Source organism: Lentzea sp. (assembly GCF_035525475.1).
In the GTDB taxonomy this organism is placed as follows: domain Bacteria; phylum Actinomycetota; class Actinomycetes; order Mycobacteriales; family Pseudonocardiaceae; genus Lentzea.
Genome location: NZ_DATLEC010000177.1, coordinates 1 through 41,110, shown reverse-complemented (window position 1 = coordinate 41,110; position 41,110 = coordinate 1). Strand labels below are relative to the sequence as shown.

The window sequence follows — 41,110 nt, the reverse complement described above, 5'->3', positions numbered from 1 at the left end:
CACCAAACCGACGAGTCCCACGTAGTAGTCGTCATGGCGTTCGGCGCGTTGCAGCACGAACGCCGGATGCTCACGGATAGTCCGGATCATGTCGTCCAGACGGGTGAGGACGTGATCGTCTTCGTAGGCGCACCCGTACGCCTCGCAGAACAGCCGGCTGCGGCGTTCGCGCTCGTCCGGCAGCGCCAGCACGAACTGGATGATCGCCCAGCTGACGTCCCACCAGCGCGGACCGGGATGCGCGCTGTCGAAGTCGAACACGCCCGTGGGGCGGCCATCGGCGAAGACCATGTTGTACGGCGCGAAATCGCCGTGCAGCACCACCTCGACCGGCTCCCTCGCGGCGTGCTGCCACCCGTCGCGCCGGTCGACGAGGTCGAGCGTCGCGTCGTGCAGCCTGCGCAGCAACAGCGCGGACTCGACCAGCGCGGCGTCATCCGATGGGGGCACGTGGCCAACGTCACCGGGCAGGTAGGTCAGCAGCTCGTGCTCGTCGTCGAGCCCGAGAGGCACCGGAGCGATCCCCAGCGGTGCCAAGTGCCGCAACAACTCATGCACCCGAGGCGCCCACGGCCCTGCCGGCCGCCGCACCGCGTCACCCACCCTGAACACCTGGTTCAGCCCGCCACCGGTCAGCAGTTCACCGTCCACGCATGAGATCCTTGACGGCGTGTCCGACACCAGCAACCGCCCTGTTCTCGTCGTCGACTTCGGTGCCCAGTACGCGCAGCTGATCGCCCGCCGCGTGCGCGAGGCCCAGGTCTACTCCGAGGTGGTCCCGCACACCGCGTCGGTGAACGAGATCCTCGACAAGAACCCGCTGGCCATCGTTCTGTCCGGTGGCCCGTCGAGCGTCTACGAGGAGGGCGCGCCGCAGGTCGACCCGAAGCTGTTCGAGACCGGCGTCCCGGTCTTCGGCATCTGCTACGGCTTCCAGGCGATGGCACGCGCACTCGGCGGATCAGTTGAACAGACCGGCACCCGCGAGTACGGCCGCACGGACCTGAGCGTGCCCACCGAGGGCGGCGCGCTGCACCAGGAGCTCCCCGCGAGCCACCCCGTGTGGATGAGCCACGGCGACGCCGTCACGAAGGCGCCGGAGGGCTTCACGGTCACCGCGACCAGCGAGGGCGCGCCGGTCGCCGCGTTCGAGGACAGGCAGCGCCGCTTCGCCGGCGTCCAGTACCACCCCGAGGTGCACCACTCGCCGCACGGCCAGGAGGTGCTGCGCCGGTTCCTGCACGACATCGCGGGCCTGCGCCCGCAGTGGACCACGTCGTCCATCGTGGACGAGCAGGTCACCAGGATCCGCGAGCAGATCGGTGACGGCAAGGCGATCTGCGGCCTGTCCGGCGGCGTCGACTCCGCCGTGGCCGCGGCCCTGGTCCAGCGCGCGATCGGCGACCGCCTCACGTGCGTCTTCGTCGACCACGGTCTGCTGCGCTCCGGCGAGCGCGCCCAGGTGGAGCGCGACTACGTGGCCGCGACGGGCATCCGCCTGGTCACCGTCGACGCCCGCGAGCGGTTCCTGAACGCCCTGGCCGGCGTCACGGACCCGGAGGAGAAGCGCAAGATCATCGGCCGCGAGTTCATCCGCGTGTTCGAGCAGGCGGAGCGCGACCTCAAGGCCGAGGGCGACTACAAGTTCCTGGTCCAGGGCACGCTCTACCCGGACGTCGTCGAGTCCGGCGGCGGCGCGGGCACCGCGAACATCAAGTCGCACCACAACGTCGGCGGCCTGCCGGACGACCTGCAGTTCGAACTGGTCGAGCCCCTGCGCGCCCTGTTCAAGGACGAGGTCCGCCGCGTCGGCACCGAGCTGGGCCTGCCGGAGACGATCGTGCAGCGCCAGCCGTTCCCCGGTCCTGGCCTCGGCATCCGCATCATCGGCGAGGTCACCCAGGACCGCCTCGACACGCTGCGCCAAGCCGACGCCATCGCCCGCGAGGAGCTGACCCTCGCGGGCCTCGACCGCCAGATCTGGCAGTGCCCGGTCGTGCTGCTCGCGGACGTCCGCAGCGTCGGCGTCCAGGGCGACGGCCGCACGTACGGGCACCCGATCGTGCTGCGCCCGGTGTCGTCCGAGGACGCGATGACCGCGGACTGGACCCGCCTGCCGTACGAGGTGCTGGAGCGGATCTCGACCCGCATCACCAACGAGGTGGCGGAGGTCAACCGCGTGGTGCTGGACGTGACGTCGAAGCCGCCGGGCACCATCGAGTGGGAGTAGGACGAAGGAGAGGCCCCCGGTTTCCCGGGGGCCTTCTCCACTCCTACGGCCTGCGTCGGAGCGAGTTCGTCAGCAGGACCACGCCGACCACGATGGCCGTTCCCCCGAGCGCCCACCGGAAGTCGAACCAGAACGTCCCCCCGCTCAGCACGTAGGCCGCCATCAGCCCGCCGCCGATCCCGAACACCAGGCCCAGCGGGTCGATCCTCCTGCGCATCACCGGCTGCTGGTCAGCCACGGAGCACCCTCACCTCTCCGACGTTCGTCAGAACGTCCAGGTCGATCTTCAAGCCGCCTTCGCCGTCGTCCCCGAGATCGGTGCCGTCGACCTGCACGCCACCGCCGTCGGCCTTCCTGTCGAGGCAGTCGAGCTCGCCGAGGGACTCGGCCTCGCACCGGAACGTCACGTCGGCGTCCTTCGGCACGTGCACGACCAGCTCGCCGAGGTCGGCCTCGAGCGCGGTCTTCACCGAACCGGAGTCCGGTAGCTCCCTCAGGTCGAGCTTCACGCTGCCGACTCCGAGCTCGTACCTGGTCTTGACGTCGGCCAGGGACTTCGGTGTCGCCTCGACGTTGCCGAGGTCCAAGGGGCCGTCGAAGCCGACCGACGTCAGGCCGAAGCCGGCGACCGACAGCGGGACCAGCAGCCAGATCAGGCCCCGGCCACCGCCGACGAACGACCCGACCAGCAGGCCCGCGGCCAGCACCGCGATCACCAGGCCGATGACGTGCGGCACGGTGAACCACGGCACCCACGCCCCGGCGATCGCGGAGGCGGCCACCACCAGCGTCGCCACTCCCAGGGTCACCGCGCCCACCCGCGGCTTGCGCGGACGAGGGGCCGGAGGCTGCGGCCTCGGCGCCGGTTCCGGGAGGTCCCACGCGAACGGAGCGGCACCCAGCGGGTCCCACGCGGGGGCGCCCGGCACCGGTGGCGTCACGGGTGTCACCGGCGCCTCGGGGAGCGTGGACGCGGGTGCCAGGTGCCCGCGGTTCTTCTGCAGCAGGTAGATGCAGGCCACCGAGGCGGCGATCGTCGCGATCACCTGGAACCCGCCGCTGCCGAACGTGAACGCGAGCGCCGGGAACATCAGGAAGCCCAGCAGCACCGTCTGCGCCTGGGATGTGGAGCTGCCCCCCTTGCCGAGCAACGACTCCAGCGGCGAGACCTCGTCGCCCTCCTCCGGCAGCAGCAGCCAGCCCGCGAGGTACATCGGCAGGCCGACTCCGCCGGACAGCGCGAGCGCGACGAACGCGATCCGCACGATCACCGGGTCGATCTGGTAGCGCAGGGCGATCCCGGTGGCGACGCCTCCGAGCTTGCGCCCTGCACGGGGCCGCACCGGACGGTGCGCCCAGAACTCTCTGAGCGTGTCCGCCACGCCCTGCATTGCCTTCTCAGTCCCGCTCACGGTCACAAGGTTGCGCTCTTGCGCCCGCAACCACATCAGGGACCAGCCCTGAACAACGGAACCGGGGTCATCCCTGATGAACAACTCGCCGCGACGTGTGACGATCAGGTGGTGAGTGCACGCATTGAGCCGATGCGCCGTCGACGCACCGGCCGGGTGGTCGCGGGCGTCGCGAGCGGACTGGCCGACCACCTCGGCGCACCCGTCTTCTGGGTGCGCGCGGTGTTCGCCGTGTTCGCCGCGTTCAGCGGGGTCGGGATCATCGCCTACGCGTTGCTCTGGATGTTCGTCCCGCAGTCCGCGGTGGCGGAACCGGAGACCGACAAGGACCGCAGGGAGTGGCAGCAGGCCATCGGCCTCGCCGCGCTCGGCCTGGGCGTCGCCGTGTTCACGGGACTGCTCGGGAACACGGCCAGCGGCTGGGTGACCGGCCCGATCGCCGTCGCACTCGTCGGCGCCGCGGTCGTGTGGCGCGAGGCGGACGAGGCGCAACGCCGTCGCTGGAAGGACGGGGCGCTCGGAGCGGGGAAGAAGACGGGCGTGGTGCGGACGGCGTCGGGGGCGGCACTGGTCGCGGCGGGGGTTGCCGCGTTCCTGGTGTCGAACGACTCCATCCAGAACCTGCCGAGCGTCGCGCTGGCCGTCCTGGCGACGCTGATCGGTGTCGCGGTGCTGACCGTGCCGCTGTGGATGCGGCTGGTGCGCGACCTGGACGCCGAACGCCGTGCGCGCATCCGCACCGACGAACGCGCCGAGATCGCGGCCCACCTGCACGACTCCGTGCTGCAAACGCTTGCCCTCATCCAGAAGCAGTCCGAGTCGCCGCGCGAGGTCAAGCGCCTGGCCCGCAGCCAGGAACGCGAGCTGCGCGGCTGGCTCTACGGCCGCGAGATGGGCGAGGTGGGGGAGCAGCCCGCGACCATGAGCGTCGCCATCGCGCGGACCTGCGCGGAGGTGGAGGACGACTTCGCCATCGCCGTGTCCCAGGTCGTGGTCGGGGACTGCGAGCTGGAGGACGGCATGTTCGCGTTGGTCCAGGCGTCGAAGGAGGCGATGGTCAACGCCGCCAAGCACGCCGGCGTCGGCGAGGTCAGCGTCTACGCCGAGATCGAGCCGGACAAGGTGACCGTCTTCGTGCGCGACAGGGGCAAGGGGTTCGACCCCGAGACGGTGCCGGAGGACCGGCATGGCCTCGCGGGCAGCATCCGGGGGAGGATGGACCGGCACGGCGGGCAGGTGCGACTGCGCACCGCACCCGGAGAGGGAACCGAGGTGCAGCTCGAGATGCCGAGGAAGACGGAGGCCAGGACGTGAGCGTGAGAGTGTTCCTGGTGGACGACCACGCGTTGTTCCGCGCGGGAGTGCGTGCGGAGCTCGACACCATCACCGACGAGGTGGAAGTGGTCGGAGAGGCGGGCAGCGTCGGCGAGGCGGTGGCGGGGATCGCCCACCACAGGCCGGACGTGGTGCTGCTGGACGTCCACATGCCCGACGGCGGCGGAGCCGAGGTGCTGCGGCAGATCCGCACGAAGATCCCGGAGGTCACGTTCCTCGCCCTGTCGGTCTCCGACGCGGCCGAGGACGTCATCAACGTGATCCGCGCGGGTGCCCGCGGCTACGTGACCAAGACGATCTCCAGCCAGGAGCTGGTCAGGGCGGTCGTGCGGGTGTCGGAGGGCGACGCGGTGTTCTCGCCGCGTCTCGCGGGGTTCGTGCTCGACGCGTTCGCCGACCGGCCGGGTGCCGCGCCGATCAGCGATCCCGAGCTCGACCTGCTGACGCCGCGCGAACGCGACGTGCTGCGGTTGCTGGCGCGTGGCTACGCTTACAAGGAGATCGCGTCCGAGCTGTTCATCAGCGTCAAGACGGTGGAGACGCACGTGTCGAGCGTCCTGCGGAAGACCCAGCTCTCCAACCGGTACGAGCTCTCCCGCTGGGCGACGGATCGCAGACTGGTCTGAGAGGTCTCCGGGGGATTGATCAAGAAGATCGCCCGCGGCGCCACCGAGGTGCTGGCGCCGTGGGTCTGGGTGGTTCTGCTGCCGTTCGCCGTGGCAGCAGCGACGGAAAGCGACTGGAAGACGGTGCTGTGGGGGTTCGTCGTCGCTCTGACGGCGTCCGTCATCCCCATGGCCGTCATCGTGCGCGGCGCGCGCAAGGGCAAGTGGGACGGCCACCACGTCACGAACCGCGAAGGCAGGCTCGTCCCGCTGGTCACGGCGGGCGCCTCGCTGGCGGCCGGCACGGTGATCATGGTGCTGGGCGGCGCGCCGGGGAGCATGCTCGCGCTGGCGGGCAGCATGTTCGCCTCGCTGATCGTGAGCATGGCGATCACGTTCGGCCTGAAGTGGAAGATCTCGCTGCACGCCGCGGTCGCGTGGGCCGCCGTGGTGACGCTGGCAATCGTCTACGGGCCGTGGTGGCTGCTGCTCGCGTTGCCCTCGGCGCTGGTGGCGTGGTCACGGGTCGAGCTGGGTGACCACACGACCGCGCAGGTGCTGGCGGGCTCGGCGATGGGCGTGGTCGTGGGCGGCGGCAGCTTCTGGCTGCTCACGCTATCTCTTTGATCCCCGAGATCTTCATCTCGTTGTTGACCGCGGCGACCGACACCTCGACGGTGATGTCGCGCTGCTGGCCGATGTCCGTGACGAGGACGAGGTTCACGGTGACGACCCAGTCGGGGCCGTTCGAACGGACGGGGACGGTCGAGAGGGTGCACCGGACCGAGCTGTAGCCCTTCCACCGGTTCACGAAGTCGGCCTTCGGCTCCCGCACGTTCGGCCGGAAGTCCGCCCAGGCCACCTCGATGTCGCTCGGCAGCCTGTTGTAGTGCTCCTCGACGAACGAGATGGCTTCCGCGGCCGTGAAGTAGCGGGTCTTCACCCGGGTGGGGAAGGTGGCCTCGTTGGCAGGGGTGCCCAGGTCGCCGGTGCCGCCCCAGTACGCGGCCGCCGCGCCACCCCCGATGCCGAGCACCGCGATGACCCCGAGGATCACCAGGATCCGGCGGTTCGGCGGCTTGAGCCTGCGCGGCGCGGGGATCTGCAGCGGTTGCGACGGCTGCGGCTCGTCGGCCAGCAGCTCGGCGGCCTCCTGCGCGCTGGGCCGGTCCTTCGGGTCGTTCGACAGCAGGCGCATGAGCAACGGCGTGAGCTCGCCCGCGTTCTTGGGATCGCGCAGCTGACCGCTCGCGGCCCGGTAGATGAGGCCGAAGCTGTTGTCGCTGGGCCCGAAGACCGACTCGCCCTCGATGGCCGTGTAGATCGTGGCGCCGAGCGAGAACACGTCGGACGCCTCGTCCGGCTGCTCCCCGCGCGCCACCTCGGGCGCGAGGTACGCGGGAGTGCCCGAGATCATCCCGGTGTCGGTCATCGTCCCGTCGCCGGTGGCCTTGGAGATGCCGAAGTCGGTGATCTTGACCGTGCCGTCGTCGCCGATCAGGACGTTGCCGGGCTTGATGTCGCGGTGGACCAGCCCCGCGTTGTGCGCCGCGGCCAGCGCCGAGGCGACCTTGGCGCCGATGCTCGCCGCCTGCGCCGGCTTGAGGGGGCCCCTCTGGGAGATGAGCGCCGAGAGGCTGAGGGATGGCAGGTACTCCATGACGATCCACGGCTCTTCGTCGTCGCTGCCCACGACGTCGAACACCGCGATCGCGTGCGGGTGGTGCAGCCTCGCCGCGTTGCGCGCCTCCCGCATCGCGCGCTGGTGGTCGCCGGTGACGAGCTGCTTGACCGCGACCTCGCGCGCCAGCACCTCGTCGCGTGCTCGCCAGACCACCCCCATCGCCCCGCTGCCGATCCGCTCGAGCAGCGTGTAGCGGTCCCCGATGGTCGTCACCCCACGAGACTAATCAATCGCGCAGACGTACATCGGAGGTTCCCCGCTCACGGGGGGTGCGGATCGCGCCGAGCCGGTCCGCCGGTGGGGACTCGCATCCGGAACTCGCCCGGCTGTGGGGACGTGTCGTCGTCGCTGCCCACGACGGCCGACACCGTGATCGCAGGTGGTTTCCGGTGACGAGCTGCCATCGCACCTCGCCCCGCGCCCGTCAGACCACCTGAGCGCGCCCTAGTCGATCGTCGACACCAGCTTCTGCAGCTCGCGGTCGAAGTCGATCCACAGGTCCTCCTCGCCCGGCTGCACGACGTCGTACGAGCTGTCCAGGAACGCCGCCACGTCCTCGGCGAGCGCGCTGAGGATGGCGAACCCGGTCGGGGCGTTCAGCTCCACCAGCACGCGCTCGGGGTCGTCGGACGCGGGACGGACCAGGATGTCGCCCTCACCGGACGGCGTCAGCAGCCCGTCGGACAGCAGGTCGCGGGCGAACATCCACTCGACGCGGCCGGAGCCCGTGAAGAAGACGACGGCGACCGCGTACGGGTCCTCCGGGTCGTAGACGAGCTCGGCCTCGACCGGAGCGGGCGCGGCCCCCGGGGCCAGCAGGTGGAAGGTCGTCCGGGTGGTCACCTTCAGGTTTTCCGTGTTCATGTCGATGTCCTTCTGAGGTTGGTCTCCATGTCCTCTCAACAAAGAGAAGACGGCCAACCAGCCCCACAAGGACGCGATTCGGGTCGGAACCATCCTTCTGGGGGAGACGTGCGTCTCACCCTTCAGCGTTTGACCAGGTCGCGTGTCTCGTTTGGTGAGACGTCCTGACCTGCCGCTACGGGCTTGCGCCGGGTCAGCGCGACGCCCACCAGCACCACCAGCATGCCGACGACGACCCTCGCGTTCAGTTGCTCCCCGAGGAAGATCGCTCCGAGGAGTACCGAGACCACGGGCAAGAGGTAACCGACAGTAGTCGCCGTGGTGGCGCCCTCGTCCGCGATGACGCGGTAGTTGAGGATGAACGCGGCGCCGGTTCCGAAGACGCCGAGGACCGTGACGGCGATGATGCCGATCCAGTGCAGGTGCAGCGGCTGCAACCCGCCGAACGGCAGTGCCAGCACCAGCATCCCCATCGCGGTGGTCAGCTGCAGGGCGGCGAGCTGCGTCGAGGTCGCACCGGTGTTGACCAGGTAGCGGCCGGCGTAGGAGTAGCCGATGGCGTAGCTCGCGGCGCCGATGAGGCACAGCACGGCGCCCCAGCTCGCGATGCTGTTGGCGGCCTGCCACGGCGCGAAGATCAGCAGCACGCCCCCGAAGCCGAGCGCGAGACCGGCCATGCGGGCCAGGTTGCTGATCCTCTCCGTGCCGAGCAGCAGGCCGATGGCCAGCGCGAACAGCGGCGTCGTGGAGTTGAGCACCCCGGACACGCCCGAGTCGACGGTCTGGCCGCCGAACGCGAAGAGCGTGAACGGGATCGCGCTGCCGAACAGCGCGACGAACGTCATGTGGCCCCAGATCCGGCGGTCGCGGGGCAGCGTCATCTTCGCCAGTGCGAGCACGACGAACAGCACGAGCGCCCCGAAGAACGTCCGCACGAGCGAGATCTGCAGGGGAGCGAGGCTCCCGAGCGCGAGCTTCATCCAGAGGAAGCTGGATCCCCACAGCAGGGCGAGGACGCCCATCCTGATCAACGTTCCGCGTTGGTTCACAGGTCCACCATGCGCCCGGCGACACCTGAAAACAATTTAATTGTTGTGCAGAACCTTTAAGCGCAGCTGTAAGGTCGAAGCATGCTGGACGTGCGACGCATGCAGGTGCTCAGGGCCGTCGTGAGCACAGGATCCATCACCGCGGCCGCGACGAACCTCGGCTACACGCCGTCGGCGGTGTCGCAGCAGGTCGCGGGCCTGGAGAAGCAGGCGGGACTGCCGCTGCTGGAACGCGTCGGCAGGGGCATCAGGCCCACCGCCGCCGGCCGCCTGCTCACCGAGCACGCCGGCCGTCTCGCCGAGCAGCTGGCGGAGGCCGAGAGCGCCCTGACGGCGTTGCGCAACGGCTGCGCGGGCACCCTGCGCGTCCGCTACTTCGCCACGGCCGGAGCGGCCCTCGTGCCGCCCGCGGTGGCGACCTTCAAGGCGGAGCGCTCGGGTGTCGAGCTCGACCTGAAGCTGACCGAGCCCAACGACCCCTTCGAGGAGCTCATCGCGGGCCGCGCGGACGTCGCGATCACCGTCCTGCTGCCCGACGGCCCGGCCCCCGAGGGCGTGGTCGCGCGGCACCTGCTCGCCGACCCGTTCTACGCCGTGCTCCCGCGCGGCCACGCGCTGGCCCGCAAGCGCGTCCTCGACCTGGGCGAGCTGGCCGACGAGCCGTGGATCAACGCGGACTGGGGCGCCAACGGACCGTGCGCGGACCTCGTGAAGAACGCGTGCGCCGGTGCCGGGTTCTCGCCGAAGGTCGCCGTGGAAAGCGACGACTACGCGACCGCGCAGGGATTCGTGGCCGTCGGACTCGGCGTCACCATCATTCCCCGCCTCGGGCTGGGATATGCGCATCCCGGCGTCGTTCTGCGCAAGCTGCGCAATCCCGAACCGGTGCGGAACATCCACGTCGTGTACCGCGAGGACGCTTCGTGGAATCCCGCCGTGCTCTCACTGGTGGAAGCACTGGAAAAGGCCGCGCGGGCCAGCTGACCCGCGCGGACGTTCAGTAGCCCTGGGCCGGTCCGAGCGACTTGTCGCTGCTCAGCAGGAGGTTGGGGCTGGCCCACTGGAACGAGATGCCGCGTCGTTCCGTGGTCTTGCCGCCGCCCTTCTTGGTGTACTCGACGTCGACTTCCCAGTAGAAGCCCGAGACTTCCGTCGCCTTCAGGATCTTGGCTTCCTTGATCCCGCCCCAGAAGCTGTCGAATGCGCTCTGGCCACCGGGATAACTGCCCTGGAAGTTCCCGTTGCCCATCTTCCACGCCTCGTCGGGCGCGCCGGGAGCGGTGTTGAAGTAGTCCTTCAGGTAGTTCTCCATGTCGGACGGCTGCGGCTGGGTCGTCCACTGACCGGCCTTGCCCGCCGACTTGGGCGGCGTCGACTGCTTGGTGTTGCCGCCGCCCTGCGTCGGCTGGACCGACGTGTTCGGGCCCGCGTTGTTGGTCGGGTCCTCGTCGCCACCGCTCGAGATCATGCTCGCGAACATGATGCCGATCACCGCCGCCGCCACGATGGCGAGCGCGGTGTAGACGGTCGACTTCTTGCTCTTCACCGACGACGCGAGGGAAGAGGCGGGCTTCGGGCGCTGCGAGTACTGGGGCGCCGCGGCGGGCCGGCGGTTCGGCGGCGCCTGCTGGTGCTGCGCCGGCACGGTGCGCGGAGGAGGCGTGTGCATGTCCACGCGCGTCGCGTTGGGCGGCGGTGGGGTCTGCTGGGGCGGCAGGGCCCTCGTGGCGGCCTGCGACTGCGGCTGGGACTGCACCGGGGCACCGCGCCACGACGGCGGGTGCGACGGCGCGACCACGGCCGGGGTGAAGGCAGGGGCGGCCTGGCCGTTCGCGACCGCGGCGAGCGCGTCGCGGGCCTCGGCCATCGTCGGGCGGTCTTCCGGCTCCGCGCGCAGCAGGCGCATCAGCAGCGCGGTCAGCGGGCCGGCGTTGCGCGGCGGGTTGACCTTGCCGGACGCGACCTTGTGCAGCAGCGCGATGGTGTTCTCGCTCAGGCCGAACGGCGGCTCGCCCTCGATCGCCGCGTACAGCGTGGAGCCGAGGGAGAACACGTCGGACGGTGAGCCGGGGTCGTAGCCCTTGGCCACCTCGGGTGCGAGGTAGGCGGGGGTGCCGGCGAGCATGCCCGTCGCGGTGACCGTGACGTCACCGGTCGCGCGGGAGATGCCGAAGTCGGTGATCTTCACCGTGCCGTCGTCGCCCAGCAGGATGTTCCCCGGCTTGATGTCGCGGTGCACGATGCCCGCGTTGTGGGCCGCGGCCAGAGCCGAGGCGACCTGCATGCCGATCGACGCCACGTCGCGCGGCGGCAGCGTGCCCCGTTCGGACAGCACCCCCGAGAGGCTCTTGGACGGCAGGTACTCCATCACGAGCCACGGCTGGCCGTCGTCCTCCGCCACGTCGTAGACGGCCACGGCGTGCGGGTGCTGCAGACGCGCGGCGATGCGGCCCTCGCGCATGGCGCGCCGCTTCGCCTCGTCGGTGTCGGCTTCGGCGAGTCCGGGCTGCAGGAGGAGCTGCTTGACCGCGACTGTGCGGTGCAGGCGTTCGTCGTGCGCTGTCCAGACGACGCCCATGGCGCCACTGCCGATTCTCTGGCTCAATCGGTAGCGACCAGCGACCAATCGGCCATCGTCGGTCACAGTTGCTCCCCGCTGTGCGGTCACTTGCTCTCTGTTCAACGGCTCATCACACCTATGGGTTCAGATCACCCAACAGTGCGGGTACCCACCTTACGAGATTTCCACGGCGTAACGACGCTTAGCCCGCCGGAGGCGGCGGTGCGCTCGAACTCACCGGCGGCCTTGTCGTGGTCGTCGTGGTGGTCGTCGTCGTTGTCGTGGTGGTCGTGGTCGTCGTCGTAGTGGTGGTAGTGGTCGTGGTCGGCTTCTGAGCAGACGTCGTTTCCTGCGTGGTGGTTGCCTCGGCCTTGGTGGTGGTCACCTCGGGCTGCGAGGCCTCGGTGGTCGTGGGCGCCACCGTCGAAGAAGAACTGGCGGGCGGAGCAGACGGCGTCTTCTGGTCCTTGGTGAACACACCCAGCGCCACCATCAGACCACCGATGACCAGCAACAGCGCCAGAACGACCGCGGCGATCATCAACGGTTTGTTGTCCTGCTGCTGCCTGCCTGCGGGCATCATCGGGGGTGCCGTGCGCGGCGGCGAAGTGCGTACCGCCGCCGCTACCGGACGCACCACGCGGGTCCGCTCGGGCTCCACGAACGTAGTCGGGTCGGGTCCGGCGGGAACGGCCAGGCCGCTGAACGACGGCGAACGGCCGTGTGCGACGGCGTTGAGCACCTCGCGCGCCTGGGCCATGGTCGGCCTGTCGTCCGGCTCGAAGTTGAGCAGGTACAGCAGCGTGTCGGCGAGCGGGTGCTCGATGGTCGGCGGGTTGATCCGCCCGGCCGCGACGGCGTGCAGAACACCGAGAGTGTTCTCGCTCACTCCGTAGGGCGGCTCGCCCTCCATCGCGGCGAACAACGTCGAGCCGAGCGAGTAGACGTCCGAGGCCGGCGTCGGGTCCTGGCCGCGCGCGATCTCCGGCGCGAGGTACGCGGGCGTGCCGGCGATCAGGCCGGTCTTGGTGACCGTGATGTCGTCGGAGGCCCGCGAGATGCCGAAGTCGGTGATCTTGACGATGCCGTTGTCGCCGATCAGCACGTTGCCGGGCTTCACGTCGCGGTGCACGATCCCCGCCGTGTGCGCCGCGGCCAGCGCAGCCGCGCACTGGGCACCGATGTGGGCGACTTCGACCGGGTCCATCGGCCCGCCCTCGGCCAGCGCGTCGGCGAGGCTGTAGGACGGCAGGTACTCCATGACCAGGCACGGCACGCCGTCTTCCTCGACGACGTCGTACACGGCGATGGCGTTGGGGTGGTGCAGCTTGGCGGCGATGCGGCCCTCGCGCATGGCGCGCTGGATGGCCTCGTCCTGCTCGGCCTCGTCGAGACCGGGGGCCAGCAGCAACTGCTTGATCGCGACCTCACGGCCGAGGCGCTCGTCGTGGGCGCGCCAGACGATGCCCATCGCGCCGGAGCCGATGCGGTCGAGGAAGCGGTAGCGGTCCGCGATCAGGCGGCCGTCCGAGGTGTCGGACGTCGTCACAGGACCACCTCGGCCTCACACGACAGCGTGACTGCGGCTTCGGCAGCAGGTCCCACGCTCGTGCTCCTCGTGCGGTAGTCGGCGGTCGTCCGGAATCGCCCGCACAGGGTACCTGTCGAGGGCCGCCGCTGAGCTACCCGTCGTACGTCAGTTCGCCGGGGTGAAGAAGTCGAAGCCGCCGACGACGTCGCCCACGGTGTTGAGGACCGGGTCGAGCAGGCCGAGGTCCACGCTCACGTCGACCGGGTTGGACGGCGTGGGGAGCGGGTTCGAGGCGGGCGGGGTGCTGCTCGGCGGGGTGGCCGAGCTCGACGGCGTCGTCGAGGTCGGCGGAGCGGGAGTCTGGCTCGACGGCGGCGTGCTCGGCTGGCTGGTCTCCGTCGACGGGGTCGGCGTGCTCGCGACCGGCGGCGTCTCGGAGGTCGGCTGCTGAGTGGGCTGCTGCGTCTGCTTCTGCTGCGCCGGGCGCTGCGGCTGCTGGGTCTGGACGTACGGGGCGACGCGCGTGGTCGGGCTCGCCGACGTCTCGGTCTCCTGCGTCTCGGTCGCGTCGGCCTGCTGCGTCTTGTTCGACGGCAGCTTCACGACACCGCCTTCGGTGCCGGCGCTCGCGCCACGGGCCTGGGCGCGCTCGTCGAACCGGACCTCGGCGAGCGGGCGCTCGTCCGGCGAGGACAGCAGCGAGGAGGCGGCGAACGCCATGGAACCGCAGAGGACGACGCCACCGCTGGCGGCGACGGCGAGCTTGCCGACGGTGAACCCGCCGCGCTGCGTGTCGTCGGCGCGGCCTTCCCTGCGCAGCAGCTCGGTGATGTGCAGCTCCCGCATGGGCTGCTTCTTGGGCTTGCTGCCCGGCGCCTTGACCGACTTGAACTTGACGGTCGGTTCGAACGCTTCAGGAGTGATGTCGTCGGTGATCACCGGGAACTCCACGGTCTCCGCCTCGCGGCGGGCGATCAGCTCGGCGACCGACAGCTGTCCGGTCGACTCGGCCGACCCGCTCAACCGCCGACGATGGTCCTCAATCGACACCGCTCGTTCACCCTTCCAAGTTCGCGTATGCGTACTGGCGGAGATATGGATACCGAATCGTGACCCGAGATGTAACCCCTATGGGGGAATTTTCACGGCCCGGACCCGGTTTTCGCGACGAGCGGTCACCGTTCGACTGCGAACGGCGAATCCATTGGTCGCAGTCTGACAGCCGGACCTAACTCCGCTGCGCCGAAAGGACTTCGGTGCCGACGATCCGCGGCTGGGTCGTGTCGGTGAGCCAGAAGAGCTGTTCGAGGCGCAGCCAGCTCCCGTTGAGCTCCTGCATCGAGACCACCGCGAGCACCGAGCCGTCCGGACGGACCGACGTCTGGTCGACGTTCACCGTTCTGATCATTCCCCAGGCTTCCACGAACTCATTCGGGTTCGCGCCGACGAGGTCCGGTGACAGCAGCTTGGCCGCCGATTTGGGCTTGGTCGTGAGCAGCTCGTAGAACCGCTTGACCACGTCGACCTGCGGCTGGGGGCCGACCGAGACCTCCGGCGTGCTCGGCTCCGGGGTCTGGAGCAGCAGCGCGGACGGCTGGGGCATCGGGGCAGCGGCGGCGGTCCGCGGCAGGGGTGGCCGCTCGTCCGGCAGCTGCGCGGACAGGACGTCCGGGCGCAGCGCGCTCGAGCCGGACAGCGCGATGGGACGCTCGAAGTACGGGATGCCGGAGCCGGCGGGCCGCTGGCTCGCGAGGACCGCCGCGCCCGTGATGGACCCGGTCAGCACGACCGCGCCGGTCAGCAGCCCCAGGGCCTTGGCGACGCGGGTCTGCTTCGCGCGGCGGCGGCGGCCGGGGACGACCGGGATGACGGCCGTCGTGGCCGTCATGTTCCCGGTCGGACCGAGCAGCGATGTGACGAGGGCGTCGGTCGCGGCCTCCTCGTGCGACGGGATGCGCACCGGCTGCTGTTTGATCAGCTCAGCCACGCTGATCGACCCGGAACGGGTGTGCCGTCGGCCGGTCGTCGCGGGACGCTGCACTGGTCTCGCCCTCCGTACTGTCCGTGGTCACCTGAAGACGTACCGTGGCCTCACGTGCGAACGCCAGTCCTTGACCGGACTTCATTCGTTCGTGGCGTTCGGCGGTGCTCTGGAATCGCTCAAAGGTGCTCACTACTACGTTCGGTAGGCCGCACCGCGACCTTGAGCGGCTTCACCCGCCGATCTTCAACCGTTCACCGTTGATCAGCGGGAGGTTGCCGGGCGTGAAGTTGAGCTCGCGCTTCTCCGTGCTGACCGAGCCGTCCTTCCTCGTCACCCGCAGCAGGCTGACGGTGAGGCCCCTGCTCGGGTCGACGGCGATCTCCTTCACCTCGATCAGCAAGATGTCCTCGAGCCTGCCCTCCAGCAACGTGCCCGCGTTCGAGCGCACGGTGTCCGTGGTGAGGGCGAGCGCGGTGTCGGCGTTCGTCGCCATCCCGCGGTAGAAGTCCTCGGTCCGCCGGGCGATCTGGGTGCCGTCGACTACCGGCGCCTGCGTGACCGGGACCGTCGTGATGACGGGCGGCGCGGTGCCGGGCGGCAGCGCGCTCGTGGCGGACGCCCTGCCGCTGGTGCCGGGAGCCCTGCTGGGACCCGTGCCCGGCATGGGGGCGCTCCGGCCGGTGCCCGCGGCCGACGAGCGCGTGCCGGTGGCCGACGGGGTGGTGCCGCCCGTGGGCAGCGGGGAGATCAGCGGCACGTCGGACGGGTAGCCGGGCAGGCCGACCTGCTCCACGTCACCACCGCCGCCGACCAGCTTGGCCGCGGCGATGCTCAGGCCGACCAGCACGAGCACCGAGGAGACGACGGCGAACCAGGCCGCGCGCTTCCAGGTGCGCGGCGGCGTGACCGACGCGGGCACCATGCCGATGTTGAACTTCCGCAGCCCGTCGGTGTCCTGCAGCGGGTCGGGCTCGTGGCCGCGGGGGTGCGGGATGCGGTCGCCCCCGACGACGGGTCGCGCGTGCGGCTGCTGTGCAGGTGACCGCGCGACGCCGGCGACGGCGAGTCGATGTTTGCCCGGTAGTTCGTCCATTCCCGACACCCCTCTGCGACGCGACCAGAGTAGGGCCGTCCGGAGGTACCCAACTCACCAAACGGGGGTGTTCGGGACGAGTGGCGCTCGATCGTGTGGATTTGTCAGCGGGGCGGGAGTTGCGCTTGACCGCTGTTCAGCTGCTTGCGCGTCTTCTGCACGCCGTTGATGGCGACCAGACCGCTGCCACCGGCGATCAGCGCGCCGATCACGTCGGCGGGCAGGTTGTCGCCGCCCGTGATCAGCAGACCGATCGCGGCACCGGCCGTCGTGATGATCGCGGTCTTCCAGCGGTTGCGGACGAACTGCGAGACGGGCGCTCCGGAGAGGCCCTTCTTGTTCGCGGCCGAACCGAGCAAGCCCAGGTATGCGTCGTGCGCCAAGGCGGCGAGCAGGCCGGCGATGGCGATCAGTGCGGCGATGAGGCCCATGCCTCCAGTGTGCCCCCGGATTTTTTCGGTGGACCATCCGTGATCGCCCTGATATCCGATTCGGGTGGACATGTTCTGGCACGACGACTGCCTCGAGCACGACGCCGGCGAGGGCCTGTGGGAGCTGCCGGGCTCGTGGCCGTGGCTCGACGTGGCCGAACCGCACCCGGAGAGCGCCGCGCGGCTGCGCACCTTCCGGCACGCGCTGACGAACGGTCCGGTCGCCTCACACCTCACGTGGCACGAGGGACGGCATGCGTCCGTTGACGAGCTTCTGCTCGTGCACACGGCGGGGTACCTCGACTCGTTGCGCGTCTCGGAGCGTGTGGCGCTGGAGGTGAACACGGTCGTGGGGCCGGAGACGTGGCGTGCGGTGAGCGCGGCTGCGGGGACGGCGTTGGCGGCGCTGGAGTCCGATGCACCGCTCGCGTACGCGCTCGTGCGGCCTCCCGGCCACCACGCCCAGCCGGACATGGCCGACGGCTACTGCTTCGTGAACAACGCCGCGCTGGTGGCGGAAACCGCGCGGCGTCAGGGGAAGCGGGTCGCCGTGCTGGATTGGGACGTGCACCACGGCAACGGCACGCAGGAGGTGTTCTACGACCGCCCGGACGTGCTGACGATCTCGGTGCACATGCGGCACGGCGCGTGGGGCACGAACCACCCGCAGACGGGCGCACCGTCGGAGGTGGGCGCCAACGGGCGGAACGTGAACATCGAGCTGTCTCTCGGCGCGGGCGACACGGCGTATCTGCGCGCGCTCGACGAGATCGCGTTCCCCCTGCTGCGCGACTTCGCACCGGACCTGCTGGTGTGCGCCTCGGGGTTCGACGGGTCGGCGTTCGACCCCAACGGCCGTCACAACCTCACGGCGAACGGCTACCGCGAGATCGGACGGCGGGTGGCGTCGTCCGGGACGCGCGTGGTGCTCACCCAGGAGGGCGGTTACCTGCGCGGATATTCGGCGTTGTGCCTGCACGCGCTGGCAGAGGGCCTGCTGCGGCTGCCGGAACCGTTGCTCGACGACCCGCTCGCCTACGTGCCGGACGACGCCCAGCTCGTCGACGCGGACCTCGAGCGCGTCGTCCGGGCCCTGCGGCCTTTTTGGCCCGGCGTACTGTGACGCCGGGCCGGGCTCTTCCTACCTGCCGAGCGGGCCGCGGCCCATCTTGAGCAAAACCATGGCGAGGTCCTTGCCCTCCGGGCCGAGCGGCCGGTAGCGGTTGAGGACGTCGATCTCGCGGTTGTGCACGATCTTCGTGCCGCCGGCGGCCATGCGCGCGGCGCCGATGACCTTGGAGACCTCGACGCGGCGTTGCACGAGGCGCAGTATCTCCGCGTCCAGGTGGTCGATCTCCTGGCGCAGCTCGTTGATGTCCGGCTCGGTGGTGATGTCCATCAGGGATGACCTCTCGACTCTGCGAGTCCTGGCCCGGAAGCAGCGAAGCCCCGGGGTCCGAGGACTCCGGGGCTTCGTGGTGGCTTCGTCAGCGCTGGACGACCACGGGAGCCGGAGTCCGGGTCCCGTAGAAAAACTCGAAGAACGTCGCGCGCATGGATTCAGTGTTGCACAGAACCTCCCGGGCCCGCCAAGTCCGCGCGGCGAGCGGACTCACCAGGTGGGACGTGCGGGTCGCAAGTTCCTGCTTCTGCTCTAGCCACGTGGCGGGGACCAGCGCATAGAGTCGGGCCGTACACGTACTGAGACCTGGGGGTCCTGTGAAACACGTACTCGGGATGACGGCTGCTCTGGCGCTGTCTCTCACGATCGTTCCCGCCGCGTCCGCGGAGCCTGGTTTCGCCACCGTCGCACTCACGAAGGTCTCGGGCTGGTCCGGTCCCGCGGGCGGCACCTGGGTCACCAGGGGCGGGCTCACCGCCCGGCAGAAGTTCGACCTCGACATCACGAACGTCGTGGGCCACGACGAGCAGGGCCTGTCCGTCTTTTTCTCGTTCCCCACCGACCGGCTCGAGGTCACGGGCTACGAGGGCGACGGCTGGACCTGCTGGGACGTCGACGGAGGTCCCGGCGCCGAAGGCGTCCAGTGCACGCAGGACCACCTGATCGTGCACGAGGAGGCGTGGCCGAAGCTCACGGTCGAGACCAGGGCCGCCGCGATCTGGACGCAGGACAGCATCGACGTGTACGCCGAGGCAGGCGGCCACGACGCGGTGCACGCCGGGCAGAACTTCATGATCGACACCAGCACCTGATAGCTCCTGCTCGTCGAACACATGGTCGGGCGGTACCGGTTTCGTCGGTGCCGCCCGGTACCGTGGATGAACGATGAGCGCCTTGTTCGACTTGCCCTCAAGTCCCCCCGTTTCCCGCGCGGGCCACCTGCTCGACGACCTGAACCCCGCGCAGCGCCGTGCCGTGGAGCACGCCGGTTCGCCCCTCCTCGTGGTGGCCGGCGCGGGTTCAGGCAAGACGCGCGTCCTCACCCGGCGCATCGCGTACCTGCTCGCGGCACGTGACGTGCACCCCGGCGAGATCATGGCCATCACGTTCACGAACAAGGCCGCCGCGGAGATGAAGGAACGCGTCGCCGACATGGTGGGCGCGCGCGCCCGTTCGATGTGGGTGTCGACGTTCCACTCGATGTGCGTCCGGGTCATGCGCCGCGAGGCCAAGACCCTGGGCATGTCGTCGAACTTCTCGATCTACGACAGCGACGACACGCGGCGCCTCATCACGCTCGTGGCGCGCGACCTCGACCTGGATCCGAAGAAGTACCCGGCCCGCACCCTGGCCGTGCACGTCTCGAACCTCAAGAACGAGCTGATCGACCCGGAGACCGCCACCGCCCAGGCCACGAACGACCTGGAACGCCGCGTCGCCGAGGTCTACACGGTCTACCAGCGCCGCCTGGGCGAGTCGAACTCGCTCGACTTCGATGACCTCATCATGAGGACCGTCGAACTCCTCCAGACCTTCCCGGACGTGGCCGAGCACTACCGCCGCCGCTTCCGCCACGTCCTGGTCGACGAGTACCAGGACACCAACCACGCCCAGTACACGCTGGTGCGCGAACTGGTCGGCAAGGCGGGCGGCGAGATCCCGCCGGCGGAGCTGTGCGTGGTGGGCGACGCCGACCAGTCGATCTACGCCTTCCGCGGCGCCACGATCCGCAACATCGTGGAGTTCGAGCGCGACTACCCGGACGCCACCACGATCCTGCTGGAGCAGAACTACCGCTCCACCCAGAACATCCTCACGGCGGCCAACGCGGTCATCTCCCGCAACCCGAACCGCCGCGACAAGAGCCTGTGGTCCGACCTGGGCGAGGGCGAGAAGATCGTCGGCTACGTGGCCGACAACGAGCACGACGAAGCCGCGTTCGTCGCAGGCGAGATCGACCGCCTGGTCGACGGCGGCGAGGTCAACAACTCCGAGATCGCCGTCTTCTACCGCACGAACAACCAGTCGCGGGTCTTCGAGGAGATCTTCATCCGCCTCGGCCTCCCGTACCGGGTCGTCGGCGGCGTCCGCTTCTACGAGCGCCGCGAGGTCCGCGACGCCCTGGCCTACCTCCGCACCCTGGCCAACCCGGACGACACGGTCTCGCTGCGCCGGATCCTCAACGTCCCCACGCGGGGCATCGGCGAGCGAGCGGAAGCCTGCGTCTCCGCCTACGCGGAACGCGAGCGCATCGGCTTCGCCGCGGCCCTGCGCGACTTCGACCGCGTCCCGATGCTGAACCCGCGCTCCCGCAACGCCATCGCGGGCTTCGTCGAGATGATGGACGAACTGGGCGAGATGGTCGCGCGGGAAGACGACGTGGCCGACATCCTCGAGTCGGTCCTGGAGAAGACCGGCTACCGCTCCGAGCTGGAAGCCAGCGAGGACCCCCAGGACCACACGAGGATCGAGAACCTCAACGAGCTGGTCACGGTGGCCCGCGAGTTCACGGAGCTGGAGCTCCCGGAGGGCGCGGACCCGGTCCCGTCCCTCCCTGCCTTCCTGGAACGGGTCTCCCTGGTGGCCGACGCCGACTCGATCCCGGACGCGGAGTCCGACGGCGTGGTGACCCTGATGACGATCCACACGGCCAAGGGCCTGGAATACCCGGTCGTCTTCAGCACGGGCTGGGAAGACGGCGTCTTCCCGCACATGCGAGCCCTGGGCGACCCGGCAGAACTCGCAGAGGAGCGCCGCCTGGCCTACGTGGGCATCACGAGGGCCCAACGCCGCCTCTACCTCTCCAGGGCCCTGGTCCGCTCGGCCTGGGGCCAACCGTCAGCCAACCCGGCGTCCCGCTTCCTGGACGAGATCCCCCAGGACCTGCTCGACTGGCGAAGGGTGGAACCCTCCCGCTCAGGCCCGGCAGCCGCCACGACGTGGGGCCGCTCGGCCTCAGGCGGCATAGCCTCCCGGGGCCTGAGCCGCCCGGCCCCGGGCAAAGCGGGCTGGAAGGACGCCCCGGCGATGAAGCTGGAAGTGGGCGACCGGGTGACCCACGACAAGTACGGCCTCGGCAGAGTGGTGGCAGTGGACGGCGCGGGCCTGAGGGCCACGGCGACGATCGACTTCGGCGGCTCGGGCACAGTCCGCCTGATGCTGATCGGCAGCGTCCCGATGACCAAGCTCTGACAGGAGCCCACCGCAGGCCGAACGCACCAGCGAGCCACCCACCGGACAGGCAGCTGCCCAGAGCACCAGGCGTGCCATCAGCCTGCGACGCAACCTGACCGCCGACCCACCAGAAAATCTCCCGAAACCAGCGCAACGATCAACGAGTTCGTACGTCTATGTGGGTGTCGCAAGCAGCACAGCCGAGGGACCGTTCGGGCGGCCCGGAGCACAGACGGAGCAGCCTGCCGACACAAGGGGAGCGAAGTGACGGCGGGGGCTGAACTTCGCGGCGATGTGCGGCCGGACCGAACGGGAGAGCGGTCCGGCCGCGCAGTCTCGCCCAACGGCCGAGCGCAGCGACGGTCCAAGCGAAAATTGTCAGACCCTCCGAGCACAATCAACCGCATGAGGTCGTCAACCCAGCGGGAGTGCTCGACGTGGACTTCCTGAGCCACCAGCCCACGCCACCGGGTCGACCGGCGCAACCCCGGTAACGGATCCAGCCTGGATCCCGACTCAACTTCCACTGGAACCGGCGGAATAAACCCGAATCCGACCGCAGTTGGAACGTGTGAGAGCGACGTGGGGCCCCGAAAGCCTCCCATTGCACCCCAGGAGGCAGACCAGCACCGCCAAGCCGCCAGAAGGCTACTGAGCCGTAGTTCAGGATTTCGCGAACCTGATCACAGAGCTCAGCCGCCCGAACCCGGCGACGAACACCAGACTCGAACGGCTGAAAGAGTTCCACGCCGCGGTCAGGGGGACGACCACGACGAGGGGCAGGAGATCAGACGGTCACACCGCGGGCGTTGAGCCAGGTCAGCGGGTTGATCTTCTGACCACCGGGGTTCCACACCTCGAAGTGCAGGTGGGGACCGGTGGAGAAGCCGCGGTTGCCCATGCGGGCGATCTGCTGGCCGGCCTTGACCTGCTGGCCTTCGCGCACCGAGTAGGTGTCGACGTGGCCGTAGACGGTGATGGTGCCGTCGGCGTGCTCGACGCGGACCCAGAGGCCGAAGCCGGAAGCGGGACCCGCCTCCTTCACGACGCCGTCGGCGGCGGCGAGGATCGGGGTGCCGATCGGGCCGGCGATGTCGATGCCGAGGTGCATGGTGCCCCAGCGGCCGCCGTAGCCGGAGGTGAACTCGCCGGCGGCGGGACGGACGAACTTCGGGCGCTTCTTCTCGGCCTCGACGGCCTCGCGCTCGGTGGTGAGCTGCTGGCTGCGCAGGAGCTTGGCGGCTTCCGCGGAACCTTCGGACGTGGTCTTGGAGACCGCGAGGATCTGGGGGGCGGACGCGGTGTCGCCACCCACGCCGTCGAACGTCGCGGCGCCGTCGGAGTGGTTCGCGAGCTGCACGTCCGCGTTGTCGTCCGCGCCGGCCTGCAGGGCCTGGCCTGCGCCTGCCGCGGCGAAAGCGCCTACTGCGACGGCGGCGACGACGATGCGTCCGCGAAGCGCCGACGGTGGCGGGGGGAGCCGGTGGGCGCCGACTTGGCGCGTGGAAGCGCGGTCGACTGCCTCTTCAAGTGCAGCACTGCGTTCATGGCCGCCGGGGGAGCGGTGGTGACTCAAAGCTTGCCCTTCCGCCTTCGGGGAGCCTGATCTGTGGACCGGCCGGGCGGGGGATCCCGGTGAGTCAGATTTCGGGGTTCTGACTCGGTGTCCTTCTGTGATCAGACCGTGACAACGGACCGGGGGACAGTAACGGCGCGGAGGCTCGGAGGGCAAACCCCAGTTCGTTACATCCGTCGAATGGGCGGCAACCAGGAAGTTTCAACTGTCAACTGTGACCGTCGGTCGTGCCGACCGGGCGACACGCGTCTTCTCCAGCGGCGATGGGGTGAGTCGACGAGTCATCCGATCGGGTGATGGCGGTCACAATTACGTGAAGAGTTCTGGTGTCAACCGGCAAAGACAGGTGACCTGAATCACGTATCTGGTGCTCCTCGACGTCCAGCGAGGGGTGCTCCAGCCGTGCGTTGCGCTGAGGGACGATGACCTGGTCCATCTCCGACCAGACGGTCACGAAACGCGTGCGGCACGGCCGGCACGGCTCGGCGAGCTCCTCCATGAGCTCGGAGCCCGGCCGCAGCTGTTTCGTGAGCGGGGTCGGCAGCAGATAAGCGGTGAGCGTGCCGCGGTGGGGCGTCCCCAAGGTCACGAGTGTGCGAACGCGTGAGTCGCCGTGCAGCCGTTGCACGTAGTACCTCGCGATGAGCCCGCCCAGCGAATGGCCGACCACGTGCACCTGATCGGAGCCGGTCTGCTCGCAGATCCGTTCGACGTGCGCGCCCAGCAGGGCGGCGGAACGGCGAACGTCCCCGGTCAACGCTGTCAGCACGCTGTAGTTGATGGCGTGGACCACGCCGAAGCCCCGCCTCCGCAGCGCCCCCGACAGCACCGCGAAGGCGGAGCGGTTGTCCCCGATGCCATGCACCAACACGATCGGGGTGCCCGCCGCGTCCATCGCCGAAACCACGAGGCCCCGCTGGCGGGGCGGCAGGCCGTCGGTGCGGTAGTGGCGGAAGTGGCCCTCCGGGCGGAGCTCTTCGGTGACCGCGCCCCACGGGTAGAGCACCGCGTGGGCCGTCAGCCAGGCCGCTTCCATCGCGACGCCGCGCAAGCCGCCCGGTGAGGCCATGGCGCGCAGCGCGACCTTCACCTCTTCGACGACATCGCGTGCTGTGTGCACTCCCCAGCCGGCACGATCGAGGACCGCGTCAGTCAGACGCGTCATCCACGACCGGCCGTTGTCGCTCATGTCAGCGACGGTAAGTGATGAACTCACCGACCAGGAGTACCCATCGGACGTTTTCCACACGCGAACGAATTTCGTCTTGTCCGGTCACCGGTGTCCACACGAGATCTCGCGGCGGTGTTGCTAGGTTCGCCCGCGATGACTCGCACCGAGCTCGAGAACCAGACCCCGGCGGCCACCCGGCTGCGCACCTCGTGGGGCCTCGCCGCGGCGGGCTCCCTCCTCCTGGCCGCAGGTCCGCTGCTCGGCGTCGTCGACGGCGCGGAACCCGCGTTCACGTCGTGGCCGCTGCTCGCCCTGCTGGCGCTGTTGCCGCCGGTCGTCGCGGGTGTGCTGTTGTTCCGCGGCAGACCGTTCGTCGCGGCGGGACTGCTCGCCGCCGCCGGTGTGTTCGCCGTCGGGCGCCTGCTGAGCGACCTCCAGGTCGCCCTCGACCCGATGGCGGTGGCGAGGCCGGAGCTGTTCCGGCCGTCCACCCTCATCGCCGTCACCCCGTCCGCCGGCGTGTGGCTGTTGATCGCCGGTCACGTCCTGGTGATCGCGGGCGGCGCGCTGTCCGCGGGCAGGGCCGGCATGCCCGCGGACGAGTCCGAGCCCCCGACCCTCGTCGCCCTCCCGGTGATCATCGCGGCCGTGGCGTCGATCGGGCTGCTGGGCAAGCCCTTCCTCTCCACCGACCCGTTCCAGCTGGACAGGGGACCGTGGGACCTGCCGGTCCTCGGCCTGACCGGTGGACTGCTGCTCGCCATCGCCGCGCCGCTCGCCACCGCGCTCGCGGCCAGCTCCCCCGATCCGGACACCCGCGAGGGCGGAATCCTCGGTGTCGCGCTCGCCCTGCTGGCCGTCGTGCTGCCCCCGCTGGTGACCGGCACCGTCGCGGCAGGCCTCACCATCAGCGCGGGACCGCTGCTCGCGCTGGTCGCAGCCCTGGTGCTGCCGGCGGTGCCCCTCCTCGCCCGGCTGGTGCGGCTGCTGCTCGGCAAGCGGGACGAGAACCGCGACCTCGCGTTGCCGTCGATCCGGCGCATGCACGTGACGGCCGGTGTCCTCGCCGTCCTCTCCGCCGCCGCGATGCTCGGTGGCGCGCTCCTGCCCCAGCTCGTCCTCACCACGGGAGGCGCGGCGCCCGGACTGTCGTCCGCGAACCTCCTCTGGGTGGCCGGTCCCGCGTTCGGCGTCCTCGGTCTGCTGTTGCTGGTGCCGTCGGTCGCCTCCACGGTGCGGCCGGCGCTGTACTCCGCCTACTTCGCCATGCAGCTCGCCGCGGCGAGCGCGACCGATCCGGTGCTGGACGCGAGCCGGCTCGGCATCGCGCAGCCGGGGGCGGGCTTCTGGCTGATGGTCGCGGAGCTCCCGATCGGACTGCTGGCGTTGGTCTGCGCGAGCCTCGCCGGTGCCGTCGAACGCGAGAACGAGGACACGGGCGAGCGGGGGCAGATGCCGCTGACCGAACTGGGCGCCGTCCTGCTGGCAGGGTTCTTCGCACTGGGTGCCTTCGCGCTGCCCACCCTCCGCGGGGACAGGTACGAGGGAGCGACGGTCGTGCCGGACGGCGACCCGGCTCTCTCGTGGTCCCTGCTGATCTCGCTCGTCGTACTGATCATCGGCCTCGTGGTCGCACTCCGCTCGAGGCCCGCTCGTGGAGCCGCCGGGCTCGTGGGCGCGGCGGTCCTGGTCGGCATGCGGGCGCTGGAGCTGCCGCTGACGGGCGACCGGGTCGAGGGCGCCGTGGCGGCTTCCGGCACGTGGCTCGCCCTGGCGTCGGTCGCGGCCCTGCTGCTCGCGGCGGGTCTGATGGGTGCTCGCGCGACGCGGTGAAAGACGTCGTGAGCGTGCATCTCGCTGCAACGGCCGCGCACGCGTGATCGACCTCACCGCCGTTGAGACCGACCTCACCGGTGGTGGCGTGCGAGCGGTACCCGCAGGTCGATAGTGTCTGGGCCCAGCCGCGTCAAGTGGGTTCGCACGGCCCCTTGAGGACCACCCAGGCGCGGTGTTCCGACACCGACGTCGCAGGAGACCCGAGTGGACCTGTACGAGTACCAGGCGAAGGATCTCTTCGCCGCCCACGGCGTCCCGGTACTGCCGGGCGATGTGGCCACCAACCCCGCCGACGCCAAGGCCATCGCCGCGAAGTTCGGCCAGGCTGTCGTCGTCAAGGCCCAGGTCAAGACCGGCGGCCGTGGCAAGGCCGGCGGTGTGAAGCTCGCTTCCACCGCCGAGGAGACCGAGGAGAAGGCCAAGGCCATCCTCGGCCTCGACATCAAGGGGCACATCGTTCACCGCGTTCTGGTGACGCCCGCCTCCGACATCGCCGAGGAGTACTACTTCTCCTTCCTCCTCGACCGCGCCAACCGCACCTTTCTCGCCATGGCGAGCGTCGAGGGCGGCATGGACATCGAAGAGGTCGCGGCCACCAAGCCCGAGGCCCTCGCGAAGATCGCCATCGACGCCATCAAGGGCGTCGACGAGGCCAAGGCCAGGGAGATCGCCGACGCGGCGAACTTCCCCGCCGAGGTCAAGGACCAGGTCGTCGACGTCATCGTCAAGCTGTGGGAGACCTTCGTCGCGGAGGACGCCACGCTCGTCGAGGTCAACCCGCTCGTCCGCGACCCGCAGGACAAGATCGTCGCGCTCGACGGCAAGGTCACGCTCGACGAGAACGCCGGCTTCCGCCACCCGGCCCACGCCGAGCTGGTCGACAAGCAGGCCGAGAACCCCCTCGAGGCGAAGGCCAAGGAGAAGGGCCTCAACTACGTCAAGCTCGACGGCGAGGTGGGCATCATCGGCAACGGTGCCGGTCTCGTGATGTCGACGCTCGACGTCGTGGCCTACGCCGGTGAGCAGTACGGCGTGAAGCCCGCGAACTTCCTCGACATCGGCGGCGGCGCGTCCGCCGAGGTCATGGCGAACGGCCTCGACGTCATCCTCGGCGACGAGGCCGTGCGTTCGGTCTTCGTCAACGTCTTCGGCGGCATCACCGCGTGCGACGCCGTGGCCAACGGCATCGTGAAGGCGCTGGAGATCCTCGGCGACGGGGCCACCAAGCCGCTCGTCGTCCGCCTCGACGGCAACAACGTGGAGGAGGGCCGCCGGATTCTCGCCGAGGCCAACCACCCGCTGGTGACCGTTGTCGACACGATGGACAACGCGGCCGCCAAGGCCGCCGAGCTCGCGGCTGCGGGGGTCTGAGTCAGATGGCTATCTTCCTCAACGAGAACAGCAAGGTCATCGTCCAGGGCATGACCGGTGCCGAGGGCACCAAGCACACCAAGCGCATGCTCGCGTCCGGCACGAACATCGTCGGTGGCGTGAACCCGCGCAAGGCGGGCGAGAAGGTCGACTTCGACGGCACCGTCCTCCCGGTCTTCGGCACCGTCAAGGAGGCCATGGAGGCCACCGGCGCGAACGTGACCGTGATCTTCGTCCCGCCGGCCTTCTCGAAGGCCGCCGTGGTCGAGGCGATCGACGCCGAGATCGAGCTGGCCGTCGTCATCACCGAGGGCATCCCGGTGCACGACACCGCCTACTTCTGGGCGCACGCCGTCGCGACGGGCAACAAGACCCGCATCATCGGCCCGAACTGCCCCGGCATCATCAGCCCCGGCAAGTCGAACGCCGGCATCATCCCCGCGAACATCGCGGGCAGCGGCAAGATCGGCCTGGTGTCGAAGTCCGGCACGCTGACCTACCAGATGATGCACGAGCTGCGGGACTTCGGTTTCTCCACCGCGATCGGCATCGGTGGCGACCCGATCATCGGCACCACGCACATCGACGCCCTGGAGGCCTTCGAGGCCGACGAGGAGACCGTCGCGATCGTGATGATCGGTGAGATCGGTGGCGACGCCGAGGAGCGCGCCGCGGCGTACATCAAGGAGAACGTGACCAAGCCGGTCGTCGGCTACGTCGCGGGCTTCACCGCTCCCGAGGGCAAGACCATGGGCCACGCCGGCGCCATCGTCTCGGGCTCGGCGGGCACCGCCGCCGCGAAGAAGGAGGCCCTCGAGGCCGCCGGCGTCAAGGTCGGCAAGACGCCGTCCGAGACGGCCGACCTGATGCGCGAGATCATGAAGAATCGTGTCTGATTGCCGCTGCCCCGCAGACGGCGGCGAGTTCGTCTTCATGCCGGTCGTGTAGCGGTTGAGCAACTTGAGGGCCGGATTCCGAGTACTTTCGGAGTCCGGCCCTCGCTCGTGCGGCGGAACCGGCGTGGTCCGGTGAACGTCTCAGTGGCTGGAGCCGAACTTGCGGGTTCGCGGCTGCCTCCACAGGTGCGGCGGCGAACACTGCTAGCGTCTTGAGAATCACTCGGTTGGAGGAGGAGACCTCGACATGTCCGTGCCTTACGGCGCACCCCAACAGCAGCCGCCGGGTCCGGCACAGCACCAGGCACCTCATCAGGCCCCTGGCGCCCCCGGCGCCAACAACATCAACCTCGGCCTGATCCTCCCGCTGGTCGCGGCGGGTCTCGGCCTCATCGCGTACCTCGTCGCGTTCGCGGACGACGTCAGCGGCAACGTGACGTACCTGCTCGCCGCGGGCATGCTCGCCGGGCTCTCGGTGCTGCCGAACGTCCCGAAGGGCTTCCTGCCGGTCGGTGCGATCCTCGCGGCCGTCCAGACGCTGCTGCAGTTGCAGGGCATCATCAAGACGCCGTCCGTGCAGGGCCTCGACATCGTGCTGCTCATCGTGGCGCTGCTGGAGACGGCGGCGATCGTGCTCGCGTTCCTCCTCGCCGAGGGCATCGTGAAGTTCGAGCCGAAGCCCGCGAACCCGTACGCGGGTCACCAGGGCCAGCAGGGTCAGCCCGGTGGCTGGAACCCGCAGAGCGGCGCGTTCCCGCAGCAGCAGGCGCCGCAGCACCCGCAGTCCGGTGCGTTCCCGCAGCAGCAGGCCCCGCAGCAGCAGCAGCAGTCGTTCGGCCAGCAGTCCTTCGGCCAGCAGCCGCAGCAGCCCGCGCAGCCCCAGAACCAGCCGGGTCAGCCGCCGCAGCAGACCAGCTTCATGCCGCAGCCCGGCCAGTTCGGCTCGCCCGGCACGCCGCCCGGTGGGTTCGGCGGACCGCAGCAGTAGGTTCGCAACACCGTTCGACTTCAGGGGTGGTGCCGGGTACGTCCGGCACCACCCCTGTCGTATGCCCCGGCGTGCCTGACCCGAATGGCTCAGCCGGCCTGACACAGTGGAGAAGTGCCCGTGCTGCAACGCGATGTGACCCGCGAGGTCACCACCGTGCGTCCGCCGGAGTTCTCGCGGTCCGAGCGCGTGCGAGTGCTGGTCGCGGCCGCCGTCGGGTCGGTGGTCGTCGGGTACGCGGCGGTGGCCGCCGTGCTCGCGCTGGTCTCCGCGACGGCGACGTACGCCGAGTTCTCCACCTCCGGGGTGCTCAGCGCCGCCGCGCCCGCGTGGCTGGCCGCGCACCACGTGCCGTTGCGCTTCGACGCGGGACAGCTCGGCGTCCTGCCGTTGCTGCCGACCGCGTTGCTGATGCTGCTGGTCGGCCGCACCGCCGCGGGCACCGCCGACCGCCTCGGTCTCTACGAACCACTCCAGGCGCGCGGTGTCGTGCTGAGCATCGCCGGTGCGCACGCCGTCGTCGGCGGCACGATCGCGTTGCTGATGGGCGAGGGCCTCGTGCGCGCCACGCCCGCCGTCGCGTTCTTCGGTTGCGCGGCCGTGTCCGGTCTGGCCGCGACGATCGGCGTCGCCCGCCGCTGCGGCCTGGTCGAGGTGGTGTTCGACAAGCTCGACCCGGTGGCGCTGCACGGGTTGCGCGCCGGGATCATGGCGTTGTTCGGCCTGGTCGGCCTGGGTGCGCTGGCGGTTGCCGCCGGACTCGCGGCCTCGTGGCCCACGACCAGCGGGCTCTTCGCGGAGGCGGGCCCGTCGCTCGGCGTCGGCCTCGGCGTGTTCCTGCTGTGCGTCGGCTACCTGCCGAACGCGATCATCGCCGGGTTCTCGTACGTCGTCGGAGCCGGTTTCTCGCTGGGCGGGGTCGAGGTCTCGCCGACGCGGTTCGTCGGCGGCCCGGTGCCGCCGGTGCCGCTGCTCGCCTCGATGCCCGAGGACAAGGCCGTGTGGAGCCCCGTCGTGCTGCTGGGCGCGGCGGTGATCGGCGTGCTCGTCGGCTGGACGTGCCGGAAGGTGTCCGACCGGCCGACCTCGCGCTTCCGGGCGGTGCTGGTCGCCGCGGTGACCGCCGCCGTGGCCAGCCTGGTGCTCGCCGCGACCGCCGGTGGACGGCTCGCGTCCGGCGCGTTCGACCCCGTGACGGTGCCGGCGGGCCTGCTGGCGCTGCTCGTGGCGTTCTGGGTGCTGGTGCCGGGTGCGCTGGTCGCCTGGCTCGCCGGGAACCGCGCGAAGCCCGCGGTGGTGGACGCGGAGGCCGAGTTCGTCGAGCCGGACTTCGACGAGGAGGCCGCCGACCCCGACGTCGTGTTCGAGGACGACGAGCTCACCGACCAGTTCGAGCAGCTCGAGGTCGTCGACGGCGACGAGTTCGAGGTCGAGGAAGACCTCGAGGACGACGACTACTACGACGAGTACGACGAAGAGCTCCAGGACGACGAAGGGCTCCAGGACGACGCCGGCGAAGACGTTGTGGACGAAGAGGAAGAGCCTCTCGACGAAGAGGGCGAAGAGGAGCTCGAGGAAGAAGAGGACTTCGACGCGGAGTTCGACGAGATGCTCGGCATGGAGGCCGAGGAGGACCTGGACGGCAAGCCGGAACGGTGACGTCATAGGCTGCCCCTGAGCTGCTGCAACACCGCCGCACAGACCAGGCCACGCCCAGGAGTAGACGCTGAGCACCGAACTTCGGCTTCCCGCACCGGCGCGCGTCGTCGTGCTCGTCTCCGGTTCCGGAACCCTCATGCAGGCGTTGCTGGACGCCACGGACCTCCCGATCGAGGTGGTCGCGGTCGGCGCCGACCGCGAGAACATCGAGGGCCTCAAGCGCGCCGAACGCGCCGGGGTGCCCCACTTCGCCGTGAAGCTGCGCGACCACGCCGACAGAGCCGCCTGGGACGCCGCCCTGACCGAGGCCGTCGCGTCGTACGAGCCCGACCTGGTCGTGTCCGCGGGCTTTATGAAGATCATCGGCGAGCGGTTCCTCGCCCGCTTCGGCGGACGGATGATCAACACCCACCCCGCGCTGCTGCCCGCTTTCCCGGGCGCGCACGGCGTGCGCGACGCGCTGGACTACGGCGTGCGCGTCACCGGGTCGACCGTGCACCTCGTGGACGCGGGCGTCGACACCGGGCCGATCCTCGCGCAGGAGGCCGTTGTCGTCGAACCCGGCGACACCGAGGAGACCCTGCACGAACGCATCAAGGTCGTCGAACGCCGGCTGCTCGTCGAGACGGTCGGCCGACTTGCCCGTGAGGGCTGCACCGTGAACGGACGAAAGGTGAGCATTCCGTGACGACTCCTGGGACCACTGCTGCCGAGAGGCGCCCGGTCCGCCGGGCCCTGATCGGGGTCTCCGACAAGGCCGGCCTGCTGGAACTGGCCACCGGCCTGCACGCGGCCGGAGTCGAGATCGTGTCCACCGGCGGCACCGCGAAGGTGCTCGCCGACGCGGGCGTCCCCGTGACGCCGGTCGAGCAGGTCACCGGGTTCCCCGAGTGCCTCGACGGCCGCGTCAAGACGCTGCACCCGCGCGTGCACGCCGGTCTGCTGGCCGACCTGCGCAAGGACTCGCACGTCCAGCAGCTGCGCGAGATGGACATCGCGCCGTTCGACCTGCTGGTCGTGAACCTGTACCCGTTCACGCAGACCGTCGCGTCGGGTGCTTCCCCCGACGACTGCGTCGAGCAGATCGACATCGGCGGACCCGCGATGGTCCGCGCGTCGGCGAAGAACCACGCGAACGTCGCGGTGGTCGTCGACCCCGCGCGGTACGACTGGGTGCTGGAGAACGTCCGCGAGGGCGGCTTCACCCTGGCCGACCGTCAGCACCTCGCTGCTCAGGCGTTCCGGCACACCGCTTCCTACGACGTGGCCGTGGCTTCGTGGATGGGCAACGTGCTGGCGTCCGACGACGAGGGCAGCGGCTTCCCGGGCTGGGTCGGCGCGACCTGGAACCGGTCGAACGTGCTGCGCTACGGCGAGAACCCGCACCAGCACGCCGCTCTGTACGTCCAGGGCGACGGCCGCGTGGGCCTGGCGTCGGCGAAGCAGGTGCACGGCAAGGAGATGTCGTACAACAACTACCTCGACGGCGACGCCGCGTGGCGTGCCGCGTGGGACCACGAGCGCCCGTGCGTCGCGATCATCAAGCACGCGAACCCGTGCGGCATCGCGGTTTCCGACGTGAGCATCGCGGACGCGCACCGCAAGGCGCACGAGTGCGACCCGGTCAGCGCCTTCGGCGGCATCATCGCGGCCAACCGCGAGGTCACCGTGGAGATGGCCGAGTTCGTCTCGGAGATCTTCACCGAGGTCATCATCGCTCCGTCCTATGCGGACGGTGCGGTGGAGGTGTTGCAGCGCAAGAAGAACGTGCGCATCCTCGTGGCCGAGGCGCCCGCTCGCGGTGGTGCCGAGATGCGTCCGGTGTCCGGCGGTCTGCTGCTGCAGCAGCGCGACGCCATCGACGCCTCCGGTGACTCGCCGGAGAACTGGACCCTGGCGTGCGGCAAGCCCGCGGACGAGAAGACGCTGGCGGACCTGGAGTTCGCGTGGCGCGCCATCCGCGCGGTGAAGTCGAACGCGATCCTGCTGGCGGACGACGGCGCGACCGTCGGCGTCGGCATGGGCCAGGTCAACCGGGTCGACTCGTCGCACCTCGCGGTGAAGCGCGCGGGTGAGCGCGCCCAGGGCGCCGTGGCGGCCTCGGACGCGTTCTTCCCGTTCCCGGACGGCCTCGAGGTGCTGCTGGAGGCAGGCGTGCGCGCGGTCGTGCAGCCCGGCGGTTCGGTGCGCGACCCCGAGGTGATCGCGAAGGCCGAGCAGGCGGGCGTGACGCTGTACCTCACGGGCACGCGCCACTTCGCCCACTGACCTGAGGAGGGCCGCTTCCGGTTGGGGGCGGCCCTTCTTCACGCCTTGGCCACCATCTCCTCGGCGATGCCCTTCGCGGCGGCTTCGAACTCCGCGACGTCCGGCTTGGTGTTGGTGAACAGGCCCGCGTCCCAGCCGGAGTAGTCCACCTGGATCATCGTGCCGCCCTTGCGCGCGATGATCCAGATGTCGGTGAACGCCGAGTCCCCCTCGACCAGCACCGCCACGGCTTGGTCGCCGAGCCCGTCGAGCGGCTTCTGCTGGGGCACGCCCCTGGTGTCCATGTGCTGCGCCACACGCCGGTCGAAGTCGCTCTGCGCGTCATCCAGGTCGTTGTTGACGTAGACGTCGGTGCTGCGGTGCCCCTTGCCGTCCACGCCCTTGGTCTGGTTCCACGAGCAGATCGTGGAGGTGTCGTCCCCGATCTTCGACTCGCGCGAGCCGAGCCCGTTCGGGTTCGTCGTGCGCGCCTTGGCCAGCGCGGCCTCGGAGACGTTGCCGCACGCCGAGGGCAGCTTGTCCGGACGCTTGGGGCTGCCGCCGTCGGCGTTGACGTTGAGGTGGACCGCGCCCGCGGCGATGACGCCGCCGAGAACGAGGACACCGGCGATGATCCCGACGACCAGCGGAGCCTTGTTCTTCCTGGGCGGAGGTCCCCACCCCGGTGGTTGGTGCCAGCCCTGTGGTTGCTGCTGCGGCCATCCGGGTGGTTGCTGCTGCCAGTTCCGCGGTGGTGGTTGGTTCACGATTTCCCCAGTTCCCCAGTTGTGCTGAAGGCACGGTAGAGGACCGTTCCGGTACATGTGGCTGTGTCCACCAAAAGGGTGACGTTCCGGGATTGACACAGGGGTGCGCCCGCGCGCTACGATCATCACGTTCGTTCGAACAGGAGTTCGAATAAGCAAGTCGCCGAACTTCCCACGGCGACCGTGCACAGGGGTGCGCACGGTCTTCCAGGGAGGTGGGTGGAGTGTCCAGGTCGGCAACGGCGTCGTTGGCCGCGCTCGGGGTGAACCCGGCCAGCGAGTTGACCAGCACCACCACCGACCACGCCACGGGGCGGGTTCTGCCGGTTCGCGGGGAACTGGCGGGCCTGCTGCCGTGGGGCGGCTTGCGGCGAGGCAGCACGGTGTCGGTGGGCGGATCGACATCGTTGCTGCTCGCCCTGCTCGCGGGCGCGACCGCGGACGGCTGCTGGGCCGCCGTGGTGGGCCTGCCGCAGGTGGGGGTGCTGGCCGCGGCCGAGCTCGGGGTCTCGGTGCAGCGGCTGGCACTCGTCCCCCGCCCCGGCTCCGACCCAGGCCCGGTCATCGCGGCCCTGCTGGACGGTATAGACCTGGTCGCCGTCGCCTGCCCACTGCCTGCATCCCTGGCACGCCGCCTCACCGCCAGAGCCCGCCAACGCCGCACCGTGCTGATCGCCGTCGGCTCCTGGCCCTCGGCCGACGTGGAGCTGACAGCGGAGTCCGTGCGCTGGAACCCCCTCGACGACGGCGCGGAAACGTTGCGGCGCCAGCAGATCAGCGTGCGCACAGGCGGCAGGGGCTCGGCGGGCTGCGCGAAGCACGTGGTGCTGACGTTCGGGCTGCCGGACGACATCGAGCTCCCGCTGGTGGCCGGCGACCCGGCCCGTTCCGACGAGCCGGCTGATGCCGGTCCGGACCGGGTCGACGAGCTGGCCGCCAGGCGGGTGGACACCGCAGGCCCGGCAGGTTCCGGGGTGGTTGAACGGCCGGTCGGGCTGGCCGCGGGGACACGTTCTCTCGCGGAGGGCGTGGGAACGCGGTCTCTTACGGAGGCTGCGGTGACACGTTCTCTCGCGGAAGTCGTGGGCGCGCCCTTGGCCAGGCTCGCGCAGGGGTCCCCTCCGGCCGGGGATCCCCCAGATTCCATTCTCCCAGGCGGCACCGACAATTCTCGCGCCACGAAGCCCACCGCCAAGCCCACCGTCGAGCACCCCGCGTGAAGGACGCCCGCCTCCTAGCGGTCTGGTGCCCCGACTGGCCCGTCGTCGCCGCCTGCACCGCCACCGGCACCAGCCAGCACGTACCGGTGGCAGTAGTCGACGGCAACGAGATCGTCTCCACCTCGGCCGTGGCGCGCGCCGAAGGCATCCGCAGGGCGATGCGCAAGCGCGCGGCCGAGTCGACGTGCCCGGAGCTGGTCACCTTCGAGCACGACCCGCAGCGCGACGCCCGGTTCTTCGAGCCGGTCGCCGAGGCCGTCGAGGAGCTCGCGCCCGGCATCGAGGTCGTGCAGCCCGGTCTGGTCGCGGTGCCGGCACGCGGACCGGTTGGCTACTTCAAGACCGCCGAGCAGGCGGCCGAGCGCATCGTCGACCACATCGCCGTGCAGACGAACGTCGAAGCCCAGGTGGGCGTGGCAGACAGCCTCTTCGCCGCCGCGAAAGCCGCGCACCGCAACATGATCGTGCCGCCAGGCCGGACCGCGGAGTTCCTCAGGCCGTTGGGCGTGCACGAGCTCGACGCGCCCGACCTGGTCGACCTGCTCAGAAGGCTCGGCCTGAAGACGCTCGGCGCGTTCGCGGACGTGCCGGAAAACGCTGTGGCGTCGAGGTTCGGCGGTCCCGCGACGAGACAGCACCGCCTGGCGCGCGGGCTGCCCGAACGTCCGCTCGACAAGCGCAGGCCGGCGCCCGAACTCGCGGTGCGGGAGACCTTCGACGACCCGGTCGACCGCATCGACGCGGCCGCGTTCGCCGCGAAGCTCCTGTCCGAGCGGCTGCACGAGAACCTGGCGGCCAGGAGCCTCGCCTGCACCCGCCTCGGCATCCACGCCCGCACCGAGAACGACGAGGAGCTGCACCGGGTGTGGCGGGCCGCGGAACCGTTGACGCCACGGGGAATCGCCGACCGCGTGCGCTGGCAGCTCGACGGCTGGCTCACCCGCGAACGCCTCACCTCCGGCATCAGGACGCTCACCCTCGAACCGGTCGAGGTCGTCGACGGCACCGCCTTGCAGCTCGGGTTGTGGGGCCACGACGACGAACGCGCGGTGCGGGCGCTCCTGCACGTCCAGGGCCTGCTCGGGCCGGACGGCGTGCTCACGCCGGTCATCGACGGTGGCAGGGGGCCGAAGGAGCAGGTCAGGCTCGTGCCGTGGGGCGACGAACGGACCCCGGCCAGGAACCCGGACCACCCGTGGCCCGGCCGGCTCACCAGGGCGCCCGCCACGCTCGCCGACGACCCCGTCGAGCTCGAGGACGCGAGGGGCGACGACATCGGCGTGACCGGCCGCCTTGAACTCACCGCGCGGCCGAAAAGGCTGACCGTCAAAGGGAAAACGCGGGAAGTAACCGAGTGGGCCGGACCGTGGCCGATCGACGAGCGGTGGTGGGCGCCGGACGCGCACCGGGCCGCACGCATCCAGGTGCAGACGGACGACCAGGCGTTCCTGCTGATCCGCAGGGACCAGAGGTGGTTTCTGGAAGGGGTGTACGACTGATGCACGACGAGTACTGGGATCTGCTGGAGATCCTGATCCCGTTGCCGCGCAAGGAAGCCGATGGGCTGGAATAACCCGCCGGTCCGCTGGAGGGAGCTGGAACGCGCGCTCTCCGGCAAGCCCGTCGAGCAGAACCCCGACGGCGGCGACGGCCCGGCGTGGTCACGGCACCGCGACAGGTACACCGCCCCGCCGGGCTTCGAGCTGCGCGTGGACGAGACCGCCGTCACCCGCAAACGCGTGCCGTACGCGGAGCTGCACTGCCACTCCAACTTCAGCTGGCTCGACGGTGCGAGCCACCCCGAGGAGCTCGTCGAGGAGGCACAGCGGCTCAAGCTCGACGCCATCGCGATCACCGACCACGACGGCATGTACGGAGTGGTCCGGTTCGCCGAGGCCGCCAAGGAGCTCGGCATGCACACGGTGTTCGGCGCCGAGCTCAGCATCGGGCTCAGCAAGCCGGCCAACGGCGAACCCGACCCCGAGGGCGACCACCTGCTCCTCCTCGCGCGCCAACAACCCGGCTACCACGCGTTGTGCCGCACGCTGACCACCGGCCACCTCGACTCCCGGGCGGAGAAGGGCAAACCCGTCTACGACGTCGACCAGATCGTGGCCGACACCAGCGGCGAGGTCGTGGTGCTGACGGGCTGCCGCAAGGGAACCGTCCGCAGAGCGCTGACCAGGGAGGGGCCGGAGGCGGCGTTCCGGGAGATCGTCAGGCTCACCGACATGTTCGGCAAGGGGCGCGTCTACGTCGAGCTGACCGACCACGGCCTGCCGGAGGACAGCAGGCGCAACGACATCCTCAACGCGATGGCGCAGAAGCTCAACCTCCCTGTCGTGGCAACGAATGCCGTGCACTACGCGACTTCGAGCCGAGGCAGGCTGGCCGCCGCGATGGCCGCCGTCCGCGCACGGAGCAGCCTCGACGAGATGGCCGGATGGCTACCGCCGGCACCCGCGGCGTTCCTGCGCAGCGGCGAGGAGATGTGGCACCGGTTCCGCCGTTTCCCCGGCGCCGTGCACAACGCCGCGTTGCTCGGCATGCAGCTGGCGTTCGACCTGCGGCTGGTGGCACCGAACCTGCCGCCGTTCGACGTGCCGCCGGGCCACACCGAGATCAGCTGGCTGCGCGAGCTCACCTATCAGGGCGCGCACCGCCGGTACGCAGCCTCCGACCACAGGGAGAAGGCTTTCCGGCAGATCGAGCACGAACTGAAGATCATCGAACAGCTCGGCTTCCCCGGCTACTTCCTCGTCGTGCACGACATCGTGGACTTCTGCAAGAGGAACGACATCCTCTGCCAGGGCAGGGGCAGCGCCGCCAACTCCGCGGTGTGCTTCGCGCTCGGCATCACCAACGTCGACGCGGTCCGCTTCGACCTGCTCTTCGAACGCTTCCTCGCCCCCGCCCGCGACGGTCCTCCCGACATCGACGTCGACATCGAGTCCGACCGGCGCGAGGAGGTCATCCAGCACGTCTACGAGAAGTACGGCCGCCGGCACGCGGCACAGGTCGCGAACGTCATCACCTACCGCGCCCGTTCCGCGGTGCGCGACATGGCCAGAGCGCTCGGCCACTCGCCGGGCCAGCAGGACGCGTGGAGCAAGCAGATAGACAGGTGGGGCCCGCTCACCGTCACCACCGACGACTGCGACATCCCGCACGACGTGCTCCGGCTGTCAGCACAGCTGGAGAACTTCCCGCGCCACCTGGGCATCCACTCCGGCGGCATGGTGATCTGCGACCGCGCCGTCAGCGAGGTGTGCCCGGTGGAGAAGGCGCGCATGGACAAGCGCACGGTCCTGCAGTGGGACAAGGACGACTGCGCGTCCATCGGCCTGGTGAAGTTCGACCTGCTCGGCCTCGGCATGCTCTCCGCGCTGCACTACGCCATCGACCTCGTGCGCGACCACGAAGGCGTCGACGTCGACATGGGCCAGATCGACCTCACCGACTCCCGCGTCTACGACATGCTGCAGAAAGCCGACTCGGTAGGCGTCTTCCAGGTCGAGAGCCGAGCGCAGATGGCGACGCTGCCGCGCCTCAAGCCCCGCGAGTTCTACGACCTGGTGGTAGAGGTCGCCCTGATCAGACCCGGCCCGATCCAGGGCGGCTCGGTGCACCCGTACATCAGGCGCCGCAACGAGTCCGAGAAGTGGGAGTACGACCACCCGTTGCTGGAGAACGCCCTCAAGAAGACCTACGGCGTCCCGCTGTTCCAGGAACAACTGATGCAGATCGCGGTGGACGTGGCAGGCTTCACCGCCGCCGAAGCCGACGAACTGCGCCGCGCGATGGGCGCGAAACGCTCAACGGCCCGCATGGAACGCCTGCGAGACCGCTTCTACGAGGGCTGCGCCCAGAACGGCGTCGACGAGGACCTGGCCGGCCGCGTCTACGCGAAACTGCTGGCGTTCGCGAACTTCGGCTTCCCCGAGTCCCACGCCCTGTCGTTCGCCCACCTGGTCTTCGTGAGCGCGTGGTTCAAGCTCTACCACCCGGCAGCGTTCTGCGCGGCCCTGCTCCGAGCCCAGCCGATGGGCTTCTACTCCCCGCAGTCCCTGGTGATCGACGCCCGCCGCCACGGAGTGACGGTCCACGGCCCGTGCGTGAACAGATCCCTGCCCTGGGCAGGCCTGGAACGCTTCGAGGGCGCGAACGCAGTCCGCATCGGCCTGACCGCCGTGCGCGGCATAGGCGAAGCGGATGCCTCCCGAATCGTCGCAGCCCAGCCGTTCCGCGACATGGAGGACTTCGGCACCCGCGTCCAGCTGACCACAGCCCAGGTGGAAGCCCTCGCCACCGCGGGCGCCTTCACGTGCTTCGGCCTGGAACGCCGCCAGGCCCTGTGGGCAGCCGGCGCGGTGGCCGCAATCCGCCCGGACCGCCTGCCAGGAACCACAGTCGGCGTGGAAGCGCCTTCTCTGCCCGGCATGGACGACGTGGAACTGGCAGTGGCGGACGTCTGGGCGACAGGCCTGTCACCGGACAGCTTCCCCACCCAGTTCGTGAGGTCCACATTGGACTCGATGGGCGCACTCCCGGTGACCTCACTGGCCTCCGTGGAACCAGGAACACGAGTGCTGATAGGTGGCGCGGTGACCCACCGCCAACGCCCGGCGACAGCGGGCGGCGTGACGTTCCTCAACATCGAGGACGAGACGGGCATGGTGAACGTCGTGTGCTCGCCGGGCCTGTGGGCGCGGTACCGCAAGGTGGCGCGCAGCAGCGGCGCGATGCTGGTGCGGGGCGTGGTGGAGTCGGCGGAGGGCGTGGTCAGCGTGCTGGCGGACCGCCTGCAACACCTGGACCTGCGCATCCCGTCGAAGTCACGGGACTTCCGCTGACCTCTCACAGGCTGTTGCGAGGTGGCCTGAGCAGCCGAACCCAGGCGTGAGTGGTGGTCTCCTTGTTCGACACCTCGACCCGCCGGTACGCCCTGGCCTGGCTGAGCTCGCTGTGCCGGATGACCTCGTCGAAGAACCACGCTGAACCGACGACCGCCAGAACAGCGGACGAGCCCGCCACCGCATTCCTGAGGACGTCGGCGTCGAGAAGCCGGCACGTGTGGTTGATCGCGGATCCAGTCACGCCGTGCGGGTCGTAGTTGACCTCACCCGCGTGCAGAGCGAGTCGCAGCCGTATCCGCTCCCGTGGCGGATGAGTCTGGTTGTGCCGCACCAACGCCTCGAGGAGCGCGTTCGGCAAATGGTCGGCCAGCAATCTCTTGGGCACGTCCGCAGGGACGAACACGAGCACGCCATCCCCTCTGTCGTCGTGCTGGCACGACAGCCACGTGATGCCGGCGGCGTCAAAGGCGGCTTGCATCGCCTTGTACATGCCGTGACGAATCCGCACCTGGTTGGTGTTGTTCCGGTCGTGCTGCCCGAAGCCCACGATGTCGGCGGCCACGATGGTGCAGTGCGCCGTGGTCAACGTGAGGTGTTCTTCTCCGGCTTCGACGAGCAGAAGCGCGCCATTCCCCGCAAGATGTACTGGCTCCGGCGAACTCCGCGCGTTCGGACCGCGCGGCTCGGGCAAGGGACTGCTCGTCATCGTTCCTCCACCTACGGCCTCGGGCGTCCAATGCGGTGCGCAGCGTCGTTGGTCGACTGACAACCCCGTGGCGCACAGTTCGGCTCGAGCAGGCGGAGATGAAGCAGTTCGAGATGCCATCGCGGTTGACTTGGCGAGTCACCTCTGACGGTAAGGCCGCGTTCGGCCTGGCGCTACAGGAACCGCGTTATTCCATGGTTACCGTAACCGGTTGGTCTAACCGCGTGGTATACCTGTTCAGTTCACCAGCCGCTGAAGCCACCTGGGAGGAGGAGCGTGTCCTCGTCGACCTCACCTGTAGTCGCGGCCTGGGAGCTCGCGCTCCGGCTGCGGCAACGTCGCGTCAACATGGGCGTCGAGGTCAAGACCATCACTCAGAGGCTGGACTTCTCGCGTAACTACTGGTCCGCAGTCGAGAACGAGCGCAAGATCCTCTCCGAGGACAACCTGATCAAGCTCTTCG

At 69.9% G+C, this 41,110-nt stretch carries 36 protein-coding genes; 19 read left to right on the top strand and 17 right to left on the bottom strand.

Annotation, left to right across the window (positions count from 1 at the left end; translation table 11 throughout):
* A partial coding sequence (locus VM306_RS28695; protein WP_325520670.1) for an aminoglycoside phosphotransferase family protein occupies positions 1-651 on the bottom strand: 651 nt, incomplete at its 3' end.
* Between the two features lie 19 nt (positions 652-670).
* Here VM306_RS28695 and guaA point away from each other — a divergent pair.
* Positions 671-2,230: a glutamine-hydrolyzing GMP synthase gene (gene guaA / locus VM306_RS28690; RefSeq protein WP_325520668.1), complete on the top strand. Its 1,560-nt coding sequence runs from the start codon at positions 671-673 to the stop codon at positions 2,228-2,230.
* Positions 2,231-2,273: 43 nt separating this feature from the next.
* Here the strand turns inward: guaA and VM306_RS28685 are convergent, their stop codons facing one another.
* Together VM306_RS28685 and VM306_RS28680 are read right to left on the bottom strand one after the other, a co-directional pair.
* A complete protein-coding gene (locus VM306_RS28685; RefSeq protein WP_325520666.1) occupies positions 2,274-2,468 on the bottom strand; it encodes a hypothetical protein in 195 nt (64 codons plus the stop codon).
* Positions 2,461-3,642, bottom strand: coding sequence for a PspC domain-containing protein (locus tag VM306_RS28680; protein WP_325520664.1), 1,182 nt, complete (start codon positions 3,640-3,642; stop codon positions 2,461-2,463). Before VM306_RS28680 ends, VM306_RS28685 begins: the two co-directional genes overlap by 8 nt.
* A gap of 132 nt (positions 3,643-3,774) precedes the next feature.
* Between VM306_RS28680 and VM306_RS28675 the strand changes: the two genes are divergently transcribed.
* From VM306_RS28675 to VM306_RS28665, 3 genes are read left to right on the top strand one after another with little or no spacing between them, the layout of a single operon-like run.
* Entirely contained in the window at positions 3,775-4,956 is a 1,182-nt protein-coding gene (locus VM306_RS28675) for a PspC domain-containing protein (protein WP_325520676.1), read from the top strand.
* A complete protein-coding gene (locus tag VM306_RS28670; protein ID WP_089949154.1) occupies positions 4,953-5,603 on the top strand; it encodes a response regulator in 651 nt (216 codons plus the stop codon). The genes VM306_RS28675 and VM306_RS28670 overlap by 4 nt, the downstream gene beginning before the upstream one ends.
* Positions 5,604-5,618: 15 nt before the next feature.
* Positions 5,619-6,209, top strand: coding sequence for a hypothetical protein (locus VM306_RS28665; RefSeq protein WP_325520661.1), 591 nt, complete (start codon positions 5,619-5,621; stop codon positions 6,207-6,209).
* Here VM306_RS28665 and VM306_RS28660 read toward each other — a convergent pair.
* From VM306_RS28660 to VM306_RS28650, 3 genes are all read right to left on the bottom strand, one after another.
* Positions 6,193-7,479, bottom strand: a complete 1,287-nt coding sequence (locus tag VM306_RS28660; RefSeq protein WP_325520659.1) for a serine/threonine-protein kinase — start codon at positions 7,477-7,479, stop codon at positions 6,193-6,195. The genes VM306_RS28665 and VM306_RS28660 overlap by 17 nt on opposite strands.
* Before the next feature lie 231 nt (positions 7,480-7,710).
* Positions 7,711-8,130, bottom strand: a complete 420-nt coding sequence (locus VM306_RS28655) for an SsgA family sporulation/cell division regulator (RefSeq protein WP_325520657.1) — start codon at positions 8,128-8,130, stop codon at positions 7,711-7,713.
* A 122-nt stretch (positions 8,131-8,252) separates the two neighbouring features.
* Entirely contained in the window at positions 8,253-9,179 is a 927-nt protein-coding gene (locus tag VM306_RS28650; RefSeq protein ID WP_325520655.1) for a DMT family transporter, read from the bottom strand.
* 81 nt (positions 9,180-9,260) lie between these two features.
* On the opposite strand from VM306_RS28650, the gene VM306_RS28645 reads away from it, so the two are divergent.
* The gene (locus VM306_RS28645) at positions 9,261-10,163 is read left to right on the top strand and encodes a LysR family transcriptional regulator (RefSeq protein ID WP_325520653.1); all 903 of its coding nucleotides are present in this window, start codon (positions 9,261-9,263) and stop codon (positions 10,161-10,163) included.
* Positions 10,164-10,176: 13 nt separating this feature from the next.
* Here VM306_RS28645 and VM306_RS28640 read toward each other — a convergent pair whose 3' ends face one another.
* The 6 genes from VM306_RS28640 to VM306_RS28615 form a co-directional block, all read right to left on the bottom strand.
* Positions 10,177-11,823 carry a serine/threonine-protein kinase gene (locus VM306_RS28640; protein WP_325520651.1) on the bottom strand — a complete coding sequence of 549 codons (1,647 nt, stop codon included), beginning with the start codon at positions 11,821-11,823 and terminating at the stop codon, positions 10,177-10,179.
* A gap of 118 nt (positions 11,824-11,941) precedes the next feature.
* Positions 11,942-13,288: a serine/threonine-protein kinase gene (locus VM306_RS28635; RefSeq protein ID WP_325520649.1), complete on the bottom strand. Its 1,347-nt coding sequence runs from the start codon at positions 13,286-13,288 to the stop codon at positions 11,942-11,944.
* Between the two features lie 147 nt (positions 13,289-13,435).
* Complete coding sequence (locus tag VM306_RS28630) at positions 13,436-14,293, bottom strand: hypothetical protein (protein ID WP_325520647.1); 858 nt, start codon at positions 14,291-14,293, stop codon at positions 13,436-13,438.
* Positions 14,294-14,498: 205 nt separating this feature from the next.
* Positions 14,499-15,257 carry a hypothetical protein gene (locus VM306_RS28625; protein WP_325520646.1) on the bottom strand — a complete coding sequence of 253 codons (759 nt, stop codon included), beginning with the start codon at positions 15,255-15,257 and terminating at the stop codon, positions 14,499-14,501.
* Positions 15,258-15,483: 226 nt separating this feature from the next.
* Positions 15,484-16,347, bottom strand: coding sequence for a hypothetical protein (locus VM306_RS28620; protein ID WP_325520644.1), 864 nt, complete (start codon positions 16,345-16,347; stop codon positions 15,484-15,486).
* Positions 16,348-16,451: 104 nt separating this feature from the next.
* Positions 16,452-16,778, bottom strand: coding sequence for a hypothetical protein (locus VM306_RS28615; RefSeq protein WP_325520642.1), 327 nt, complete (start codon positions 16,776-16,778; stop codon positions 16,452-16,454).
* A 70-nt stretch (positions 16,779-16,848) separates the two neighbouring features.
* On the opposite strand from VM306_RS28615, the gene VM306_RS28610 reads away from it, so the two are divergent.
* Complete coding sequence (locus VM306_RS28610; protein ID WP_325520674.1) at positions 16,849-17,901, top strand: histone deacetylase; 1,053 nt, start codon at positions 16,849-16,851, stop codon at positions 17,899-17,901.
* 18 nt (positions 17,902-17,919) lie between these two features.
* Here VM306_RS28610 and VM306_RS28605 read toward each other — a convergent pair whose 3' ends face one another.
* Positions 17,920-18,177 (bottom strand): chorismate mutase, encoded by a 258-nt coding sequence (locus VM306_RS28605; protein WP_325520640.1) that lies wholly within the window; start codon positions 18,175-18,177, stop codon positions 17,920-17,922.
* A 338-nt stretch (positions 18,178-18,515) separates the two neighbouring features.
* Here VM306_RS28605 and VM306_RS28600 point away from each other — a divergent pair, with 338 nt between their 5' ends.
* The gene (locus VM306_RS28600; protein ID WP_325520638.1) at positions 18,516-18,992 is read left to right on the top strand and encodes a hypothetical protein; all 477 of its coding nucleotides are present in this window, start codon (positions 18,516-18,518) and stop codon (positions 18,990-18,992) included.
* A gap of 73 nt (positions 18,993-19,065) precedes the next feature.
* Complete coding sequence (pcrA, locus tag VM306_RS28595) at positions 19,066-21,372, top strand: DNA helicase PcrA (protein ID WP_325520636.1); 2,307 nt, start codon at positions 19,066-19,068, stop codon at positions 21,370-21,372.
* Positions 21,373-22,141: 769 nt separating this feature from the next.
* Here pcrA and VM306_RS28590 read toward each other — a convergent pair.
* A complete protein-coding gene (locus VM306_RS28590; protein ID WP_325520633.1) occupies positions 22,142-22,714 on the bottom strand; it encodes a M23 family metallopeptidase in 573 nt (190 codons plus the stop codon).
* 424 nt (positions 22,715-23,138) lie between these two features.
* Entirely contained in the window at positions 23,139-24,119 is a 981-nt protein-coding gene (locus VM306_RS28585) for an esterase/lipase family protein (RefSeq protein WP_325520631.1), read from the bottom strand.
* Positions 24,120-24,254: 135 nt separating this feature from the next.
* Between VM306_RS28585 and VM306_RS28580 the strand changes: the two genes are divergently transcribed.
* From VM306_RS28580 to purH, 7 genes are all read left to right on the top strand, one after another.
* Positions 24,255-25,934, top strand: a complete 1,680-nt coding sequence (locus VM306_RS28580; RefSeq protein WP_325520629.1) for a hypothetical protein — start codon at positions 24,255-24,257, stop codon at positions 25,932-25,934.
* Between the two features lie 207 nt (positions 25,935-26,141).
* On the top strand, positions 26,142-27,308 hold the full coding sequence (gene sucC, locus VM306_RS28575) for an ADP-forming succinate--CoA ligase subunit beta (protein ID WP_325520627.1): 1,167 nt from the start codon (positions 26,142-26,144) through the stop codon (positions 27,306-27,308).
* A 5-nt stretch (positions 27,309-27,313) separates the two neighbouring features.
* A complete protein-coding gene (gene sucD / locus VM306_RS28570; protein ID WP_325520625.1) occupies positions 27,314-28,204 on the top strand; it encodes a succinate--CoA ligase subunit alpha in 891 nt (296 codons plus the stop codon).
* Positions 28,205-28,451: 247 nt separating this feature from the next.
* On the top strand, positions 28,452-29,192 hold the full coding sequence (locus VM306_RS28565) for a DUF5336 domain-containing protein (protein ID WP_325520623.1): 741 nt from the start codon (positions 28,452-28,454) through the stop codon (positions 29,190-29,192).
* Between the two features lie 120 nt (positions 29,193-29,312).
* Positions 29,313-30,851, top strand: coding sequence for a DUF6350 family protein (locus VM306_RS28560; RefSeq protein WP_325520621.1), 1,539 nt, complete (start codon positions 29,313-29,315; stop codon positions 30,849-30,851).
* A gap of 67 nt (positions 30,852-30,918) precedes the next feature.
* A complete protein-coding gene (gene purN, locus VM306_RS28555; RefSeq protein WP_325520672.1) occupies positions 30,919-31,539 on the top strand; it encodes a phosphoribosylglycinamide formyltransferase in 621 nt (206 codons plus the stop codon).
* Entirely contained in the window at positions 31,536-33,119 is a 1,584-nt protein-coding gene (gene purH / locus VM306_RS28550) for a bifunctional phosphoribosylaminoimidazolecarboxamide formyltransferase/IMP cyclohydrolase (protein WP_325520619.1), read from the top strand. The genes purN and purH overlap by 4 nt, the downstream gene beginning before the upstream one ends.
* A 38-nt stretch (positions 33,120-33,157) precedes the next feature.
* Here purH and VM306_RS28545 read toward each other — a convergent pair whose 3' ends face one another.
* Entirely contained in the window at positions 33,158-33,865 is a 708-nt protein-coding gene (locus VM306_RS28545; protein WP_325520617.1) for a hypothetical protein, read from the bottom strand.
* Between the two features lie 224 nt (positions 33,866-34,089).
* Between VM306_RS28545 and VM306_RS28540 the strand changes: the two genes are divergently transcribed.
* The 3 genes from VM306_RS28540 to VM306_RS28530 are packed head-to-tail and all read left to right on the top strand — an operon-like array spanning position 34,090 to position 39,938.
* Entirely contained in the window at positions 34,090-35,085 is a 996-nt protein-coding gene (locus VM306_RS28540) for a hypothetical protein (RefSeq protein ID WP_325520615.1), read from the top strand.
* Complete coding sequence (locus tag VM306_RS28535; RefSeq protein WP_325520613.1) at positions 35,082-36,584, top strand: DNA polymerase Y family protein; 1,503 nt, start codon at positions 35,082-35,084, stop codon at positions 36,582-36,584. Before VM306_RS28540 ends, VM306_RS28535 begins: the two co-directional genes overlap by 4 nt.
* Positions 36,585-36,644: 60 nt before the next feature.
* Positions 36,645-39,938, top strand: coding sequence for an error-prone DNA polymerase (locus VM306_RS28530; RefSeq protein ID WP_325520611.1), 3,294 nt, complete (start codon positions 36,645-36,647; stop codon positions 39,936-39,938).
* Between the two features lie 4 nt (positions 39,939-39,942).
* Here VM306_RS28530 and VM306_RS28525 read toward each other — a convergent pair whose 3' ends face one another.
* On the bottom strand, positions 39,943-40,647 hold the full coding sequence (locus VM306_RS28525; protein WP_325520609.1) for a hypothetical protein: 705 nt from the start codon (positions 40,645-40,647) through the stop codon (positions 39,943-39,945).
* A gap of 276 nt (positions 40,648-40,923) precedes the next feature.
* On the opposite strand from VM306_RS28525, the gene VM306_RS28520 reads away from it, so the two are divergent.
* Positions 40,924-41,110: helix-turn-helix domain-containing protein (locus VM306_RS28520; protein WP_325520607.1), on the top strand; the 187-nt coding region annotated here is incomplete at its 3' end.

Coding starts and splice junctions, on each gene's coding strand:
- VM306_RS28675 (WP_325520676.1), top strand. CDS start 3,775: ATGCGCCGTCGACGCACCGGCCGGGTGGTCGCGGGCGTCGCGAGCGGA.
- VM306_RS28655 (WP_325520657.1), bottom strand. CDS start 8,130: ATGAACACGGAAAACCTGAAGGTGACCACCCGGACGACCTTCCACCTG.
- VM306_RS28645 (WP_325520653.1), top strand. CDS start 9,261: ATGCTGGACGTGCGACGCATGCAGGTGCTCAGGGCCGTCGTGAGCACA.
- VM306_RS28620 (WP_325520644.1), bottom strand. CDS start 16,347: ATGGACGAACTACCGGGCAAACATCGACTCGCCGTCGCCGGCGTCGCG.
- VM306_RS28615 (WP_325520642.1), bottom strand. CDS start 16,778: ATGGGCCTCATCGCCGCACTGATCGCCATCGCCGGCCTGCTCGCCGCC.
- VM306_RS28610 (WP_325520674.1), top strand. CDS start 16,849: ATGTTCTGGCACGACGACTGCCTCGAGCACGACGCCGGCGAGGGCCTG.
- VM306_RS28605 (WP_325520640.1), bottom strand. CDS start 18,177: ATGGACATCACCACCGAGCCGGACATCAACGAGCTGCGCCAGGAGATC.
- VM306_RS28600 (WP_325520638.1), top strand. CDS start 18,516: ATGACGGCTGCTCTGGCGCTGTCTCTCACGATCGTTCCCGCCGCGTCC.
- pcrA (WP_325520636.1), top strand. CDS start 19,066: ATGAGCGCCTTGTTCGACTTGCCCTCAAGTCCCCCCGTTTCCCGCGCG.
- VM306_RS28585 (WP_325520631.1), bottom strand. CDS start 24,119: ATGAGCGACAACGGCCGGTCGTGGATGACGCGTCTGACTGACGCGGTC.
- VM306_RS28580 (WP_325520629.1), top strand. CDS start 24,255: ATGACTCGCACCGAGCTCGAGAACCAGACCCCGGCGGCCACCCGGCTG.
- sucD (WP_325520625.1), top strand. CDS start 27,314: ATGGCTATCTTCCTCAACGAGAACAGCAAGGTCATCGTCCAGGGCATG.
- VM306_RS28565 (WP_325520623.1), top strand. CDS start 28,452: ATGTCCGTGCCTTACGGCGCACCCCAACAGCAGCCGCCGGGTCCGGCA.
- VM306_RS28530 (WP_325520611.1), top strand. CDS start 36,645: ATGGGCTGGAATAACCCGCCGGTCCGCTGGAGGGAGCTGGAACGCGCG.
- VM306_RS28525 (WP_325520609.1), bottom strand. CDS start 40,647: ATGACGAGCAGTCCCTTGCCCGAGCCGCGCGGTCCGAACGCGCGGAGT.